Origin of the sequence: Pseudoalteromonas sp. S3178 (genome assembly GCF_005886985.1) — a bacterium.
Lineage (GTDB): Bacteria > Pseudomonadota > Gammaproteobacteria > Enterobacterales > Alteromonadaceae > Pseudoalteromonas > Pseudoalteromonas carrageenovora.
Window position 1 is genome coordinate 1 of record NZ_PNCW01000051.1, and the last position, 57671, is coordinate 57671.

General features: G+C 41.8%; 43 protein-coding genes (1 of these 43 running past the window's edge). 20 read left to right on the forward strand and 23 right to left on the reverse strand.

The annotated features are described in order from the left end of the window. Positions 1–565: 565 nt before the first annotated feature. Together CWC11_RS14175 and CWC11_RS14180 are read right to left on the reverse strand one after the other, a co-directional pair. The gene (locus CWC11_RS14175; protein WP_138683220.1) at positions 566–1882 is read right to left on the reverse strand and encodes a sensor histidine kinase; all 1317 of its coding nucleotides are present in this window, start codon (positions 1880–1882) and stop codon (positions 566–568) included. A 2-nt stretch (positions 1883–1884) separates the two neighbouring features. Continuing rightward, the gene (locus tag CWC11_RS14180) at positions 1885–3303 is read right to left on the reverse strand and encodes a sigma-54-dependent transcriptional regulator (RefSeq protein ID WP_138683221.1); all 1419 of its coding nucleotides are present in this window, start codon (positions 3301–3303) and stop codon (positions 1885–1887) included. Positions 3304–3527: 224 nt separating this feature from the next. On the opposite strand from CWC11_RS14180, the gene CWC11_RS14185 reads away from it, so the two are divergent. From CWC11_RS14185 to CWC11_RS14195, 3 genes are all read left to right on the forward strand, one after another. Continuing rightward, a complete protein-coding gene (locus tag CWC11_RS14185; protein ID WP_138683222.1) occupies positions 3528–4781 on the forward strand; it encodes an efflux RND transporter periplasmic adaptor subunit in 1254 nt (417 codons plus the stop codon). A gap of 11 nt (positions 4782–4792) precedes the next feature. Next, on the forward strand, positions 4793–5509 hold the full coding sequence (locus CWC11_RS14190; protein ID WP_138683223.1) for an ABC transporter ATP-binding protein: 717 nt from the start codon (positions 4793–4795) through the stop codon (positions 5507–5509). Between the two features lie 200 nt (positions 5510–5709). Further along, the gene (locus CWC11_RS14195; RefSeq protein ID WP_138683224.1) at positions 5710–8106 is read left to right on the forward strand and encodes an ABC transporter permease; all 2397 of its coding nucleotides are present in this window, start codon (positions 5710–5712) and stop codon (positions 8104–8106) included. Positions 8107–8263: 157 nt separating this feature from the next. Here the strand turns inward: CWC11_RS14195 and CWC11_RS14200 are convergent, their stop codons facing one another. After that, entirely contained in the window at positions 8264–8791 is a 528-nt protein-coding gene (locus CWC11_RS14200; protein WP_138683225.1) for a sugar O-acetyltransferase, read from the reverse strand. Between the two features lie 152 nt (positions 8792–8943). Here CWC11_RS14200 and CWC11_RS14205 point away from each other — a divergent pair, with 152 nt between their 5' ends. Both CWC11_RS14205 and glmS read left to right on the forward strand, forming a co-directional pair. Next, the gene (locus CWC11_RS14205) at positions 8944–9708 is read left to right on the forward strand and encodes a DeoR/GlpR family DNA-binding transcription regulator (protein WP_138683226.1); all 765 of its coding nucleotides are present in this window, start codon (positions 8944–8946) and stop codon (positions 9706–9708) included. 46 nt (positions 9709–9754) lie between these two features. After that, positions 9755–11575 (forward strand): glutamine--fructose-6-phosphate transaminase (isomerizing), encoded by a 1821-nt coding sequence (gene glmS, locus CWC11_RS14210; RefSeq protein ID WP_138683227.1) that lies wholly within the window; start codon positions 9755–9757, stop codon positions 11573–11575. Positions 11576–11636: 61 nt separating this feature from the next. Here the strand turns inward: glmS and CWC11_RS14215 are convergent, their stop codons facing one another. Next, positions 11637–11993: a hypothetical protein gene (locus CWC11_RS14215; RefSeq protein ID WP_138683228.1), complete on the reverse strand. Its 357-nt coding sequence runs from the start codon at positions 11991–11993 to the stop codon at positions 11637–11639. A gap of 3 nt (positions 11994–11996) precedes the next feature. Further along, positions 11997–13085, reverse strand: coding sequence for a hypothetical protein (locus CWC11_RS14220; protein ID WP_212748091.1), 1089 nt, complete (start codon positions 13083–13085; stop codon positions 11997–11999). 263 nt (positions 13086–13348) lie between these two features. Here CWC11_RS14220 and CWC11_RS14225 point away from each other — a divergent pair, with 263 nt between their 5' ends. Further along, on the forward strand, positions 13349–14650 hold the full coding sequence (locus tag CWC11_RS14225; RefSeq protein ID WP_138683230.1) for a DEAD/DEAH box helicase: 1302 nt from the start codon (positions 13349–13351) through the stop codon (positions 14648–14650). Between the two features lie 232 nt (positions 14651–14882). Here CWC11_RS14225 and CWC11_RS14230 read toward each other — a convergent pair whose 3' ends face one another. The 3 genes from CWC11_RS14230 to CWC11_RS14240 form a co-directional block, all read right to left on the reverse strand. Continuing rightward, on the reverse strand, positions 14883–18104 hold the full coding sequence (locus tag CWC11_RS14230) for a S41 family peptidase (protein WP_138683231.1): 3222 nt from the start codon (positions 18102–18104) through the stop codon (positions 14883–14885). Positions 18105–18259: 155 nt separating this feature from the next. Then, the gene (locus CWC11_RS14235; protein ID WP_138683232.1) at positions 18260–19663 is read right to left on the reverse strand and encodes a 5-methyltetrahydrofolate--homocysteine methyltransferase; all 1404 of its coding nucleotides are present in this window, start codon (positions 19661–19663) and stop codon (positions 18260–18262) included. A 32-nt stretch (positions 19664–19695) separates the two neighbouring features. Next, positions 19696–22155 carry a TonB-dependent receptor gene (locus CWC11_RS14240; RefSeq protein ID WP_138683233.1) on the reverse strand — a complete coding sequence of 820 codons (2460 nt, stop codon included), beginning with the start codon at positions 22153–22155 and terminating at the stop codon, positions 19696–19698. Positions 22156–22294: 139 nt separating this feature from the next. Here CWC11_RS14240 and CWC11_RS14245 point away from each other — a divergent pair, with 139 nt between their 5' ends. Together CWC11_RS14245 and CWC11_RS14250 are read left to right on the forward strand one after the other, a co-directional pair. Beyond that, complete coding sequence (locus CWC11_RS14245) at positions 22295–22711, forward strand: MerC domain-containing protein (protein ID WP_138683234.1); 417 nt, start codon at positions 22295–22297, stop codon at positions 22709–22711. A gap of 133 nt (positions 22712–22844) precedes the next feature. After that, a complete protein-coding gene (locus tag CWC11_RS14250) occupies positions 22845–23678 on the forward strand; it encodes an alpha/beta hydrolase (RefSeq protein ID WP_138683235.1) in 834 nt (277 codons plus the stop codon). A 176-nt stretch (positions 23679–23854) separates the two neighbouring features. On the opposite strand, the gene CWC11_RS14255 is transcribed toward CWC11_RS14250, so the two are convergent. The 6 genes from CWC11_RS14255 to CWC11_RS14280 form a co-directional block, all read right to left on the reverse strand. Next, a complete protein-coding gene (locus tag CWC11_RS14255; protein WP_138683236.1) occupies positions 23855–24757 on the reverse strand; it encodes a homocysteine S-methyltransferase family protein in 903 nt (300 codons plus the stop codon). A gap of 166 nt (positions 24758–24923) precedes the next feature. Beyond that, entirely contained in the window at positions 24924–25169 is a 246-nt protein-coding gene (locus CWC11_RS14260; RefSeq protein ID WP_004586033.1) for a DUF3297 family protein, read from the reverse strand. Positions 25170–25239: 70 nt separating this feature from the next. Continuing rightward, on the reverse strand, positions 25240–26244 hold the full coding sequence (locus tag CWC11_RS14265; RefSeq protein ID WP_138683237.1) for a YeiH family protein: 1005 nt from the start codon (positions 26242–26244) through the stop codon (positions 25240–25242). Beyond that, a complete protein-coding gene (locus tag CWC11_RS14270) occupies positions 26244–27239 on the reverse strand; it encodes a TauD/TfdA family dioxygenase (RefSeq protein ID WP_138683238.1) in 996 nt (331 codons plus the stop codon). The genes CWC11_RS14265 and CWC11_RS14270 overlap by 1 nt, the downstream gene beginning before the upstream one ends. 9 nt (positions 27240–27248) lie before the next feature. Then, positions 27249–28211, reverse strand: coding sequence for an aldo/keto reductase (locus tag CWC11_RS14275; RefSeq protein ID WP_138683239.1), 963 nt, complete (start codon positions 28209–28211; stop codon positions 27249–27251). 214 nt (positions 28212–28425) lie between these two features. Then, the gene (locus CWC11_RS14280) at positions 28426–29175 is read right to left on the reverse strand and encodes a GntR family transcriptional regulator (protein WP_058547765.1); all 750 of its coding nucleotides are present in this window, start codon (positions 29173–29175) and stop codon (positions 28426–28428) included. 170 nt (positions 29176–29345) lie between these two features. On the opposite strand from CWC11_RS14280, the gene CWC11_RS14285 reads away from it, so the two are divergent. From CWC11_RS14285 to CWC11_RS14320, 8 genes are all read left to right on the forward strand, one after another. Next, positions 29346–30116, forward strand: a complete 771-nt coding sequence (locus CWC11_RS14285) for a sulfite exporter TauE/SafE family protein (protein ID WP_249330744.1) — start codon at positions 29346–29348, stop codon at positions 30114–30116. A 94-nt stretch (positions 30117–30210) separates the two neighbouring features. Next, positions 30211–32271, forward strand: coding sequence for a glycoside hydrolase family 31 protein (locus tag CWC11_RS14290; RefSeq protein ID WP_138683240.1), 2061 nt, complete (start codon positions 30211–30213; stop codon positions 32269–32271). A 110-nt stretch (positions 32272–32381) separates the two neighbouring features. Continuing rightward, positions 32382–34121 (forward strand): solute:sodium symporter family transporter, encoded by a 1740-nt coding sequence (locus tag CWC11_RS14295; protein WP_171038433.1) that lies wholly within the window; start codon positions 32382–32384, stop codon positions 34119–34121. Positions 34122–34333: 212 nt separating this feature from the next. Continuing rightward, positions 34334–36769, forward strand: a complete 2436-nt coding sequence (locus tag CWC11_RS14300; protein WP_138683241.1) for a TonB-dependent receptor — start codon at positions 34334–34336, stop codon at positions 36767–36769. Positions 36770–36979: 210 nt separating this feature from the next. Beyond that, complete coding sequence (locus CWC11_RS14305; protein ID WP_138683242.1) at positions 36980–38563, forward strand: alkaline phosphatase; 1584 nt, start codon at positions 36980–36982, stop codon at positions 38561–38563. An 11-nt stretch (positions 38564–38574) separates the two neighbouring features. Next, positions 38575–40368, forward strand: a complete 1794-nt coding sequence (locus CWC11_RS14310) for an alkaline phosphatase (protein ID WP_138683243.1) — start codon at positions 38575–38577, stop codon at positions 40366–40368. Between the two features lie 125 nt (positions 40369–40493). Further along, a complete protein-coding gene (locus tag CWC11_RS14315) occupies positions 40494–41207 on the forward strand; it encodes a hypothetical protein (RefSeq protein WP_138683244.1) in 714 nt (237 codons plus the stop codon). 329 nt (positions 41208–41536) lie between these two features. Beyond that, a complete protein-coding gene (locus CWC11_RS14320) occupies positions 41537–42061 on the forward strand; it encodes a hypothetical protein (RefSeq protein ID WP_138683245.1) in 525 nt (174 codons plus the stop codon). A 213-nt stretch (positions 42062–42274) separates the two neighbouring features. On the opposite strand, the gene CWC11_RS14325 is transcribed toward CWC11_RS14320, so the two are convergent. The 9 genes from CWC11_RS14325 to CWC11_RS14365 all read right to left on the reverse strand — a co-directional run bounded on the left by CWC11_RS14325 (position 42275) and on the right by CWC11_RS14365 (position 52945). After that, entirely contained in the window at positions 42275–44164 is a 1890-nt protein-coding gene (locus tag CWC11_RS14325; protein WP_138683246.1) for a monovalent cation:proton antiporter-2 (CPA2) family protein, read from the reverse strand. 95 nt (positions 44165–44259) lie between these two features. Then, positions 44260–45153, reverse strand: a complete 894-nt coding sequence (locus CWC11_RS14330; protein ID WP_138683247.1) for a DUF4097 family beta strand repeat-containing protein — start codon at positions 45151–45153, stop codon at positions 44260–44262. Between the two features lie 218 nt (positions 45154–45371). Continuing rightward, positions 45372–47900 (reverse strand): TonB-dependent receptor plug domain-containing protein, encoded by a 2529-nt coding sequence (locus CWC11_RS14335; RefSeq protein ID WP_404488741.1) that lies wholly within the window; start codon positions 47898–47900, stop codon positions 45372–45374. A 444-nt stretch (positions 47901–48344) separates the two neighbouring features. Beyond that, entirely contained in the window at positions 48345–49190 is an 846-nt protein-coding gene (locus tag CWC11_RS14340; RefSeq protein ID WP_138683249.1) for a DUF4198 domain-containing protein, read from the reverse strand. Positions 49191–49246: 56 nt separating this feature from the next. Then, the gene (locus CWC11_RS14345; protein ID WP_138683250.1) at positions 49247–49756 is read right to left on the reverse strand and encodes a DUF2271 domain-containing protein; all 510 of its coding nucleotides are present in this window, start codon (positions 49754–49756) and stop codon (positions 49247–49249) included. Next, the gene (locus tag CWC11_RS14350; protein WP_138683251.1) at positions 49756–50388 is read right to left on the reverse strand and encodes a PepSY-associated TM helix domain-containing protein; all 633 of its coding nucleotides are present in this window, start codon (positions 50386–50388) and stop codon (positions 49756–49758) included. The genes CWC11_RS14345 and CWC11_RS14350 overlap by 1 nt, the downstream gene beginning before the upstream one ends. A 123-nt stretch (positions 50389–50511) precedes the next feature. Beyond that, a complete protein-coding gene (locus CWC11_RS14355) occupies positions 50512–50910 on the reverse strand; it encodes a YbaN family protein (protein ID WP_138683252.1) in 399 nt (132 codons plus the stop codon). A gap of 129 nt (positions 50911–51039) precedes the next feature. Beyond that, positions 51040–52362 carry a FlxA-like family protein gene (locus CWC11_RS14360; protein WP_138683253.1) on the reverse strand — a complete coding sequence of 441 codons (1323 nt, stop codon included), beginning with the start codon at positions 52360–52362 and terminating at the stop codon, positions 51040–51042. A 100-nt stretch (positions 52363–52462) separates the two neighbouring features. Then, positions 52463–52945, reverse strand: coding sequence for a MarR family winged helix-turn-helix transcriptional regulator (locus CWC11_RS14365; protein WP_058547750.1), 483 nt, complete (start codon positions 52943–52945; stop codon positions 52463–52465). A gap of 426 nt (positions 52946–53371) precedes the next feature. Here CWC11_RS14365 and CWC11_RS14370 point away from each other — a divergent pair, with 426 nt between their 5' ends. From CWC11_RS14370 to CWC11_RS14385, 4 genes are all read left to right on the forward strand, one after another. Continuing rightward, positions 53372–54226, forward strand: coding sequence for a D-hexose-6-phosphate mutarotase (locus CWC11_RS14370; RefSeq protein WP_138683254.1), 855 nt, complete (start codon positions 53372–53374; stop codon positions 54224–54226). Between the two features lie 23 nt (positions 54227–54249). Then, positions 54250–54783: a PH domain-containing protein gene (locus CWC11_RS14375; protein WP_138683255.1), complete on the forward strand. Its 534-nt coding sequence runs from the start codon at positions 54250–54252 to the stop codon at positions 54781–54783. Then, positions 54776–56323 carry a PH domain-containing protein gene (locus tag CWC11_RS14380; RefSeq protein ID WP_138683256.1) on the forward strand — a complete coding sequence of 516 codons (1548 nt, stop codon included), beginning with the start codon at positions 54776–54778 and terminating at the stop codon, positions 56321–56323. The genes CWC11_RS14375 and CWC11_RS14380 overlap by 8 nt, the downstream gene beginning before the upstream one ends. A 130-nt stretch (positions 56324–56453) precedes the next feature. Beyond that, positions 56454–57671, forward strand: partial view of a PD40 domain-containing protein gene (locus tag CWC11_RS14385; RefSeq protein ID WP_138683257.1) — the 5' end (the start) only. 1599 nt of this gene lie beyond the right edge of the window; only the first 1218 of its 2817 coding nucleotides appear in the window; the start codon lies at positions 56454–56456; its stop codon lies beyond the right edge, outside the window.

Consider the following 57671-nt stretch of genomic DNA (forward strand, 5'->3'; position numbering starts at 1 on the left):
AGCGCCGATGATAGTGTAGCATTTGCTATGTGAAAGTAGGACATTACCAGGCTTCAAATTGTAGAAAGCCCGACTAGAAATAGTCGGGCTTTTTTACGTCTGCAGAAAAGTAAGATACGCGTAATTAATAAATTTCGTTTAAGGATAATAACAGAGCGGATATTGCTAAGCGTTTTCACACCGCGAACTCAGTAGTCAAATAAAACAGCTCGAAGGCGAGCCCCACACAAGGTCGCCCCGACACAAAGATAGTGTAGCATTTGCACTATGGCTCTCCATCGCTGTGGGCACTACGACATTATTAGCTATGAATTTATTTAATTAAGTGAGCTATTCTGAGGTAAGCAAATCGTGTCGATAACATGACAAAATTTCGTTCTTTAGTTGTTATGACTAACTGCTCCGCATTGTTCTACCTCTTGTATCCTCACGGCCGTAAATCAGAAGTTTTTAACGCACTTAGCTAATCCTTTAAAGTGATTCAGTATCATTCCAGATGGTATAAACAGATAAAAAATGAAAGTATAAATGCGACCTCACACAATCAAAAATGGGCATGGTCAATTTAACCAAACACACACCTAAAGCATGCGCCTTGTGGCTTTTGTATATAAATTAAATCGCCGCCATGGTTTAGCATTATTTGCCTTGATAGGCTCAACCCAATGCCAGAGCCTTGTTGCTTGGTGGTAAAAAATGGCACGAAGATCATATCTATCACATGTTCGCTAATGCCCGGGCCGTTGTCGCTAATTTCTATATAGAGTTGTTGGCTAGTATTTTGCGCCAAGCTGATTTCAATAATTGGTTCAATGGCACTCTTAGCTGCGTATTTTTGACTCGCCTTTAGAACCTCAAGGGCATTTTTTATTAAGTTTACTAATACCTGTTCTATTTGGCTGCCATCGAGCATTACTAACTGCTGACTTTTAATCGACTGTTCAATATGGGTGTGTTGAACGCGTGCTTGTTGTTGATGCAAAGCGACAATGCGCGTTAGCATATCGGCTAAATTTTCGGGTGCTAAATTAGGTTTGGGTAAGCTGCTAACTTGGCGAAAACGGGCTATAAAGTCGCCTAAATGAGCTGTTCTTGATGCTAGTGTGTTTAGCGCAAGTTGTAAGTCTTGTTTATCTTCATTATCGATAAAACACAGTTCTTGTGGCATCAAATTGCTGCAGGTATCAGCCAGTGATGATAGCGGTGTTATTGAGTTAGCAATTTCGTGGGTGAGCACTTTAGTTAAGCGCTTATACGCTTGTTGTTCTTTTAGCTGTAGTTGATTATGAATTGATTGCAAACTGATAACTCGACGTACTTTACCTTGTATTTCGGCAATACTAAGTTGAATTGAGAGGGTATCGTGCTGCTCGCCATTTTGCCAATAAGTGGTGCTACGGATATTATTACTGGCGTTTAAAATTAATTCACCAATAGCGCCTAGTTCACGTAAATTTTGACAGCTTTTACCAAGTAGTCTACTGACGGCTGGATTTGATTCGATCACTTTGCCATTGTCATCACATACCAAAACAGCTAAATCAACGTGAATAAGTAACGCTTGTAAAAACTGCGCTTGTTGTTCAGCATTAAAACGGGCTGTTTGCATTTGTGTTTTTACTTGTTCAAATTGCTTAAGCATAGGGTGTTGTTGGCCAAGTCCTAAGGTGCTGTCGCCATTGGCTAAAGCACGGAGCACCATTTCAGCTTGTTTTTGTTGACGTTTAAAAAGCGCAAAAATATGCGTTATTAATGCCACCACGGCTAAAACTATTAATAATGATGTAGCTGAAAAGCCATGCGTTTGTAATACATAACTAAGTACTGCACTGGCACTTATGAGTGCGATAATATTAAATAAAAGTAATAAATTAGCACGCATGATCACAGCCCATACTTTTCAAGGCGGCGATACATCGCACCACGGGTTAAACCAAGCGCTTTAGCTGCATGGCTCACATTACCTTGGTGATGTTTAAGTGCTGCGCGAACTGTGCGTTGTTCGAGTATGTCTAAATCAAAAGTGTCGTACTGTAGCGGATTGTTTATATCCTCTGTACTTTGACTCGCAGAATGAGTGCTAAGTGCTGTTGTATTACCTACAACTGAGCTTATATCGAGGGTATCGTCTTCAGTTAAAATAACGGCGCGTTCGATTGCGTGGGCAAGCTCGCGTACATTGCCCGGCCATGAGTATTGGCAAAGTGAAATCATATCACTTTGAGCAATCGTTAAATTACGCTTATATTTTTTTGAAAAGTACTGAAGGTAGTAATCGGCTAATAATGGAATATCATCACTACGCTCACGTAATGCCGGTAGACGAATTTCAACAGTGTTTATTCGATATAACAAGTCTTGACGAAAACGACCTTCGCTCACAGCTTGATCAAGGTTGTCGTTCGTGGCGCAAATTAGGCGAATATCAATATCAACCGCTTTGCTGGCGCCAACAGGTGTTATTTGCCTATTTTGTAGCGCCGCCAGTAATTTTACTTGCTGCTCTAGAGGTAAATTACCCAGCTCGTCTAAAAATAAACTACCGCCTTGGGCAAGTTCAAACTTACCAATACGATCGGCTTTTGCATCGGTAAACGCGCCTTTTTTATGGCCAAATAATTCGCTTTCAAATAAATTATGCGCTATTGCGCCCATATCTAAACTCATAAAGGTTTGGCTGTGACGCATACTTGCTTGATGAATGGCATGTGCGGCGAGCTCTTTGCCTGTACCACTTTCACCAGTGATCAAAATGTTTGCCTCAGTTTGCGCCGCTTTTTCTATCGTATTGAATACTTGTTGCATTGCTGCGCTTTGCCCTAAAAAATCAAATGATGGCGTATTTAAGGCTTGATTTAACCCTTGCTTTTGACGCGTTAACTTACCCACTTGTTGTTTGTCTTTGGCATGAGAAAAAGCAGCGGCCACTGCGCCCCGTAATTGCTCGTTTTGCCAAGGTTTGGCAATAAAGTCAGACGCTCCCGCTTTAATTGCGTCTACTGCGAGTTGAATATCACCATAGGCCGTCATCAGTAAAACCACAATGTTGGGGTCTTGAACGATAATTTTTTTGAGCCAATAAAAACCTTCTTTGCCGCTTATTGAGTCTTGAGTAAAGTTCATATCAAGCAATATAACGTCAATGGGTTGCTCCATTTTGCGTTGCTCGTTAATGATGCCTTCAATATCAAATGGATTATCTGTGGTTTTAACGCTTTGGTAATGTTGTTTGAGTAATAACCGTGCAGCAATAAGAATATCTGGGTTGTCATCAACAATTAAAAGAGAGCCTGTATGTTTCATGATTTTTATTTTTATAGAGTTTTATTTAGCCTAAAACAAAAAAGGGACAGTGTCCATAAATGGACGTTTATAAAATAAAAAAGTGTTCTATTATCGGACATCTTCGACACTGGGTTACTTTTTTATAATGTTAAGCTATTGAATTTTAATGTTAAAAAATGTTGGCATGCTGATTGTAATAACTATCGGTAATTAGTTAATAAACCTGTATTAAGGTAGCTGGCATGGATAAAAAAATAGAACGCTCATTGACTCAAAAGTATTTAAAAAAATTTACTTTTGCAGCACTTACTTTAGGTGTTGCTGCGGCTGCATACGGTTTTACGCAAAGCAGTGATACAGGTCGTAGCCAAAATATAGAGCGCAGCAGCTTAACCGTTAGCACAGTAAAACAAGGTGCATTTAAAGATGCCTTAAGCCTACGCGGTCAAGTAGTGCCAAAAACCAGTATTTACCTTGATACTATTGCAGGCGGTCAAGTAGAAGAGCGCTTAGTAGAACAAGGTGAATATGTTGAAAAAGGCCAGCCGCTAGTGCGCTTAAGCAACACTAATTTACAACTTGATGTAATGAGCCGTGAAGCGCAAGTAACAGAGCAACTTAATTTTTTACGTAATACGCAAATGGCTATGGAAACCAGCCGATTAAACTTACGCCGCGACTTATTAGAAATCGAGTTAAAAATTACTCACCTAACACGCCGTTTAAAACAAACCAAACCTTTAGTAGAAAGTGGTGTATTGGCGCAAGACCAACTAGCAGAGCTTGAAGAAGACTTACACTATTATCATGCACGTAAAGAGCTTACTCTTGAGCGCCAAAAGCAAGAAAATTCAATTCGTGAGGTACAAGTTACACAACTTTCTGATAGCGCTAATATGCTTGAAAATAATCTTAAATTTGCGCGCCGAAATCTCGATAACTTATTAATTAAAGCGCCGGTATCGGGTTATTTAAGTGAGCTGGATGTTGAAATTGGTGAATCTAAACAAAGTGGTGCACGCTTGGGGCAAATAGATATTCCGAATGAATATAAATTAGTGGCACGCCTTGATGAATTTTACTTAAACCAAGTTCAGCGCGACATGACCGTAATGATTGAGCTTGAAAGCGGCATAGTAAATGCCAAAGTAAACAAAATTGATAGTCGCGTTCAACAGTCGCAATTTCAGGTTGAAGTGGACTTACCAAGTAATACCAAAAGTATTAAACGCGGGCAAAGTATTGATGTTGAGTTAATGCTTGGGGATGAAAAAAACAATGCCTTACTACTTAAACGCGGCGCCTTTTTTACAAGCTCCGGCGGTAACTGGGTGTATGTTATTGAACAAGGTAACGATAAAGCACTGCGCCGTGATATTCGCTTAGGCAAAAAGAATCAAAACTATTTTGAAGTGCTCGAAGGGTTAAAAGCAGGAGATCAAGTAATTACCTCCAGCTACAGCAATTTTGATAAAGCACAACAACTACAATTTTAAGGATAATAATAATGATCAAATTAACTAATTTGAGCCGTGTATTTCGTACTCAAGATGTTGAAACAACGGCGCTAAGTAATATTAATTTAACCGTAAACGAAGGCGACTTTTTAGCAATTATGGGCCCTTCTGGCTGTGGTAAGTCAACGCTGTTATCTATTTTAGGTATGCTTGACTCACCAACTTCAGGGAGCTTTGATTTTGCAGGGACAGACATTGCAGGCTACAGCGAAAAACAACTATCGATGCTGCGCAAAGCCTCAATCGGCTTTGTATTTCAAAGCTTTAATTTAATTGATGAGTTAACAGTATTTGAAAACGTAGAATTGCCATTGCAGTACCAAAAAATATCTAAAAGTGAGCGAAAAGAGCGCGTTGAAGCTATTTTAAAACGCGTAGGTATTGATCACCGAGGCGATCATTTACCGCAGCAGTTATCGGGTGGTCAGCAGCAACGCGTTGCAGTAGCGCGTGCATTAGTGATTAACCCTAAACTCATTTTAGCCGATGAGCCAACCGGTAACCTCGACTCAAAAAATGGTGACGAAGTGATGGTTATGTTACGTGAGTTAAATAAAGAGGGCACCACGGTAATTATGGTTACGCACTCTGATAAAGAGGGTAATTACGCCGATCGCTTAGTGCGCTTACTTGATGGTCAAGTGATGGTTGATAAAGCGAATTTACAGCAACAAACATCACAAGTTTCAGACGCTATTGTTGCGTAATGCACGTTTACTATCGTTATTTTTTACAGCATGTTCCAGTGCACTTAATAAGAGCTAGTACAGTAATCTTATTTATTACATTGAGTGCTTTTGCGCTCAAGCATGATCTGTCTTATGTATACCTCAGTGATATGGTAAGTGATTTTGTGGCTTGCCAGCTGTTTTTGTTCTAACCCCTAGGGGTAAGAAGGAATTTGATAATGTTTAAAAATTATATTATGACCGCAATGCGCTCATTTAAGCAGCAAAAACAACACTTTTTGCTCAATGTACTTGGTTTGAGTATTGGTTTGGCAGCGGCTATTTTAGTGGCACTGTTTGCCTTTAATGAGGCTTCTTATGACAAGCAGCAACCCAATTCTGAACGCGTGTATCGTGTTAATCAGTATTTTACATCCTTGGGAGTTGGCGGGCCGATGACCAACAAAGACCTCATGAATACATTTAAAGATATGGCTGAAATAGAAGACATACTATCATTAGAGCCTAGTCCGCCAGGTGCTGAATTTGTTCGTGATGATGTGGGTTATAAATTAGAACGTATTATGTCGGCAAGCAGCAATATAACTGATTTTGTGAACCTTAAACTGGTTACTGGCGACTTAGCTCGCGTGCTTAGCACACCTAATATTATTGCCCTAAGTGAGCAGTACGCTATACGAATTTTTGGCCGTGCAGACATTGTTGGTGAAACCTTAATACAAGGTAATAAACGTTGGCAGATTGGGGCGGTATTTGCTGATTTACCTGAAAATACGCACTTCTTTTTTCAAGGGTTAATTAAAGAGTTACCAGCCAATACTGAATATCAAAACATGAATAGTGCCTCTTATATTCGAGTAAAGCCAGGTACAGATGTTGAAAAGTTGGCAGAAACTATTGAGCAACGCTACATGAAAATTGCTTACGAAAACCCGAATTTAGCAAAAATGACATTACATCCGCTAACGTCTATTCATTTAACTTCCAACTCTAACTATGAAATGAAAAAGAATGGCTCGCTTTCAACGCTGCGTATTTGTATTGGTTTGAGTGTTTTATTGGTGCTGCTAGCGGCCTTTAATTTTATTAATATGAGTATTGCGCAATCGGCAAAGCGTGCCAAAGAAGTCGGCGTTCGCAAAGCGCTGGGTGCGAGTAAGTTACAAATTGTTTGCCAGTTTTTAGTAGAATCATTACTTATCACCATTATTGCGGCACTAATAGCATGTATGTTGGTTGAATTACTAACGCCGGCTTTTAATCAATTGGTCGATAGACAGTTATCCCTTAATTATGACTCTACGTTAGGTGCTGCAATCGCTGTTGTTGTATTGTTAATCGGTTTGCTTGCCGGTATTTACCCTGCCATGTTTATGTCGGCTTTTAGTGCAAAACGAGTACTTAGTGGTGATATGCAGCGCGGCCGCACAGCCATCGCAGTTAGAAAAGGTTTGTTAGTTGTACAATCAGCGTTATCGGTTGGCCTAATTATTGGCGCTTTATTACTGCAACAGCAGTTGGCTTATTTACAATCACTACCAGTTGGCTACACCAAAGAAAGTAAATTGATTATCAGTGATATATCAGTCGCAGATATATTACACAACAATAATACAGCATTACTAAATCGTATTAACGCGATTGATGGCGTAAACAAAGCAAGCGTTATGGATGTTGATGTAACAGGCTCATATAACTCGTCTCGCACATTTACCGCCGACAACGGTCAATTTACCAAACAAAGCTTACCTATTATTGGCGCCGGTAACGACATCGCCAAAACATTGGGCCTAACATTGGTCGCTGGCCGAGATTTTAGTGCAAAAATGGCTGCTGATTGGTTTAATGAAGTCAGCGAAACTAAAGCAACGGCTTCAGCCATATTGACTGAGTCGCTAGTAAAACAAGCAGGTTATGCAACACCGAATGACGCAATTGGCAGTACGTGGCGTGCCAGTGCAGGCAAAGGCCAAGATTTAATATTAACTGTTGTTGGTGTGGTTAAAAATATTAAAGTGGGTAGTGTTAAAGACGCACAACCTTCTACCATCTTAATTTGTGGTTACACCAGTAGCTGGGCAGGTCGAATTGTTGTTGATATGGACGTTTCTAAAATGCTCCCTATTAAAGCCCAGCTCTCAAGTATTTTAGAAGAAACTCTCGCAATTCGAGATCCACAAATAGGCATGCTAAGCGAAAACTATCGTGCACTTTATCGTAATGACGAACGCGCTACTGAATTTGTTACTTTGTTCTCGGGTTTAGCTGTATTTCTAGCGTGTGTGGGAACGTTTGGCCTAGCATCATTTTCAGTATTACGTCGTCAAAAAGAAATCGCTGTTCGCAAAGTGCTTGGCGCATCACGAATCAGCATTATGAACTTAATCGCAAAAGAATTTTTGATTTTAGTTGCCGTAAGTGTCGCAATCGCTTTTCCACTAACTTATTGGTTGGTGGGCAATTGGCTAGCTAATTTCAATGAGCGTGTTGCTCAAGCGCTGTGGGTTTATTTAATTGCAGCCCTTAGTGTTGCTGCTATTACTTGGCTTACAGTTGCCAGCCTCGCCTTTAAAGCCGCCAGTACAAGGCCTTCGCTTACTTTACGTTATGAATAATTATTAAACTGGCTCCCTACTTGAGGCCTATCGGAATAATTGATAGGCCTTTTTATATTTTGTTGTCATAAATGATGATCAAAAATTTGAGGAAGTTGGTAGCAGCGGGTTTATCCCGCGACAGGAGCTTAAGCCGAGTTTTTATATGCTGCAATGTTTAAATATCTTTAATTTTCACTGCGGGATTACCTGCAACAACAGTATTTGTTGCAACATCTTTGGTCACTATCGACCCTGCGCCCACTACAGCGTTATTGCCAATGGTAACACCCGCTAAAATAATAACGCCCGCGCCAATCCACACGTTATTACCTACTGTGATGGGTGCCGCAAAGTTTTGTTTATTGACTCGCTCTGTGGGGTTAACCGCATGAGATACCGCCAAAAGTTGAACGTTTGGGCCGATTAAACAGTCGCTGCCAATATTGATAGCTGCTTCATTTATAGGCGCGTCTAACACAGTGCAATTAATATTTATAAAAGTACGATCACCAATAGTAATTTGATTACCATAATCACAATGAAACCCTGACTCTATAATTACCCCTTCACCGCATTGTAAAAACAATCCTTTAATACGTTTTAAGTTACCTTTACTCGGGCTTTTATTGAATAGGCGGCAGGTGTCACCAGTTTGTTTGCGCAGCGCTAAATATTCTTTGTTTAAACTAGTAAATACTTGCATGTGGTTTCTTTGTTTAGTTAAAAGATGCTAAAGCTATTTTACCTTTATTATTACTCGTTGAAAGCTGCTTTATTTTTGCTCGTTCACTTGCCATTTAACTTGTTTCGTTTAAACTTGCACATCTTTCGAAACGAAACTTAATATCTTACTTTATGACTAAACGAAACACACAGCAGCGTCGCCATAATATATTGGCTCAGGTTAATGAGCTAGGTGAAGTGGCTGTTGAAAAGCTTGCTGAGCAGTTTCAAACATCTGAAGTAACCATTCGAAAAGATTTAACCGCGCTTGAAAAAAGTGGCCTATTGCTGCGCCGTTACGGCGGTGCTATTGCACTGCCTAAAGAAATTGTAAGTGACGAAATAGACTCTAAGCGCAAAGTCGCAATAGCCAAGGCTGCAGCTGCACTTATAAAAGATCATAATCGCATTATTATTGATAGCGGGCGTACTACGGCCGCCATGATCCCAGAACTTGCAAATAAACGCGGGTTAGTTGTAATGACCAATGCGATTAAAGTAGCGAGCCGTTTATTAGCGCTTGAAAACGAGCCAACACTTTTGATGACCGGTGGAACCTGGGATCCGCATTCTGAGTCTTTTCAAGGCCAAGTTGCCGAAAACGTATTATGCTCTTACGATTTTGATCAGCTGTTTATTGGTGCTGACGGCATAGACGTAAAGCGCGGTACTACTACCTTTAATGAGTTAGTTGGTTTGAGCCAAGTAATGGCAAAAGCAGCCCGTGAAGTAATAGTAATGGTTGAATCAGATAAGATTGGCCGAAAAATACCAAATTTAGAATTACCGTGGAAAATAGTAACTACTTTAATAACCGACACTGGCTTAGCAGATGATAAACGCAAAGCGATTGAGGCGTGTGGTGTAAAACTAATTTGTGCAGAGATTATTGATTAGTAACTACAAAGTGAGTTACTAGAATTAAAAAATTAATGGAGACACTATGTGTGGAATAGTTGGGGCAGTTGCAGAACGTCCAGTAAATAAAATTTTAGTTGAAGGCCTTAAACGTCTTGAATACCGTGGCTACGACTCTGCCGGTGTAGCACTATTAGAAGGCTCTACGCTAAATACTGTAAAAGCAGTAGGTAAAGTAGTAAACGTAGAAGCCGCACTTGAGAAAGCAGGCGTTAGCGGTCATACAGGTATTGCACACACACGCTGGGCAACACACGGTAGCGTTACTGAAGAAAACGCTCACCCACATGTATCAAACAATCAGCTAGCACTTGTGCATAACGGTATCATTGAAAACCACGCAAGCCTACGCGCATCGCTTAAAGAAGAGGGCTACGAGTTCTTATCTGAAACCGATACCGAAGTAATGGTGCACTTAATTCATAAGCTTCGTAAGCAACACACTACGTTACTTGCATCTGTTCAAGCAGCGGTTAAGCAATTTGAAGGCGCGTTTGGCACGGTTGTATTTGATAAAGCAAACGACAATGAAATTATCGTAGCGCGCTCAGGTAGCCCACTGGTTATAGGTTTAGGCCTTGGCGAAAACTTTATTGCTTCTGATCAGTTAGCACTATTACCTGTTACTCGCAGCTTTATATTTTTAGAAGAAGGCGACGTAGCACGTATTACTCGCGATACAGTTGAAATTTTTGATGAAAATGGCGACGCAGTAGAGCGTGAAGTGATTGAATCTAACATCACGCAAGATGCTTCAGGCAAAGGCGACTACCGCCACTACATGCTAAAAGAAATTTACGAGCAACCACTTGCAGTCCGCAATACGCTTGAAGGGCGTTTAAACGACGACCGCGTGGCAATTGACGCCTTTGGCGACAGCGCTCAGCAAATATTTAAAGACGTAAAACACGTACAAATTATTGCCTGTGGTACGTCTTACCATTCAGGTATGGTTGCACGTTACTGGCTTGAGCAATTTGCAGGCGTTAGCTGTAATGTTGAGATTGCCTCTGAGTTTCGTTACCGCCAATCGTATGTACACGACAACAGCCTGCTTGTGACTATTTCACAATCGGGTGAAACAGCCGATACGTTAGCTGCATTACGCTTAGCTAAAGAGCAAGGTTACATGGCCTCAATGACCATTTGTAACGTACCGGGTTCATCGCTTGTGCGTGAATCTGACCTTGCGTTTATGACTAAAGCGGGCGCTGAAATTGGTGTAGCTTCTACTAAAGCATTTACAACACAATTAGTTGGTTTGTTAATGCTTACTGCGTCTATAGCGCAAGAAAAGCAGCTTGATCAAAGTGCCATTGTAAATGCTATAAAAGTACTACCCGCTAAGCTTGAAGAAACATTGCTACTAGCTGATGGCATTGCAGACCTTGCAGAAGAGTTTGCCGATAAACACCACTCACTGTTTTTAGGTCGTGGTTCGCAATACCCAATTGCAATGGAAGGTGCGCTTAAACTTAAAGAGATTTCGTACATTCACGCAGAAGCCTACGCAGCGGGCGAGCTAAAACATGGCCCACTTGCACTTATTGATGCCGACATGCCAATTATTGTTGTAGCACCAAACAATGAGCTATTAGAAAAGCTTAAATCAAACGTAGAAGAAGTACGCGCACGTGGCGGCATTATTTACGTATTCGCAGATAAAGATTCACACTTTGAGTCAGACGACACAATGCGTGTAATAAACGTAAACCACACTGACGACATTATTGCGCCAATTGTTTACACACTGCCATTACAGTTACTGTCGTACTACGTAGCAGTAATTAAAGGTACCGACGTTGACCAACCACGTAACTTAGCTAAATCGGTTACTGTTGAGTAAAATCAAAAGGTTTGTAATTACCTGTTAAAGATAAAAAGGCGCTTAATGCGCCTTTTTAATATTAGCGTTCACCTAAGTCATAAGCAAAGTAGCCATAAATGGCTAGGGTCATCATTATTATGAAAGAATAATGCATTGCGCGAGCTAAAATTAAATCGATAGGTCTGGTGTATCGTAAAATGGCTTCGTCATTAACAACAGTCGCCTTCGCTGGCTTTTGCCGCCTTATTACTTTGCCATACATGCTAACTCTGATACCAAGCCCTTTATCCCAAAGGGGCTCATGTATTCCTTCCTCACGCATTTTTTTCTCTATGTGTTTCATCGAAATACGAGTGAAGCATAAGGCTGAAATAAGAAAAGCAATTATAAATGGCCCAGTTAATATCCAGTAAAAAGTTTCTGGTATAAGATACATAGTTTAAAACCAACTTACATTAGAGCTAAGATCATAAACTAGACCAGAGAAACCCTTTCCAGCAGCATCACCAACTTTACCTGCGGCATAACCAACCCCCAAGCCTACACCTATAAGAATGACCCAGCCCACAGGACCCATAGCAATTGCTATTCCAACACCTGCAGTTATAGTGGCACCACCAGCATAGGCTCCTGCTGCAGTACCAAGGCCAAAACCTGTCGTTTCAACAACTGCTTTGCGCTGCCAGTCTTCACCTGCCTTATACTCATTATAAACGCTATCAGCACGTAGACCTGCATCAATACCAATAACCAACTTGCCTAAAAAATTGGACCCTTGCTCTAATTTACGTAGGTGCTGTATGTTGGCTATAGATGTTAATTGCAGGGGGGCTGAATCTCTTGCACTTCTCGCTATATCAATGCCACGTTGAGTATTAGACCAGATATTACCTCTTGCAGACGCCTTCACTTTGCCTTTGAATTTAACCATTTCTCTTTTAAATTCAGTATTAAGCTCGAAGTGAGCTTGTTTAGCTTTTTTACCTAGTTTAATTAACTCTAACTTTGGCTGCTTATTTTGCGACGCTTCTCTAATTTTAATTAATGAAGTCTGATATTTTAAAATAGCCTTCCCAAATGAACTCAATCTCGTCTGGCTTGACTCTAGGGAAGTAAATGCCGCACCAGTAGCGGCAATAGCGTCAAAATTTCTACCTAAAACTTTTATTTCTGTCAGTTTTCTTACTTTGTCCACATAAGGGGAGATTTCTGCGTCATATAGTGCGGCAATAGCCAAGGCATCTTCATCACCGAAGCTATTTACTATAGTGCTGACATTTCTTTTTGTATGCTGAGGCCAAGACACTGTACTGTCAAGTGCACAAGCTATGTCAGGACGAGAACGCCTAAAGTCACTCATATCCCCAGACTGTGGAGATCTTAAAATAAAAGGAGTTCCTTGAGGTATAAAATTACCTATAATATGAGGGTTATCTTCTCTAAATCGCTTTAGTTGCTCTAAATCACTAGCGTTAAATGGTAGGCTTGCTCTGCTTTTTGTATTAAAGCATAAATCAAATTGAGACATGATATTTCCTTGTATCTAAAATTAATCCATCAGATTTCAAAAAATAACACACTTGAAATGTTGAAATCAAGAATACAGCGTGTTCAAGTGATTTTAGTAATGATTGAACTATATGAAAAATAGTATTAATACAAGGCAATACCCAGAGGATTATCGTTGAATAAAACAAGGTTCATTTTATTTAAATCACTAATCCCTACTTAATAAGCGCTAAATACGCTAAAATTACAGGCTACTTTTTTAGCAATAAGCCCGTAATAAATATGACCTCAGCCACAAGCCCTAGCACCTTTAACGAACTTGGCCTTATTCCAGAGCTACAAGCTCGTTTAACCGATTTGGAATATAACCAACCTACGCCAATTCAAGCTAAGGCGATTCCAAGTGTACTTGCTGGTAGCGATTTAATTGCGGGGGCAAATACTGGCTCAGGTAAAACAGCAACGTTTGCTTTACCTATGCTACAAACGTTATTTTTAGAGCAAGGCGCTAAAAAAACAGCGAGCAAAGGTAACTTTGTAACTGGGCTTATTTTGGTACCTACCCGTGAGCTTGCAACGCAGGTGGCCGATAGCGTTAAATCGTATTCTGCTAACTTTAATGGCGCAATTAAAACGGTGGCGGTGTTTGGTGGTGTGTCGGTTAATACACAAATGCAGGCTCTACGCGGCGGCGCCGATATTATTGTTGCAACGCCAGGGCGTTTGCTCGATTTAATCTCAAGCAATGCTATTAAGCTCGATAAAGTAACAACCTTAGTGCTTGATGAAGCCGACCGCATGCTAAGCCTTGGCTTTACTGAAGAGCTGGCTGAATTATTAGCGTTAATGCCTGCTAAAAAACAAACTATGTTGTTTTCAGCAACCTTCCCAGAGCAAGTCACACAATTAACGCAAGAGCTGTTAACCAACCCAGTTGAAATACAAGTTCAAAGTAAAGACGAAAGCACCTTAGTACAGCGCGTATTTACGGTTAATAAAGGCGAAAAAACCACGGTTTTAGCGCATTTAATTAAAGCGCATAAATGGCGCCAAGCACTTATTTTTGTAAACGCTAAAAAGGACTGTGAGCACTTAGCAGGTAAGCTTGAAAAGCGTGGTATTAACGCACAAGTGTTCCATGGTGATAAAGGCCAAAGTGAGCGTACTCGCGTAATAGAAAAATTTAAAGCCGGTGAAATAGAAGTACTTATTGCCACCGATATAGCAGCCCGTGGTTTAGATATTGCCAAACTGCCAGTTGTTATTAACTTTAACTTACCGCGTAGCCCCGCTGATTATATGCACCGTATTGGCCGAAGCGGCCGTGCCGGTGAAGTAGGTTTAGCGTTATCGTTAATTGATTATGAAGACTTTCATCACTTTAAAATAATCGAGAAAAAAAACAAACTTCGTTTAGAGCGTGAAGAAGTAACGGGTTTTGCTGTAAACCAAGTAAACCTTGATGCAGCACAAGCACTTAAAAATGAAAAGCCAATGGCAAAGCCTGAAGGCACAGGTAAGAAAAAGAAGAAAAAAGCCGATGTTGAAGATGTGTGGAGTGGCTGGAAAAAGCCTCAGCGTTAATAATACCAATCGACTTAAATATTTAATCATTCTAGCTTGCTAAATAGAGCGCTAACAGCGTTATAAATTTCTCATGTAGAACAACTATATGTCGATATTTATGTCTTGTTATCACTCTATTTATATGACGCTATAAATGACTAATAACCTAACACGACTGGTATAACCGTTTTAAATAAAAACCCTGCAAATTTGCAGGGTTTTTTATTAGCTAATATTGCTATACAGCAAATTAAAACTTAGACGGAGCTGGTGGCACCACTAAAGGTTGCTTAGGGTTTTCTTTAAGCTCCTTTAATAACTCTTGTACAGCACGTTCTATTGATGGATCTTGGCCCTTATAAATAAGCTCTGGGCGATCAACCACTTTAATATCAGGTGCAACGCCTTCGTTTTCTATAATCCAGTTACCTTGCGTATCTAAAATACGGAATGTAGCAGCAATTACTTGCCCGCCATCTACAAGGCCAGGGTTACCAGAAATACCAATTAAGCCACCCCATGTACGCGTACCAATTAGCTTACCTAAACCCGCTTGGCGGAAGTAGTAAGGAATTGCGTCACCGCCTGAGCTTGAATAGCCATTTATTAGCATTGCTTTAGGACCGTCGTGCGCAAACTGTGGCGTTTTAGTCGGCTCTGTACCTCGACGTTTCCAATAGTTAAGTGGTTTACGTGCAAGCCAGGTGATCATATGCTCAGGAATATAGCCACCACCGTTGTATCGGTCATCAATAATCATGGCGTCTTTGGTTGTTTGCGGCATGTAATTTTTAAACATGGCGCGGTTACCTTCATACGCGGTATTTGGCAGGTGTACATAGCCAATACGCCCATTTGATAGCTTATTAACGTAGGCTGCACGCGAGTTAACCCAATCTAAATAACGTAGCCCTTGCTCACTGGCTACAGGTTTTACTGTTACTTGCCACGCGCCTTTGCTACGCGGTTTGCTGTTTAGCACCAGCTCTACTTGATCGCCTTGGGTGTTTTCAAGGAGTTCGTAAAAGTTAGCAACGTCTTTAACCGAACGGCCGTTTACCGCAATAATGTAATCGCCGTTATGTGCTTTTACGCCTGTAGTACCCAGTGGTGAGCGGAAATCGTCATGCCAGTTTTCACCTTTGAAGATTTGCTCTATTTTTACATAACCCGATGGGTCACTTGCAAGCTTAGCACCTAATAAACCGTGGTTTTTACGCTCGGCTTTTGGCATATCACCCGATTGCACATAAATATGGCCTGAGTTAATTTCGCCGGCAATTTCACTAAGTATGTAATCAAGGTCGCTACGGTGGGTAATGGCATCAGCCATAGGTTGGTATTTAGCTAAAATAGCATCCCAATCTTGGCCGTGGTGGTTTTCGTCGTAGAACCAATCGCGCAGTGTGCGCCAACCTTCTACGTACATTTGTTGCCACTCCGCTTGCGGGTTAATTTTAAGTGTCATTTTACTTAAATCGAGCTTGTTGGCCTCCAGGTCTTGCTTTGGTTTCGGCTCGATTACACTATAACCGCCACTTGTATGTACAAGCAGATGCTCGCTGTTGCTCGATAAAGTGTAATTACTAACACCTTTAGCGACTGTTTCTAGCTCGCTATCGTGCTCGGTGCCTATAAGTTGTAAACCACCATTGGCAAGTATAAGCACGCCGTCTTTTACTGCGGTTAAACCTCGGTAATCGCCCGCTGGCGCGTTAAGTGCGGTAACACGTTGCATAAAGTTGCTGCTTTGCAGTGCGTTTTTAACTTTTTTGTCGTCTTCTTTCTCGTCGTCATCGTCTTTTACAATCGTGGTTTCGTCACTTTGTAAGGCTATAAGCGGTTTAACACTGTCGTTTACTGCGGCCGCATAAATACGGGTGGCGCGGTTAAACATGTAGTCAAATTCGTAGCTGCTAAACGCAAGGTTAAAGTCGCGCTCAGAGCTAAAGTAAAGGTATTGGCCATCTGGCGAAAAGGTTGGGTTTTGCTCGTTACTCATTTCATCTGTTAGGCGCGTTACCTTTTCTTTTTTAAGGTTGTAGTGCCACAGTGAGGCATAACGGTTTTCGTTATTTTTAACATACACAATGTCTTGGCTATTAGGCGACCACGTATACTGAGTAATGCCGTCTTCGTCGTAAATGCCGGTATCAATTTTGTGTTGCTTGCCCGATTTTGCATCTAGCCACCACAGTGTGTTGTTTTTATCTGCAAATAACAGCTTAGAGCTATCGGGTGACCAAATAGGCGTAAAGCGCCAAATAGTGCCGTTGCTAGTGAGTTGTTTAATAGCATTATTTTTACTGCGATCTTTTAAGTAAATTTCGTACTCGCCGCTTTCATCGCTCATGTAAGCAATGTAACGTCCGTTTGGCGACCAGCTTGCGTCTATTTCACGGCTCTTATCTGTGTACGATAAGTTACGCGTAGGCCCTTGTTTTACAGGTACACTAAATAGCTCGCCACGGGCTGTAAATACAGCACGTTTGCCATCGTGAGAAATCGACATAGAATCAATAAAGTCGCTTACATTTTTGCTGTAAGGCATAGCGTATTGGCGCACACCAGCAATGTTAATGCTCAGCTTAGTGCTTTTTTGTGTTTTTGCGTCAAAGCGATATAAGTAACCGCCGTTTTCGTACACAACCGCATTAGGGCCTGCTGAGGGCCAAAGTACGTCAAAGTTTTTATAATTAGTGAGCTTTTTAGGCTCACTGCCTTTACGGTATTGGTAAAGGTTTAGTGTGTAATCACGATCAGATACAAAATAAATGTTGTCGCCAACCCAGGTAGGTTGCTGGTCGCTTGCACGGTTAGTAGTAAGTTGCTCTGAGGTGTTATTTTCTAAATCGTAAATCCATACGTCTTGCGCACGGCCGCCACGGGTGCGTTTCCAAGTACGAAACTCACGGTCAATGGGCGTATAAACATACTTGTTACCATCAGGGGAGAGCATACCGCCGCCAGTTTCTGGAATAGCTAAAGGTTGCTCAAGACCACCGTCGGCTGGGACCATATAAGGGCGGCCCATTCTTTTGCCCCACGGTGTACGGTTTGCTCTAAACACTACATTTTTGCCATCGGCGGTCCAATCTAAAACGCGGTAATCAAAGCCACCACGCGGTGGCATTGGGCCAACATCGTTATAGTAGGTAAGTTGCTTAAGGCCTGAGCCATCGCTGTTAATTACATAAATTTGGCGGCTGCCGTTATATTCGGCTGAAAATGCAATGCGTTTACCGTCAGGAGAAAATTTAGGAAAGGTTTCAAAACCAATATGATCGGTTAAACGTTTACTTGCGCCTGTTTGCGTATCAGCAATATAAATATCGCCGCTGTAAACAAAGGTCACGTTTTGGTTATGAATATCCGGAAAGCGTAGTAAGCGAGTGTCTTTAGTTTCATAGGCCGATACACTCGGTGCAATAACCGCAGCCAAGGCAAGAGCCAATGTTGTTAATTTTTTCATGGGATTACATCCTATATTAATAGCTGTTACATCATAACAATAAGGTTATAAATAGCGATGCACTTGCGATAAAAGGTCTGTTACAAAATGTGAATAAAAAAAGGTTGGCATTAAAACGCCAACCTTCAAGGGAGCACTCTTTTTAAAGAGTGAAATTAGTGGTCGTGATCGTCTTCTTCTTCCTCTTGCGCAATACCAAGCCAAGTAATTGCACTAGGAGCAAAAGTAAGCTCAACCTCACTTTCAATTTCTAAGTCTTCAAGGTGTACTTGCACAACGTGCTGAGCAATAGGGTCGGCTACATAAGCAAACTGACCATTTTGCGCCACTGTCATGCTAAAGCTCATACCTTCAGGCATGGTTGATACATCTTGTTCGGTAATATCAACTTGGCCTGCAAGTTCCCAGTGCATTTCGCCATCATGGTCGTGTGCACTAAATACATTTAAAAAGCCTAAGCTGTCTAATATTAAAAAGTGCTCGCCATGGGCAGAAAAAGAGTACGACACAGCACTTGCGCCATCGGCTAGTTGCCATTCTACTTCTTCCATTTCGGCATTTTCAGGATGAATACTCAGTAATACTGAGCCACTGCCATCGTGTCCTGCGGCAACACCAAAAATAGTGTCGCTATTTTCGTGGCCATATAAAGTACCAATGCGTTCAGTACCTACCGCTTCTATGTTTGCTACTTTTTGTGCTTCGTATACATCATCTTGTTGGTGGGCTATTAGCACACCATCACCACAACCAAATACAACATAATCGTGATTTTGTGCTGCACCGTGTAAATCAGGGCACGTAACTTCTAAGGTCTGTTCAAGCTCGTATTCACCATCATGAAAGTGATAAACACCTACTTGATCTGGCAGTACTTTAGCTACCGATGTGTTATCTGCATCGTCGCGACGAATAGTTGATAGCAAATGCTCACCTCGTGGCTCTGCTACACCGTGCATATTTATATCGTAGCTAATACCAGGGAGTGTTGGCGTTGCGTTAGTGATATCGCTATCAGTTAACACTTCAACCGAAGCTGGCGCACCTGAATCTGCATCGCCATCGTAAAATATGGCTAATTGCCCGTCGTGTGTCATTAAGTGTGTAGGGCGGCTGCCACTTGTTAGCTCGTAGCTACTAAATGCAGGGCCTTGCTCGTAATCATGCAAGTGCTCACCGTGATCTTCGCGCCACATACCGCCGTCTATAAACCCTAGGTAATCTTGAGTTCGGTTTGTAATTACAGCGTAACGAAAGTCAGGCGAAGCCGACAACGTATTTGACTCATCGTTTAATATAAACGTATCAAGCAGTGCGTTATCGTCTAAATCAAAAAAGCTCGCTTCGTTGCTATCCCCAGCCAGTACGGCAAGTCTGCCAAGTGAGCTTATGGTATAGCCGTCGTCATGGTCGTGATCATCATCATCGTCGTGATCGTGTTCATCTTCTACAACAATAGGATCTTGTTCCACAATGTTGGTTTCTGCATCGCCACAAGCTGTGATAAATGTAGTACTAATTGCCAGTGCAATAAGCTTTAATTGATATAGTTTTTTCATGTTTATTTCCTTTAATTATAATTTTTTAACGCTTAAAAATAACCGCGAATACCTAGCGCAAAACTACGTCCTGGACGTGGCGCTATATCTTTTACAAACGAGCTGTGCACGCGTGCCTCTGTATCTGTTAAGTTGGTACCTCGTAGGTACACAGACATATCTTGGTTTAATACTGAAAGGTCGTAAGAGATGCTTGCATCAACCAATGTGTAACCGTCTGTGGCTGTTTCTTGTGGGGCTGTGCGGTCTTGCTTTTGATAGCGAGTAACGTGAATATGCGCACTGAGTTTATCTGTTTGATAGCTTAGCTCGCTACCAAAACGAAGCGGTGGAGTACGGGGTAAATCGCCGCCGTTTTTAAGGCGTGCACGAACGTAATCTGAGAATAAATCTACTTTAAACTCATCAGTTAATTGCCACGCAATTTGCGCTTCAAATCCGTGTAAAATTACGTCGTCTGTTTTAAATAAATAAACCGGCAGTTCTGATGAATGGTCGTGTTCGTCAGCGCCTTCTTCTTCATCGCCATGGTCGTGACCACTTTCAGCGAATAAACCGGTGTCTATTTGGTAATAGTAATTATCTACTTGGTTATAAAAGGCATTTAAAATAAAGCCAACATCACCTTGGGTTTTACGTAGTGTTAAATCGATATTATTGGCTGTTTCTAGGTCAATTGTTTGATCAGATAAACCTAAATGGCCGTCTTCATCTAAATCAAACAGTGCGCCTACTTCGTAAGTGCCAGTACCAATATGTGGCCCAAACGATAACAACTCAGAGGCAGAAGGCGCGCGTTCAGAACGCGATACAGAAAGTCCTAAATTATAGTTAGGTGTAAAATCCCACACTACGCCTGCCGATAAACTGATTGGCGTAAATTCGTGCTCTACGTCAAATACACGAGTGGTTTCTGCGCTTTCTTCGTGGTCGTGATCATGCTCGTCGGCTTCTTCTACTTCATCATGTGCATGAGCGTCAATATTTGGCAGTAATACGTCGCCTGCTTCAATTGTTACACGTTCAATACGCCCACCTACTTGCACTAAAAAATCACCAAAGTGCCTTTCTTCCATTAGCGCTACAGCAAAGCTTTCGGTTTCTGATGGAGGAGTAAAGGCCTCTTCACCTTGCGCTTCAACATCGCTTTGTTTGTAATGAAAGCTAATGCCGCCATTCCACTCGTTAAATTGGTTATGTAGTAGGTCTATACGAAATTCGTTTGTTTCGTTTTTAAATGTGGTGCCTACAGCGCCACCTTCAATTTCAGCGTGTTCGTAGTCGGTGTGGCCAACGCGCAGGTTTACTTTGTTTAGCCATTTATTATCTAGGTTGTACTCACCTAATAATTGCACTTTAGTTTGCTCTAAATCAGCAAATACGCTTTCTTCTTCGTCGCTGTGCTCTTCCTCTTCATCACCGTGCGTATGGCCCGGAATACCGTATTGACGATTAAATTGCTCTACAGCTAAGCCAATAAAGCCGTTATCCATTAAGTAGCTAGCGCCAACAGTAAAACCATCAGACTCTTCATTGCTGTTTTCAACTTTGTAATCGCCAACAGTAAAACCATCAGACTCTTCATTGCTGTTTTCAACTTTGTAATCGCCACTATGGCCTTCACCGTCGCTATCTATATCAGCAGCTACAGGTACCTCGTAGTCATCGGCTTCACGCCAAAACGCATCGGCATAAAAAGCCACCGAGTCTGTGCCTGTGGTGGCATTAAACGAGGCCACTTTTTGGTTATCAGCCGAGTTATGTTCTACGTTCCACTCGCCGCGTGTTGTACTGTCGGTTGGTACGCGGTTATCTACCACATTTACTACGCCACCAATGGCGCCACTGCCATAAAACAGTGTTGCAGGGCCGCGTAATACTTCAATTTGTTGAGCGGTAGACGCTTCTGATGCAACAGAATGATCGGGACCAACGCGCGACACATCACTTACATCAAGGCCATTTTGAGTAATAAGTACACGCGGGCCGCTCAAACCACGAATAATAGGTGTGCTGGCTACTTTACCGTGAAAATTTGTATTAACGCCTGGGAGTTTTTCAAGGCTATCGCCAAGTGTTGCAGCTTGTTGTCGTCTTAGTTGTTCGCCAGAGAGCACACTAACAGGTGAGGCAGATTCCATTGCCGACATATGAATAGGGGTTGCTTCAATATCAATAACTTCAATAGGCGAGCGCTTTAAATTAAAAGTAACCGACTGGTTTTCATCGTTTGTTATTGTTATATCGCGATGAAGGTGGGCATATCCTGGCGCCACAACATGAAGCTCTTTTAAGCCATTGTTTAGCTCTGCTATTACAAATTTACCGTTTTCGTTGGTGGTTACTTTAAGGTCTGAGCCTTCAACTTCTATGGTTGCATTGGTAACTACTTTACCTTTGTTGTTTAGAACAACGCCTTCAATTGTGGATGCAAGCACACTTGCAGGTAATAAAGCTGCAATGAGAACAGCTAATTGTGATCTACTTTTCATTTGACTACCTTGTTAGATGTTATATTATATCAATTGTGCGGGAAACGTTATAATGTATCAAGTTCAATTAACTATTGTTACTCAAATGCCTTTTAAAACGTAAAGCCGTTGTTTATAAAATTGATTAGTAGAGGAAGTAATGAAGTCGAGTCAGAGTGTTATGGACCGTATGGCGATTGGGTTATCGTTAATGTGCACAGTACATTGTTTTGCAACCCCGGTTATTTTAGCGTTATTGCCAAGCTTTGCTGTACTGCAAATAGATAGCGAACAATTTCATTTATGGATTCTTGCGGCGGTACTGCCAACCAGTTTATTGGCATTAAGCTTAGGCTGTAAAAAGCATAAACGTTTACGTTATATGGCTTGCGGCGTAATTGGGCTAGCCTTTATGATATGTGCTGTATTACTAGGGCATGAAGTGGCCGAAAAAGCGTTCACTTTAATAGGCTCGGCTTTTATTGCTGTAGCCCATTGGTTTAATTACCAACAGTGCCTTAAAAAGAGTGACGATAAATGCCCGTGTTCAGGCACCGAGTCTGATCAGGCAGCTTAGCGTTATCAGTGCTACAAATACCTAACATGTAGCACTGTCTTTCAAGCCCGAGTGTTTATTTTTTAATAGCCTAAAGCTAAAAGTGGGTTAAAGTAGTCATCCCGTATTGGTTTATTATGCTTGGCTTAGGTTAATGAATACTGCTTTAAAATACTTGCTGTTACTTTGCGCTTTAATGTGTTTTAAATTAAGCGCAAATACCCCCTACCAAATCCCTAGAAGCAGCGTTATAGAACTCACTGAGCCCGTAACCAATCGGGTATATCCTGTTTTTATTCAACTCCCTAAGTCATATAAAAAGCACCCTGAAAAAATATATCCGGTTATTTATTTAACCGATGCACCGTATACGTTTCCTATTGTGGCGGGAGCTACGCGGTTTCCTATGAATAGCGGTAAAATGCAGCAGGCTATTATTGTGGCCATTAGTTACGAAAAAGGCTCTAAAGGGTCTAATAGCCGAATTAGAGACTACACCCCAAGTAAGGCTCAAAGCTGGAAAAAACAAACAGGTAACGCTCAAAACCACGCGCTGTTTTTAAAAAATACTGTACTGCCGTTTATACAAAGTAACTACCGAGCAAGTAGCACACAAAAAACCTATATAGGTAACTCTTTAGGCGGGTTATTTGGTGCCACTATTTTATTTACGATGCCCGATTTATTTAACAATTATATTATTGGCAGCCCATCAGTTTGGTTTAATAACAATGCAATTTTAGCGCTGCAAGCAAATAAACCGAAATTGCCTACAAAGGTTTATATATCGGTAGGGGCAAAGGAGACCCCAAGCTTTGGTGAAGGTCAAAATATGGTGGAAGGGGCAAAGCAATTAACGCAAAAAATTAATGCACTTAGCAGTGACAATATTGAACTAAAAAGCGTTGTTATTGAAGGAGCGAGCCATGCAACCGCATTTCCTACTACGGCGATACAAGGGCTTGATTGGGTACACCAATCGACTTAAATATTTAATCATTCTAGCGTGCTAAATAGAGCGCTAACAGCGTTATAAATTTCTCATGTAGAACAACTACATGTCGATATTTATGCCTTGTTATCACGCTATTTATCTGTCGCTATAAATGCCTAATAACTTAACACGATTGGTGTAGCCAATAAGCTCTAAAAATTACTAAAAGCTTAAGCGCTTTCAAGTTCCTGCTTCCAGTTTACTAATACTTCAATAAACTCTGGGCCTATACCACAGCATCCGCCAATAACACTTGCGCCTAGGTTGTGCCATTTTTTTGCAAAGTCTAAGTATTCTAAAGGCGAAATATCGCGATACGCTTGCGAGCCTTCGTTGGCTTTGTAGTCGTGCGCAATGGGTGTAAAGCCATTAGCAAACGCGCCTAAAACAACGCTTTTATTTTGCTTGGCTAATACTGCGTTAGTATCACTAAAGGCTTGCTCTATAACCTCAGGTATTGAGCAGTTAAAGAAAATACCCGCAACATTTTGTTCAAGCAAAGCCGCTACTGCGTCACTTACCAGTTCACCAGATCGAAGTTTAGCTTGCTCGCTTACCACATCATTTAAAGTAAATGCGTAATAACATGGCTTGTTTGAGCCTTTAAGTACGCTTGCCATAACGTGCGCTTCTTCAATGCTCGATATGGTTTCACCAATCCATAAATCTACGTGCTCGTCTTGTGCCTTGTATAACGTATCTAAAATAGTAAATGCGCGTTCGCTTTCAAATAGTTCAGGGCGGTAAGAGCCAAATGCGGGTGGTAATGAACCTGCTACTAATACATTTTGTTTTGCGTTTTGAGCGACTTCTTTTGCTATAACGGCAGCTTGCTGTGCTAGGGCTGCGCCTTGAGCTTGGTATAGTGCTTCACCTAAATGAAAGGGCACGCAAGCGTAGCTATTAACTGTAATTATTTCAGCGCCAGCGTCTATAAAACCTTGGTGAGCCTGCGTTACAAAATGTGGGGCTTCTATTAGAGCTTGTGCACTCCATAGTGGCTGTGTAAACGGTGCGCCAATGCGTTTAAGTTCACGGCCCATGCCGCCATCTAAAATAGTGAGTTTATTCATTGCAGACTTCTATACTTCTAAACGATAAGGCGCTATTCAAACATAATTTTTTAAAATTCATAATGAAACTTTGTCACCTTAAACATGAAAAAAGCTCAATGCTTTTTATCGGGTATAAAAAAAGCGACATCTCGTAGGAGAGTCGCTTATTTAAGTAAGGTTTAGCTTACTTATAAAATACTTCTACTGTACCTTTTACTTTCATAAGTAAAGGTTGGCCGCGACGGTCTAGCGCTTTAGGTGCGGCAATTTTAATCCAACCTTCGCTAATGCAGTACTCTTCTACGTCAAAGCGTTCTTTGCCATTTAAGCTTACGCCAATTTCGTGTTCAAACACTTCTTCTACGTAATGCTTGCTACGTGGGTTAATAGAAAGCTGATCAGGTAATGCTGGTTTTGTTGAATCGGTCATGGTTTTAATCTTTATTAAAAAGTGATGCGCTATTGTAGGCAATCCACTCAATACGCTCAAGGTTTAATGCTTAGCTACACAATACAAAGCCAAGTATTAACAGTGCTATCCAAATTGTTTCAGCAACAATCATTATTATTGGCTTTAAGCCTACCTCGGTGAGTTTGCCTAAGTTTGTTTTCATACCAATGGCGGCTATGGCGGCAATTAAAAAGAATCGAGAAAGCTCGTTAGCGGTTTCGAGCACGATAGCTGGTAGGTTAAAGGTGCTGTTAATAAGCATTAAAATAACAAAGCCAATTAAAAACCCGGGTACTTTTGGCAACTCGCCATGGTTCCCTTTATTTGAGCGATTAATAACAACCATCATAATAAGTACTACTGGCAACAGCATGGCCACTCGTACTAGTTTGGTAAGTGTTGCTATATCGCCAGTTTCGGGCGATACCGAATAACCCGCACCGACTACTTGGGCTACATCGTGGATGGTACCCCCTAAAAATACCCCTGCGTTATGCGCATCAAATTCAAGGTAGTTAACCACAATAGGGTATAAAATCATTGCAATGGTCGACATGGCCGTTACGCCAATTACGGTAAGTAACGTATCACGCTCTTTATGCTCGCTGTTGGGCATAATAGATGAAATAGCCAGTGCTGCCGATGCACCACAAATAGCCACTGATCCACCGGTGAGTGCGCCAAAGCGTTTTTGCAAACCAAACACTCGGGCAAGTATTACGCCCAAAATAATGGTGGTAAATATAGCGCCAGCTAGCATTAGGGCTGTTTGCCAGCCCAATGTAACCAAATCGCCCAGTGCTATACGTGTGCCAAGTAAAACAATGCCTACGCGTAAAACCGTGGTGCCAGTAAAGTCTATGCCTTTAGCGCATGGGCTATCACTTTGATATAAAAACGACACCGCCATACCTAATAATAAAGCAAACAGCATAGCGGGTGCGCCATAGTGCTCACTTAAAAATAAAGCGGCAAGGCCAGTCATTGCAGCAATGCTGGCACCTTGCCATAACGGGGAAATTTTTACTTTTAGTGCACCACTTAAGTTTTGCATTAGGCGTTGGCTGCAGTAAGGGCTACAAGTACTTGGCGTTTGCGCTCGCCAGTAAATGGGCGGCGGCCATGCATGGCCATTTCGTTATCAACTAAGGCTACATCGCCATCTTGCCAGGCTAAATCAAAGGTATAGTCTTTTGATAGCTCAACAATTTTTTCAAGCCCTTGTTTAGGAATGGCGCTGCCATCGCCAAAGGTAATGGCAACCGATGGATTTTCGCGTACGCCTTTCCAGCCCATGTAAGCGGCAATAAGTTGGTTATAAAAAACCTGTACGCCGTTTTCAAGCGTAACTACCGCAGGTAAAACCGGAGTAATTGCTTTTAAAGAGCCATCTTCTAGCCATTCCCACTCGTAACCTAGCTCGGTAAGTTTGCTGTGCGCTTCGTCTTTGGTTTCAACGCTTAGGGTGCTTTTCCAGCTGCGGCCTTGGCCCGATGTTGCATCGTCGGCTGCGGGCATATAAGTGGTGTACTTTAAGCCTTTTTGCTCAAAGTCATCGGCTAATTGGTTATCAAATTGCTTTAATGCGCTAAATAATTTATCTGAGCGACAAAGCGGTGTCGCGCCGCCTTCCTCAGCTGCCGATTTACAAAAAAAGAACAGCTTACTTGGCGAAATAGGTGTTTGTGCCATTTCGTGATGAAGGTAAATTTCTACATCTTTGGGTGCTTCGTTAGCAGTAAATACACGCTCGGTAAAATTAATACGTACCGCGTTAGATAGCGACTCTTGGTACGTAAAGTTGTCGTAATCAAACCCCGCTGAAAATGTATCAAATGTTTCGGCGCTATTAACAGGAAAGCCTCTAAACAATACAGCGCCTGAGCTGCGTAGTTTTTTAGCCAACTCGTTTTTATGAGCGCGAATAAAAGCTACCGCTTCTTCAACGGTGCTGGCGTTATTGTTATTAACTACAATGCACGGAAAAACCGAGTCATCAAACGTTAATTGAGTAGGCACTTGGGCATAGTTAAGTTCGGTAGCTGACATTTTATTATCCTAATCGTAAATAGGGTGAAAACGGTTAAAGGCAGCTTCACAAAAGTGCCCTGGGTCGTTAAAACGGCGGTTGCTATTAAGCGCAGAAATTTGCGCCATTTCATGTTCTGTTAGTTCAAAGTCGAACAGCGCGAGGTTTTCTTTCATGCGTTCAAATTTAGAGGTTTTAGGAATAATGGCAGTGCCGCGTTGCACGCCCCAGCGCAGCACAACTTGTGCTGGCGTTTTGCCATGGTTTTGCGCCGCAGCTTTTACTACGCTTTGCTCAAGTACCGACTCTGTTTGATCGGCCATTTCAAGCTCAAGGTACGAAAGCGCACCGAGCGGTGAAAACGCAGTAACCGGAATATCGTACTGTTTGGCAAGCCTTACTAGTCGCTCTTGCGTTAAATAAGGGTGCGACTCAATTTGCAGCATGGCTGGTTTAATTGTGGCGTAGGTCATTAAATCGTGAAGTAATGCGCTTGAGTAGTTACACACACCAATGCGTTTTGCTTTGTTGTTATGTACTTGCTCTTCCATTGCTTGCCACGTTAAATGCAGAGGCACTTTTGCCAGTTCCATTTGTGGGTTTTGTGCATCTGGGTCTACAAACCATTCTGGCGGGTAGCGTGTTTCGATTGGTACAAACGTTTGTGCAATCGGAAAGTGAATTAAGTATAAGTCGAGGTACTCGAGCTTTAAATCGCTCAAGGTTTTGTCAATAGCTAGCTCTACATGCTCTGGCGCATGAAAGGTATTCCATAGTTTTGACGTAACCCATAATTCTTCGCGAGTACACAGGCCGTCTTTAATTGCTTGGGCTATGCCATCGCCAACTTGTTCTTCGTTGCCGTAGTCTGATGCGCAATCAAGGTGGCGGTAGCCTGCTTTAATGGCTTGGTATACCGTTTGTGCACAATCTTCTTGTGCTACTTTCCATAAACCGAACCCTACTGGAGGGATGTTATTTAATGAACTCATTGGGAATTCCTGTTAAAATTGCATAATGACTTAGGTCTTGTATAAGACATAAGTTATTATACGAATCTAACAGTGTCAACACCGTGTTAACGTTAAAGTCGTAAATGGTTAAGTTAAAAAACCTGCAGGCAGCAAAAAGGCAGCGTTTGCTGCCTTTAAAAAATATTTAATAAGTGTGCGCTAATATAAATAATTAGCGGTTAAACGCAGTGAATCAATCAAGTTCAATTTGGTAGTGGTAATGATCGCTACGGCATCGGCTTAAACGGTATTCTATGCGTTTACCTTCGATTGATTCGGTAATGCGCGATACTAATAAAAGTGGCTCGCCTGCTTTAATCGCAAGTAGTTTAGCGTCGGTTTCATCTGCTAATACGGCTTTAATGCTGTCTTGGGTTTTATGTACAGTTTGGTTAAATTTGGTTTGGTAGTAATGGTACAATGTATGCGGAATATCGCTACTTTGATGTATATCAGGAAAGAAACTTTGCGGTAGGTATATAGTTTCGCTCATACAAAATTCATTATCGAGAATACGTCTGCGCACAAGCTTAGTGACTTTGTCTTTTTTATTAAGTTGCAGGGCATCAATAACATCTTGTGGTGCAGGGCAAAGCTCAACCGATAACAGCTCGGCTTTAGGTAGGTCGGCGCCTTTACCATCGGCCTGTAGCGGAAAAAACCTAAACAGGGCATCTTGCGCGGTATGCTCAGATACAAACGTACCAACACCTTGGCGGCGAGTAACTATTTTATCGTCAGTTAATAAATTAAGTGCTTTACGAACAGTGCCTTGGCTTACATTAAATTCTTCAGCAAGGCGAAATTCGCTTGGTAATGCCTCGCCAGGAACCCAGCGTCTTTCTACAATGAGCTGTTTAATATAATCAGCCACTTGTAAGTAAAGTGGTTGAAAAGCCAAGCTTGGGCCACTTAATTTGTGATCAAACATAGAGTTACTCATTGTTATTTACCATTAAATATAATCCACCTGTATTTATATCATAGGTGAAACTTTTTGCGCAGTTTTGCGCAAGCTCAATTAATTGTGAACTATTGCAATACAGTTTGTTTTTACATTATGCCTAAAAACAAATCGTTACACTACAATAGCGCACATCTAGGAAATTTAAAGTGCTCAGTATTTCGTTAGAACTCATATTGCTTATGGCGCTGTGCCTAAGCCTTGCCACCATAATGCAAACGCTTAGCGGGTTTGGCTTTGGATTGCTGGTGGTTGCCAGTTTTACGCTGCTAGATGTTTTACCGCTCACCGCGACTACATTTTTAGTGAGCTTATTGGGTTTGGTTAACTCCACAACTGTGGTGGTTAAAAACCGCAGCTCGGTAAAAGTACCCGAGCTTAAACTAATGTTGTATACCGGCATTCCGCTAATGCTGATAGGTTTTATACTGCTTGAATATATGTCGTCGCATTTAACGCAATTTTTAAACTTTATTTTAGGTATTAGTATTTTGCTATGTTGTGGCTTAATGCTAATTGGTCGTGAAAGAGCCAACAAACAAAGCAGTAGTAGCTCATTTTTAATTGCAGGCGGTGTAAGTGGGTTATTGGGCGGGCTGTTTTCAACCTCGGGGCCGCCGCTGGTTTTTCAGTGCTATAAACAAAGCTGGTCTATTGAGGCCATACGCAGCACGTTACTAGCGGTATTTACCATTGGTGGCTTAGTACGTGTAGGTATTGCATTATTTGGCACCTTACCCGAGCTCGACATTATGTTTTTAATTGCAGCGGCCATACCTCTTGTGCTTTTAGTTACACACTTTGCCCGTAAATTAACGCCTTACGTTGATGCAAAATGGATTCGTATAATAGCAATTACATTGCTTGGCTTAAGTGGTGTATCGCTGGTGGCTACATCGGCACCGGGTTTAGTAACGTAAATTAACTTAACTTGAGTTTATTTACGTTGACATGGGGATTACTATTATTTAACTTGTGTCTTATACAAGACTAATAATTGGTTAAGGAACTCCCATGAATGCATTTGAATTACGTGAGCCAGATTGGAACGCAATAGAGCCAGCACGCTTAACTGCAGAGCCTAAGTTACAAGGCCATGTGCTAGCTTTACCGACTCAATTTGGCGAGGTTAGCGTTACCATAAGCCAGTTTGGTTTACGTTTAAATGCAGGCTCCACGCATGACGAGACGTTTAAAATATTAACCACTACCCCTTCTAACTTACCGCTATCACTTAATAAATTAGACCAAGGCTTTGAAGCCACAGCCGGTGAGTACCGCTTAGAATTTTACAGCGACCCTTTTTACTTTAAGCTTTATAAAAACGATAAATTAGTACAGCAATCAGCAACCGATGGCCACTTTGTGCGCCAGCACCGCTTACCGCCACTGGCTAAAACCGATAACGGCTGGATTTTAAGCCTAGAGCTTAATTACGACGAAGCCGTTTACGGCCTTGGCGAAAAGTGGGGCAAGCTTGATAAACGCGGCCAACTTATTCGCTCATACAACCACGATGCACTGGGCGTCAACGCCGAAAAATCATATAAAAATACGCCATACGCTTGGAGCCCAGAAGGTTGGAACTTATTTGTACACACGCCAGCGCCTGTTACACATGGTGTAGGTTACGCGCTTTGGTCGCAACGCGCTTACGTGTGCTTAGTAGAAGACGACGCGCTAGATGTATTTTTATATCAAGAGCAAACGCCTGCACAAAGTATTAATAGCTACTGCGAGCTAACTGGTTTTGCACCGGTACCACCGCAGTGGAGCTTTGGTGTTATTTTATCAAAAGCATATTACAAAGATGCCGACGAGCTATTAAGTGTAGCCCGCGAAGTACGCGCTAAAAACATGCCGTGCGATGTAATAACTCTTGATGGCCGTGCATGGCAAGACACCGACACTCGCTTTGCCTTTGAATGGGATCCAACACGTTACGCCGACCCTAAACCTGTGCTTGATGAACTAAAAGCCATGGATTTTAAAATTTGTGTGTGGGAATACCCGATGATCTCGGTAAACAACCCATTATTTGCTAAAGCGGCCGAAAACGGTTGGCTAATAAAAGACAAACGCACAGGTAAAGCGTATCAATACGAGTGGGATTTAAGCCCATTTGGCGAAGTACTTACGCCATTACCTGAGTCGGGTATTTTAGATTTTACTCACCCCGACGCTTACGAATACTGGCTCGAATCGCACAAGCCATTGTTTGAGCTTGGCGTAGATATGATAAAAGCAGACTTTGGCGAACAGCTAGAAGACGAAAATATGGTATCGCACAGTGGCGACAGCGGCATAAGACTACACAACGTTTATAGCATGTTATACAACCGCTGCGTTTATGAAGCCGCCGAAAAATACTGTAAAACAGGGCCATTTTTGTTTAGCCGATCTGCATGGACAGGCAGCCAACGATTCCCTGCACAATGGGGCGGTGACCCACAGGCCGATTGGCAAGGTTTAGCGGCGAGCATTCGCGGCAGCTTAGCGTGGGGCATGTCGGGCGGGCCATTTTTTGCAACCGACATTGGCGGTTTTTACAAAGATACCCGCGATGCAGAGCTTTATGTACGCTGGGCGCAAGCATCGGTATTTAGTGCGCATATGCGCTTACATGGTATTGGCCCACGCGAACCGTGGTCATACACCGAGCAAGCAAGTGACGCAGTATTTGCAGCGCTTAAATTACGCTATCAGTTAATTCCGTACTTACAAGCGTGTGCAGAGCAAGCGCAGCAAACAGGGCTGCCTATTCAGCGTGCTATGGCACTGGCATTTCCTGATGACGTACTGGCACATAGTTTTGATCAGCAATTTATGTGCGGCGAAAAACTCCTTGTGGTGCCATGTGTAGTACCAAACGGTAAAGTTAAATTTTATTTACCACAAGGCGAGTGGGTGCGCTTCCCTGATGCACAAACGTACCAAGGCGGAAAGTATTACGAAGAAACACTAGAGCTTACACAAATGGCCGTGTTTGTTCGTAAAGGCGATACGCTAATGCTAGGCCCAGATGTTCAACACACAGAACAAGACATGAGCCAGCTAACAGCATGGCCAAAATAAAACTCGGTAAATAGCAAACACACACAACACACACAACACACGTAACACACACAATAATAAAGATATTAGCTTACTTTTTACCGAGTAAAGTAAGCTAAAAGGGGCGCAAGATGGAAGGTATGAACATTACCATGACACTGCTATCGTGCTTGGCGTTTATGGCGCTAGTAGGATATATCTCGTACCAAAAAACCAAAGGGGAAGTTAACACCCAAGACGGCTACTTTTTAGCGGGGCGTGGTTTAACAGGTACATTTATAGCGGGGTCAATGATCCTCACTAACTTATCGGCCGAGCAGCTTATTGGCCTTAATGGCTCAGCGTATGGTTACAACCTAAGCTCTATGGCGTGGGAAGTAACAGCTGGGGTATCAACCATTATAATGGCGCTGATCTTTTTACCGCGCTATTTAGCCGGTGCGTTTTCTACCTTACCTGAATTTTTACGGGATCGTTTTGACGATACCGTACGCCGCATGACGGTGATCTTATTTATGGTAGGGTATTGTTTTATAACGATCCCTTCTGTTTTGTATTCAGGATCAATCGCCGTTCTTAGGCTGTTTGATGTACCTACCTTATTAAATATGAGCTACCAAGCAAGCTTAATTGTAACCATTATTACAGTAGGCTCTGTGGGCGCTATTTACGCGGTATTTGGCGGTTTAAAGGCGGTTGCAGTATCAGATACTATTAACGGTGTTGGGTTATTAATTATTGGTATTTTAGTTCCTACACTAGGGCTTATTGCCCTTGGCGATGGCAACTTTGCTGATGGCCTAAGTACACTTGTAAACACCGATACCGAAAAGCTCAACGCCATTGGTAGCAGTGAAGATCCCGTGCCATTTGGCACCATTTTTACCGGTATGATCCTCGCTAATTTATTTTACTGGGGCACAAATCAGTACGTGATCCAGCGTACATTGGGCGCTAAAAACTTAGTAGAAGGCCAAAAGGGCGTGTTGTTTTCAGGGTACTTTAAAGTGCTAGTGCCCTTTATGATGATGATCCCAGGCGTTATTGCTTATCATCTTTACAAGCACGAAAGCTTACAAACCATTGATTTAGCTTACCCACATTTAGTTAAAGATGTACTGCCTCAATACTTATCTGGGTTCTTTTTAGCGGTGCTACTAGGTGCGGTATTTAGCTCGTTTAATTCACTGCTAAATAGTGCTGCCACATTGTTTTGTTTAGATGTTTACAAACCAATGAAAAAAGACAAAGTAAGCGATGAAAAGCTAATTAAAGTGGCCAAAATTACCAGTATTGTAATTGCTATATTGTCGTTTATTACTGCGCCATTACTGATGTTTGCACCAGAAGGTTTATGGCACATTATTCGTGTATTTACAGGCTTTTATAACATTCCGGTCATCACAATTGTATTAGTGGGTTTGTTTACCCGCAAAGTGCCTGCACTGGGCGCTAAAGTAGCCATTATCTTCCATATTATTGCCTACACCTTGCTTAAATTTGTGTGGGACGTAGACATTAACTTTATCCATATTTACGCCATTTTGTTCTTTATAGAACTCGCGATTATGTTGAGTATTGGTTACTACAAACCCCTTGCAACACCTTGGGTATTTACCCGTAAAGCAGAGGTAAACTTAAGCCCTTGGAAATACGCGCTACCTTGCGCCATTGTATTAGTAAGCTTAATTGTAAGCCTGTACATACTGTTTTCTCCGCTTGGGCTTGTGGGTGGTACTAGCGTGTACTTTATACCAAGCTTAGTTGCTGTTTGGACTAGCGCCTTTGTACTTAGCTGGTGGAGTGTACGCCGTTGGCACTCACGCTACGAAAATAGCCTAGCGCATATTGGCGTTACTAAAGCCGTATAACGCGGCTTTATATTCTGTATATAAATTTAAAATTACAAATTATTCACATAATGATTGCATTTAGAAGATTGTTTGTTTAAGTTTAAAGCTCTTGTATAAGACATAAGAGCGTATAAGAAAAGTATTTCAACACACTGACACCGCTTTATTAGCAACCCACACAATTGCTAGCGCGGTACCACACAGCACACACGCACAATATGGAGAATGACATGAGAGCTAAAAAGTCCGTCTTAAGCTTGGCAGTCACGTTAGCAATGACAACCGGTTTAGCACTAAGCACGCAAGTACACGCGCAGCAAGAGCAAGCCGAGCAAGAACAACAAAAAACAGCAGAAGCTACAAACGATTCATTTGAAAAAATAGTAGTTACCTCGCAAAAGCGAACGCAAAGCTTAAGTGAAGTGCCGCTTGCGGTATCAGTGCTTAATGGTGATCAGATTGACTCTGCATTTGCTAATAACATGGAAGGCTTACAGTCACTTGTGCCTTCGGTGAGCTTTAGAAAAGGCACCACAACCCGTAACTCAGCGCTAACGGTACGCGGTATTGGTACTATTTCATTTAGTATTGCCGCTGAGCCAAGTGTGGCCACTGTAGTTGATGGCGTGGTACTTGGCCGCTCTGGTCAAGCCTTTGCCGATTTATATGATGTAGACCGCATTGAAGTACTGCGCGGCCCACAAGGTACCTTGTTTGGTAAAAATGCCTCTGCGGGTGTGGTAAACATAACGACAAAAGATCCTTCGTACGATACAACCGGCAGCGTAGAAACCTCGTTTTATCAAGATAACGAATACCGATTTAAAGGTGTTGTAAGTGGCGGTTTAACCGACGATTTAGCAGCAAGCTTAACCGTATTTAAAGGTAAGTTTGATGGCTACATTGATAACGTTTACAACAACGAAAAAGTAAACGGCTATGACCGCGAAGGTGCACGCGCCGTATTTAAATACGAGCCAGAAGATGATTTAAGCGTAAAATTTATAGCTGAATTTTATAACGCAGATGACGACTGTTGTGCCGATTTAGAAGCCCTACCAAGTGGCCGTAATCCAGATTCGCAAGCAGCGCCAAACAGTAACGGCATTGTTGATGGCGTAGCCGATATTGACCTAGAACAGCGCAAAGTGGATCACGATTACGAGTCGCGCACTATTGATGAACATAGCGCGTTTTCGGTACAGGTTGATAAAACCATTGGCGATTACACGTATACTTCAATTACTGCACAGCGCTCGTGGGATAACACAGAATACCGCGAAGGCGACTTTACCTCGATTGCTGGCGACAGTAACGAACCGGTATTTGGCGCACCGTTTCAACTACACGATTTAGGTGCACAGCAATGGGATCAGTTTTCGCAAGAATTTAGAGTCACCTCTAACCTTGCAGGCCCGTTTAACTATGTTGCTGGTTTATTTTACTGGAACATGGACTCACAACGTAACTTTACTCGTGATGCGAGTTGTCAAAATAACGGTGGCCAATTAGATGCTGCAATGGCGAATTACGCGCAAAACAACCTATCGGGCGCAGAGCTTGATGCCGCACTTGCCGATTTAGATGGTTACGCACAAGGTTTAGGTGTTAGCTGTAACGCTAACGATATTGTATCGGCAACCGCATACATGAGCACTGAGTTTAACAACTGGGCAGCCTTTGCCGATGGTACTTACGATTTATCTGAAGATTTACGCGTACTATTTGGTATTCGCTACACCGACGACGAAGTGTCGTACACGCATCGCCGTGTAAGTAACGATGTATATGGCCGTACCGGTGTTGGCGTACGCCCAGCAACACTAAATACTGACGATGCAGGCAAAGCAGAAGAAACCAACGTATCGGGCCGTTTAGGTATGCAATACGATTTAGGCGATGGCCAAATGGTATACGGTACTTACTCGCAAGGTTACAAAGGGCCTGGTTTTAATATTTATTACAACTTTAACCCTGACACCGACAGCCGCGAAATATCGCCAGAAGAGTCTGACGCTTACGAAATTGGTTACAAATACGCAAGCCGCGAGTTTGTGTTTAACATGGCACTTTTCAGAACAGAAATTGAAGGCTTTCAAGCTAACAACTTTGACTGTTCAGACGGCACCTGTATTACCCGCTTAACAAACGCGGGCGATGTAAGCACGCAAGGTGTTGAAGTTGACTTTATGTGGGCTGCAACCGACTCACTTACATTTACCGGTGGCGTAGCTTATATTAAAGCCGAAATTGACGAGTTTAATTGTCCGGCAGAAGTAGCGGCTGGCTCATGTACTGATCGTTCAGGTTTAGATGTCCCATTTTCGCCAGATTTAAAATACTCACTAACAGCTGACTACTTTATTGAAACTGAGCATGGCTTTAACGTTCATATAAATAGCTCATACATTTACACCGACGAGCAATACTCAGACTTGCCAGATAATGTAGGCGAGTTTAATCCTGCGTCGTTACTGCCAGATTACGGCATTTTAAACGCAAGTGTAGGTTTATCGTTTAAAGATGATGCATTTAGAGTATCGCTTATTGCTAAAAACTTAACCGACGAAAGCTACGCAACAACCTACAGTGGCGACAACTTCCGTTACCAAATTCCGCGTGATGCAGAGCGCTACTTTGGCGTATCGTTTAAGGCGCGTTTTTAATTTAATAAATACATCCCTTGTATTGGTCACAACAAGCGCAGCGTTTAACCGCTGCGCTTTTTTGTGTCTTTTTTTTGTAATGGTTTAGTCATTTTTTTTTAATTAAAAGTACGCTTGGAAGTCACATCCATTTTCTATAGTGCTGCGGTTACTAATTTGAAGCATGCGCTTCAAGCAAAAATAACCACTACACTATGGGAATAATAAAGGATGAAAATTAAAAAAATTGCTGCGGCAGTTGGCTTAACGCTTATGTTAAGCACAGCAAGCCATGCCAATGTATTACCGCAAAGCCAAACAGATAGTAGCTGGTATACCAATGCCCAAACCACGTTAGCTGCTAAAACGGCTCAAGCACAAAATGAAAACACAACAAAAGCTAAAAACGTCATTTTATTTGTAGGCGACGGCATGGGTGTATCTACCCTTACCGCGGCACGTATTTTACAAGGCCAGCGCGCGGGTGAGTTAGGTGAAGAAGGTTATTTAAGCTTTGAAGAGTTCCCATACTCGGCGCAAGTAAAAACGTATAACGTAGATGCACAAACACCTGATTCTGCAGGCACAATGACCGCGATGATCTCAGGCGTTAAAACCGATGTAGGCGTAATTGGTGTAGATGAAGATATAGAGCGCGGCGTGTGTTCAAGCGCTGCGGGTAACGAGCTTTTAACAGCCACAGAGCTTGCTGAAATTAAAGGCTTAGCAACAGGTATTATTTCAACGGCGCGAATTACTCACGCAACACCTGCGGCAACGTATGCTAAATCGGCAGACCGTAACTGGGAAGACATCTCAGACATGCCAGAGGGCTCAGAAGCCTGTGAAGATATTGCCTCGCAACTCATAAATTTTGAAAAAAACCTAGAAGAGCGCTATGTAGGTACTGATGTAGATGGCCTTGATTTTGTAATGGGCGGCGGTCGTCGTCACTTTTTACCAAAAGATGAAGCGGCTAACTCAGCAGATGCAGTAAGCGCAGTTGAGGGCGATCGTACTGATGAACGTAACCTAGTTACCGAGTGGCAAACACAATACCCAGATGCAACGTACGTAATGGATCAAGCAGGTTTTGATGCTATTGCTGATGATGCCACTAAAGTATTTGGCTTATTTAACGAATCGCACATGCAATACGAAGCCGACCGCGCAAACGATGTAGCGGGCGAGCCTTCATTAAGTGAAATGACCAGCAAAGCGATTGATGTATTAGGTAAAAACGAAAATGGTTTTTTCTTAACGGTTGAGTCGGGCCGTATTGACCACGCACACCACGCGGGCAATGCTTATAACGCACTTAACGACACCATAGAATTTGCCAAAGCAGTACAAGCTGCGGTAGATAACACCAACCCAGAAGAAACCCTTATTTTAGTAACTGCCGATCACAGCCACGTGTTTACCATTGCTGGTTACCCTAAACGCGGTAACCCCATTTTAGGCCAAGTAGTTGCCGTTGGCGAAACCACACCAAGCCTTGCTGCCGACGATATGCCTTACACCACAGTAGGTTATGCAAATGGCTTAGGGTTTAGAAACTTAGCATCTGAAACAGATGCCGATGCTGCTTATTTAACAGGCCCAGTTGCTGGACGTGTAGAGCTTACAGGCGTTGATACTACTACTCCTGGTTTTCACCAAGAAACCACAGTACCCCTTGGCTCAGAAACCCATGCCGGTGAAGATATTTCACTGCATGCAAAAGGCCCAGGCGCACAGCTAGCTCAAGGCGTAATTGAGCAAAACGTAGTATTTCATTTAATTAATCAAGCTCTTGAACTAACTCAGCAATAATGGCGGCTAACATGAACAAATTAACAGTACTTTCTTTGGCAGTAATGGTCGTGCTTGCAGGTTGTAGTGACAATGACAATGACAAAGATGAAAATAATATAATCGCAGTAGATAACACCATTGCTGTAGGCTCAGAGCAATGTATAAACGGCGGCATAGAAACCCAAAGCGGCGTAGATACAAACGCCAATGACGTACTAGATAGCAGTGAAGTAACCTCTACTAATTTAGTATGTAACGCACCCGCTACGTCACTCACTAGCGAGCAACTTGCATCACTAACAAGCAACGCATGGTTTAGCGGCGCACAAGAGCAACTTGTAAAAGCGCAGCAAGCCAGTGCCAATATAGTTACCGAGTCAGGCAAAGCTAAAAACGTTATATTATTTGTAGGCGACGGCATGGGTATTTCTACTGTAACGGCTGCACGTATTTTAGCGGGTCAGCTTGAAGGCGGGTTAGGTGAAGACTACCAACTTAGCTTTGAAACCATGCCTTTTTCGGGCTTTGTTAAAACCTACAACGTAGATGCACAAACGCCAGATTCAGCAGGCACTATGACGGCAATGGTATCGGGTGTTAAAACCGATGTGGGCGTAATTGGTGTAGATGAAGACATTGAACGTGGCGTGTGTTCAACAGCGCAAGGTAATGAGCTCGTTACCTCGCTAGAACTTGCTGAAATTGCCGGTAAAGCAACGGGCCTTATTTCAACGGCGCGTATTACTCACGCAACACCTGCGGCAACGTATGCTAAATCGGCTGACCGCAATTGGGAAGATATTTCGGATATGCCAGCAGGTTCAGAAGCCTGTGAAGATATTGCATCGCAACTAGTTAACTTTGAAGCCAACCTAGAAGCACGCTTTGCCGGTATTGATGTAGATGGCATAGACGTAGTAATGGGCGGCGGTCGACGTCACTTTTTACCTAAAGATGCCGCAGCAAACTCAGCCGATGCAGTAAGCGCCGTAGAAGGCGACCGTACTGATGGCCGTAACCTAGTGACCGAATGGCAAACAACTTACCCAAGTGGCACATACGTTATGGATCAAACTGGTTTTGATGCAATCAGCGACAATGCGACTAAAGTATTTGGCTTGTTTAATGAGTCTCACATGCAATACGAAGCCGACCGCGCAAACGATGTAGCAGGCGAGCCTTCGCTTTCGCAAATGACCGAAAAAGCAATTAACGTGCTTGATAACAACGACAATGGCTTTTTCTTATCGGTAGAAGCAGGGCGTATTGACCACGCGCACCATGCGGGTAATGCATTTAATGCCCTAAACGATACTGTTGAGCTGGCTAAAGCGGTAAAAGTGGCAATGGAAAATACCAATCCAGAAGAAACGCTAATAGTTGTAACAGCCGATCACAGCCACGTATTTACCATTGCAGGTTACCCTAAACGTGGTAACCCAATACTAGGTAAAGTAGTTGCCGTGGGCGAAACCGAGCCAAGCCTTGCTGCCGACGATATGCCATACACCACAGTTGGCTACACCAATGGTTTAGGCTACAGAGATTTAGGCGATGAAACCGATGCTGATGCAGCTTACTTATCTGGACCGGTAACAGGGCGTGTAGATTTATCAGACGTTGATACAACTACACCGGGCTTTCACCAAGAGTCGTTAGTACCACTGGGCTCAGAAACTCACGCAGGTGAAGATGTTGGCGTATACGCAATGGGCCCAGGCGCTCACTTAGTAACGGGCACAAATGAGCAAAGCTTTTTATTCCATGTAATGGACTTTGCGGCTGATTTAGTTAAAACAGCCGACGAAAAAGTAACGCAGTAAGCCGCTAACTTGTATGTTTAAAAACAACTCGTACTATGTGCGAGTTGTTTTTTTATGTCATAAAAATGCCATTGTAAGTCGTTATTGTATGACTATTACAGTGATGTTTAAAAAGAGAAAATTTAATGAAAATCGCATTATTTTTAATGGCAACGCTTGCCAGTACCAGCACCTTAGCGCAGCAATGTAAAATTGATAGCGCACATTTAAAAGCCGACTATAAAATTACTAATACTCATAACCATGAGCAAAGCACACAATCACTAACGCTTTGGCGTAATAACTCGCAAGTAGCGCATCAGCGTGAGGTTATTACCGAGCTTTGGCAGCACTTAGCTAACAAGCAAATTCGCCCAATTCGTTATTTTAATGCCCAGCAACGTGGTATTGAGTATCAGCCGTCTGAGGTGCGTGGCATACAAAATTGGAGTGCTAAAAACCAGCTGGTGGATGCGCATTTAATCGAAAAAATGACGCTTTTAAACACCCAAGGCACAGGCTGCGATGAAGTAAAAAACTACGAACTTACCGAGGGCGACAACCAATTTAAACTCGCTTTATTTAGCAAATCAAACTTGGTTAAAAGCTTTAGCGTAATGAATAAAAAAAGCCACACTCACACTGAGCTTAACCTAAATGATGTAAGCAGTAATAAAGCAGAAATAACCGCACAGTTTGCCAAGTGGGATCGCTTTCAAACTACCGACTACGCCGACATTGGCGATAACGAAAACGACCCGTTTTTAGCAAAAATGATTAACCTTGGTTTTATAGAGCACAGCGCAACGGGGTTTTATAACCAGCAAGGTAAAGCGATTCAAGGTGGGCACCACCACTAGGTTTTAGCTGGATTTTAGTGGTATAGGCTTTACCATGTGGCACAAAATGAGCTTGCTGTATTGAGATTAAATTTAATGTACTTTTAAATCAGCAAGCTAAGTGGGCGACTAATCGCCTTGTAAAATAGAGTGAATTTAAAATACTTCCGCCTAAATAATACCTCGAATAACCGTCTCTTTTTATAAATAAGAACAGTCTATTGCTAATTATTTATAGTTGGTAATAACTTATACTATTTGATATTAATAGAAGTTCACACTATAGGGACATTTAGGAAATGTTGGAAAATGTCTTCTGATAAAGTTATTACATGTCAATGGAGAGTTTAATGAAAGAGCTTGTTGCTGAATATGGTTTTTATGTCGCGCTTTATGCAGCTTTATTATCATCATATATTTTTATTGATCAAAAATTCTCTGCTCGTGCAAAAATTACCTTCATACATCGTATTTTGGATGGAAAAATATTAAGAACGACTGTGACTAACCTTAGCTCTAAGCCTATCACTATTTTAGAAGTGAGATACTTTTACGGAAAATATAGTTCTCAACGAAATATACCATTAAAGACTAGTATGTTAATTGATTCTGGTGTGGCTATAGACATAGATATAGAATTAGAAAAAGAAGCAAATTATTTAGATGGAGTATCAGAATTTGAATTTATTTCGTCTATTAATCAAAAGCATATATATAAACTTCCTAGATTAATTATTGACGAGCTAAGGATTGAGTTTTTGAAAGTTGCAGCAGAAAGCTTTGCAAAAACAGATATGGCTTATAATGCAGCGATGAAAAAATTGAAAAATAATCTGGAATCTACAGAGGAGTGCGTTATTAAAAAAAATGAATAGGCCGTTTAAATGCGAAGCAATTTTTACTTAGTGTCATAGCTTGCAATAAACTTTCTAATATTAAGTTGCCATTTTCTATGAAGTTATTTAGCCATAAGGTTCGGTAAAATGGTATTGTTTGCCCAATAGCCCTATTAGTATGACACTGACATATTTATTTCCTATTTAAGCCTTAATTGCATTTACTGTAAGTATAAACTCTACCGCCTGACACTACTCCAAATGAGAATCATCAGGCTTTTTAGGTCTATCAGCTAGCTCTGTTAGGCCGTCTTCACAGTCGCCGTGTTCGCAGGTATTTAAATCACTTTGTGCCTGTTTATCTTGCTGCAGTACTTGTTTTAAATCTTCCATACGTTGGCGCACGGCTACGCCGTAGCTGGCATCGTCGCCCCACAGTTCGGCTAGTTGCAATACGGCAGCGCGGTCGTGGTCTCTAAATAGTTTTCCAGCGCGCTGGGCATCTTCTTTGTTGTTACCTAACAGCTCAAGTGCATCTACCGCTAAGTTAATGGCTGAGTCGACAGTTTCGCGGTTAAAGGCATCTACTTTTAAATTAAGCATTTGATACGCATGGCGACGGTCGATTGCGCGGGCAACAATTTTAAGCTGCGGGTAGTTTTTATGCGCGAGCTTAATTATTTCTATGGTTTTATCTGGGTCGTCTATTGCTACTACCAACATTTGTGCCGTGTGCGCACCTGCGGCTTCAAGCAGTTCTTGGCGTGCGGCATCACCATAAAATACAGTATTGCCAAAGCGGCGTAGTAATTCTATTTGGCTTGGGCTGTGATCTAGCACGGTAATGTCGTAGCCTTGCGCGTGCAGTAAACGCCCCATAATTTGTCCAAAGCGTCCGTAGCCCGCAATAATTACGTGTTTTGCTGTGCTAATTTGCTCTGGCTTATCAAATTCAGGTGCGGTGCTATTACTGCGTTTTTGTATTTGCTCGTAAACCATTAATAACAGTGGGGCAACCAGCATTGAGACAGCAACCACTAACGTAACTAGGCTTGTTTGCTCTGGCGTTAAAATGCTTAATGTAGTGGTTACACTTAATAGTACAAAGGCAAACTCACCACCTTGGGCAAGCGCTAAAGCAAACAGTAAACGCTGCTTTTTACTAATATTAAAGGTAACGGCAAGGGCAAATAAAATGCAGGCTTTTACTGCAATAAGCAGCGCAACGAGTGCAATAACGGTTGTAAATTCATCCGCTAATAATTCAAAGTTAATGGATGCGCCTACGGTTATAAAAAACAATCCTAAAAGTAGCCCTTTAAAGGGTTCTATATCGGCTTCTAGTTCGTGTCTAAATTCGCTTTCGGCAAGCACTACACCAGCTAAAAATGTACCGAGTGCGGGAGATAAGCCAATGCTTTGCATAACTAGCGCTATGGCAATAACCAAAAAAAGCGCAAAAATAGTAAATATTTCGCGCATGTGAGTTTGTGCTATGTATCTAAATAGTGGGGCAGATACGTATTTACCACCGGCAATAATGGCGGCGATAACCGCAGCCGACACACCAACTTGTTGCCATACCGGCCAGCTTGCAATAATGGAGTCGCTAATGTCTTTTGAGCTACTTTGCGGTGCAAATGCAAGTAGCGGCAGTAGCGCCAAAATAGGAATAATGGCGATATCTTGAAACAGTAAAACCGAAAATGCATTTTGCCCGGCTTCTTGTTTTAGCCAGCCTTTTTCTTCAAGGCTTTGCAGCACAATAGCGGTTGATGAAAGCGCCAGCATTAAACCTATGGCGAGGGCCGTTTGCCAGTGCATGGCAAAAAACCAATAACAAAATGCAAAAATAGCGGCGGCTGTTAACACTACTTGTAAGCCACCGAGCCCTAAAATAGAGTGTCGAAGTTTCCATAAACGCGAGGGTTGTAACTCAAGGCCAACCAAAAACAGCATCATTACTACGCCAAACTCTGCAAAGTGCATTACATCAGTTTGATCGCCCACCACACCTAAGGCGTAAGGGCCTATAAGTATGCCTGCAATTAAATAACCAAGTACCGAGCCAAGGCCGACTCGCTTGGCAATGGGTACAGCCACAATGGCTGCCGCTAAGTAAATTAAAGCTATTTCTAACACGCGTATATCCTAATAATATCAAGGCTTTTAGCATGGCTTAGTGGCTTTAAAAATACAATGGGTCATGTGGCTGAAAATGGATCATTTAGTCATAATTAATCGGCTACTTTTACGGGGCCGTTAATGTTATCAATACTTACATCGCCTGAGCCAGATTCGGTAATAGTGAGTCCTTTAGCGTGGTTAACGCGAATGTCGCCTGAGCCATCTTCAATGGTTACGCTTGCTTGCACGTGCTCGATAACTAAATCGCCAGAGTTGTCGTCTACACCTACTGCGCCATTAATATTATTAATAGCAATGCTGCCTGAGCCATCTTCGACAGTTAATGTGCCGCGTACATTGCTAATGCGCATATCGCCCGAACCATCATCAACAACCGCATTGCCGTTTACATTATTAATATTTACGCTGCCAGAGCCGTCGGTAAGCTCTAAGTTACCAGTGATGTTTTCAAGGGTTATATCGCCTGAACCATCTTCAATGGTGAGATTTTTAGCACTGTTTATAGATAAACTACCTGAGCCGTCTTCTACGTTAATGTTATTTTGCATAGCACTTATAACAATATCGCCAGAGCCATCATCAATATCTAAATTGAGATTGCTTGGCACGGTTACAATTACATCTATATGTGGAGATTGGCCATTATAAAAGTTAATACCATTTTGGGTTTTATTTTGGGCAACAAGATTTGCCTGTTTACCGTTTTGCTCAAGGGTTAGCTCGTACTCGTCGTCAATATCGGCTGTATAAATTGTGGCATCTACACTTATGCTGGTGGCATTAGGCGAGCCTTTAATTTCAAGTGAGCCTGCACCGCTTAACACATTTAAGTATTCTAAATTATTGCTTGGCAGTGAAAGCTGTTTAGTTTGTTTTACTGAGGCAACGCTTGGCGATATATGAAATACACAGCCGCTTAATAATAAAATGCCGCCAATAAGTGAAAGTGGTTTTGTAATGCCTGATACAGTTGATGAGCTCATTTTTAGTCCTTTGGTATTTATTGTTTGTATTTGTATAACCAATATAGAGCAAAAACGAGACCAATTATAAGCTGTTGTTTTTATTGAGATATGGTGTGTTTATGAAAAGTGGATTTACTAATAAGTGGTTAAATACACTAAGAAGTAATTAAAATAAGAAGTAATTAAAAAAGGATGCGCATGGCATCCTTTTTAAGTGTTTGCTTTTAGGTTAATTATTAAAAGCTGTAAGTAATGTTACCGTATAAAAAGCGCCCATCTAAACCATACGGCGCATATGGCGTGTACGGGAATATTTGGCCAAAGTCAGAGTAACCAATGTTATCTACGGTGGCTTGTGGGTACTGATCGAACAAGTTGTTTGCACCTACTGCAAATTTCCAGTATTCGTCTGGGCGGTAGGCTACTTCTAGGTCGGTGATCCATTTAGGGTCTATGTACTCATCGCGATCGGCTGTGGTTGAAATATCCGCCACTTCACCGTAGCGCGTTGCGCGTAGAGTGGTTTGCCATTCGTTAAAGTTCCACACTGCCGATAGATTCCATTTGCTATCTGGCGTGCCTTCTTCAAAACGGCCTACTTCACGACGTGCAAATACAACGTAGTCGTCGCCTAGTGAGTTTAGCTCGCTTGGGTTGTCGTTTACGTGCGTTACTTCGGTATCGTTAAAGTTAGCCGCTACGTTTAAGCGTAAGTCACCTAAATCGCTTAAATCTAAGTTGTAAGTAGCAACAATATCAACACCTTGAGTACGTGAGTCGATTGCGTTAGTAAAGTAACGTACGCTTTCTGTATTTAACTCACCAGCATTTTGCAGTATTTCTACTACGGCATCGCCCTCTAGGTTTTCAGACAAAACAATACGGTCATCAATATCAATACGGTATGCATCCACTGTTAGGCTAAAGCTGCCTTGCGTGTACATAAAGCCCGCTGTTACGTTTACAGACTCTTCTGCATCAAGCGGCTGTGCACCTAGTGCTTGCGCTGCTGCTGAATCGGTTGGGAATAAACCTACTTCAAACGGTTCGTTGTTCTCAAGCACGGTAGAGATTTGGCGGTACGAGCTTTGAGCAAGTGATGGCGCACGGAAACCTGTGCTAATAGCACCGCGCAGAGATAAGTTTTCGTTAATGCTGTAACGCGACGCAAGTTTAGAGGTAAACGTATCGCCAAAGTCGCTGTAATCTTCGTAGCGACCTGCTAAAACAAGGTTCCAGTTTTCTGTTAGGTAAGTATCAAACTCAACAAACACGGCTACGTTGTGACGACTTTCGTCGGTTACGCTTTCTGGGCCAAAACCAGCTAATACTTGTGCGCCACCGGCTGCAATTGGATTACCGTCGCTATCAAGAGCTGTAATGTAAGATGCTTCTTCGCCTTGCTCTATTTTATAGCTTTCGTGGCGGTACTCTGTACCTACAGTAAAAAATACGTCATCTGGTAAACCAAAATCGAGAACTGTATTTGCCGTAGCGTTAACTAAAAACTGATCGTAAACCAGTGCGCCGTTGTCAAATTCGGTTGGGCTGTCGGCACCTAGCGATGTATTAATACTATTTACAACGCCAAAGCCAAAGTCGTTACGGCCGTAGTTGGTACTTACATCCCATGTCCACTCGCCTGTTTCGCCTTTTAAACCTAGTGCAAATGAGTAATCTTGTACGTCGGTTTCAATTTGCGGTAAAAAGCCGTCAGGGTAAACTTCTAATACGTTGCGGCTGTCTTTTGCACGGCGGTAAAAACCACCTGAATTACCTTCGCGTTTTGAGTAACTACCAAACGAGTAAAGGTTATAGCCGTTATCAAAGTCGTAACCCATGTTGTAAAACAAAGCGTAGTCTTCAAGGTCGGCTTTACCAAAGCGGTGGTTGTAACGGTCGATGGTAAATTCGCGTGGGTCTAGGCTGCCATCTTCTAGGCGGTCGTATTGCTCGCGTGGGTCAAAGCCTGAGCGCTGCGTAGAGTCGTTATCGCGGTATTCAATAGATACGTTTACAAAGCCGTTATCTAACAGCTCAAATCCAGAGTTTGCGCTAATTGTGCGTGTTGCACCGTCGTTTACTTCGCGGTCGGCGCCGGTATTAAATGCCAGATTGCCGTTTGCATCTGCGTAGGTGCTTTCTAGCTGTGATACACCTGCCATTTGCGTGTCGTACTCGCCGTACGTTACGCTTACGCTGCCGCCTTCTGAGGCATCTTTAAGTACAATGTTAATTACGCCAGCTATGGCGTCTGAGCCATACTGAGCTGCAGCACCGTCGCGTAGTACTTCTACACGTTTAATCGCTGAGGTTGGGATCATGTTTAAATCAACAGCGGTAGAGCCTCGGCCAACAACACCTGCTAAGTTTAATAGCGCGCCTGCATGGCGGCGTTTGCCATTAATAAGCACTAGGGTGTGATCGGGTGCTAAACCACGTAAAACAGCAGGTTTAGCGTGGTCGGTACCATCACCCATTGTAGCGCTTGGGTAGTTAAAGCTAGGTACTTGGTTTGCCAGTATTTGGCTAATTTCTAGCTGACCCGTACTTTGCATATCACCACTGGTAATAATATCTACAGGTACAGTACTTTCGGCAATACTACGTAAACTTCTACGTGTACCGGTAACCGAAATGACTTCAATACTTTCTTGAGCTTGTGTGTCTTGCTCAGCAGCAAATGCTGGTGAATAAGACGCGCTAAGCGCAGAGGTAACGGCCAGACTAAGTGCTACTTTTTTGGCTGATAATTGCTTTAACATGATGTTGATTCCCTTAAGGGCTGCTGACTATTGATTTTTCAAAGGAGCGCATAATATAGAAGCGACTACCCTAGTGCAAAGATGAAAACTATCTAACTTATTCAAACTTGTTAATAAGTAAGAGCAGTGATTACGTTAAGTATAGAAGTTTAGATCGCTGCCGTTGCAATCTTGTGTCGAATGGTTGCGAATTCAAGGGGAGTGTGAGTAATACCAATCCGCAATAATACTTAATCATTTTTAGGGGCTAAACGTGTCGCTATCTGCGTTAAAAAATTCTCATTTAGAACAACTAAATAGCGAATTTTTTGCCTTGCTATCAACACGTTTATCCGTCCTCAAAATAGATCACTTAATTATGCGGATTGGTATAAAAGTTATTAAAAAGTAAAAAGGCCAAGCAAGTGCTTGGCCTTTATAAATTGCTAAATTACGTGAATAAAATTATTCAGGCGCAACTTCAAGTGTTGTAAATAAAGCATAACGGCCAGCGTCTACGCCTTCTTCGTTTACTTCAACATCGTTAGACGTTTCTATTAGGTATAAGCCAGGCTCTTTCCACGTAGTTGTGAACATACCATTTTTATCGGTAGTTACTTTTACTTCGCCACGCTCGTTACGGTAACGAGTGTCACCTTTTAAAATGCTTACTTCAATACCTTCGCCCGCAGGTTTACCATCCTGTAGAAGTTGGAAACGTGCTTGCTCGCCTACAAATAAGTCATTTGGATGAGTTGCACCGCTAAGCTCAAGGCCTAAACCAAGTTGTGCAGGCTTAGATGTACCGTTACGGCTTACAAACGTATCTACTGTTGAGATAACTTTAGTTGTACGTACGCCTTTAGCATTGCTTGGTAATTTAGCATCTGTTTTTTTACCAAATACACGCTTGCGCTTGCCTTCTTCATCTTTATAGAAGGTCATATACATTGGCTTTTGCGTCATAGCAATGTGGTAAGTACCATCTTCTTTTAGGCTTACTGCTGCTGAGCTTTTACGCTTTAGGTAATAAGCACGAATGGTTTCAGATACTTTTTCACCGTTTGGTGCAAGTGCCATTAATAATGTGTCGTCGTACTCTGCGCCTTTTTCTTTTGGCTTAAAGGCTTTATCTGGGGCAAACATTTCGTTTGAGATGCTTGCATCAATCATTACGTAATGCGCTTTATCGCCAGAAAGCGATGTGTGCGAAGGGTGTAACCAGCGGCCATGTGCGCTTGCCGATGTAGATACCAGCGCCGATAAGCTAAGTGCGCCAATTAATGCGGTTTTTAATAAACTAGTTTTCATTATATTTCCTTTGTTTAATACATTTAATAAGTGATTTTACTTATACAAACTTAGGGTTACTTAGTGCTTACGGTGACGAAACTTGTCGAGAATTCTTTTTTACCTTCAATTGTTACTTTGCCTGCTTGTGTTAAATCAAGCTCAACGCGGCTGTAGTCACGGCCACCTTCTTCACGAACAACTTCAATATTTAAAAGGTATTTACCTGGCGCTACGGCATTGCCGTCTAAATCTTTACCTTGCCATTTTATGGTGTAAGTGCCAGCGCGTTTTGTAGCGCCGCTGATACCGTCAAAATTAATGTCGGTTTTACCCGCTTTACGCCACCACTGGCGCAAGTCTTTAAACCATTCGGCTTTTTGTACCCATAACGCAAGCGTTGTTACGTGTTTACGCTCTGGGGTTTCTAGCCATATAGCTACGTACGGGCGATGATACGGCTGTACGTCAAGATCAGCTTGGGTAAATTCAATTTCTAGCTGGGGCGTTTGTGCCTGCGCCGTTGTTTGAAATAAAGCGGCAACCATTAATAACGCTGCGCTTATTACAGTACTTACTTTTAACATTAAGACACTCCTTTAATTTGTGGCACCCAACATAAATAGATAACCAACGGCGTGGCTACGCCGAGCAGTGTTATCCATAAGCCAAGGTTACGTTTTTTTCTGTTTTGAAATAAAATTATCATTCCGGTGATGGCAAAAATAATCATCAACACCGCTGAAATATCAATTACCCAGCTCCACACAGCACCGCTGTGACGGCCTTTGTGTAAATCGCCAATAAGGCTTAAAAAGCCGCCGGTTTGGTAATCTAGGTTTAGCTCGCCAGTTGTAAAATCAAGCTCTGCGTAGGCAAAACCCGCTGGCAGTGGGTAGTCAATCATCACAAGTGCGTCTTCTTTTTCCCATTCAATGCTTTTTACTTTGGTTAAAGAGTATTGCTTGGCAAGAAAGGCTTCTATTTCTGGGTAAAGCGTTGGCAAGGTATCTAGTTGCGCATTCGCTTTAGTGACTAATTCTGCTGGAATAGTTGCAGTTACTTGGCCGTTGTTTTTATCGTTTTTAAGCCAGTCAACATGGTTAAGTACAATGCCGCTAACGCAAAATAGAATGAGTAAAAAGAATAAAGCGGTAGATATGTAAATATGTAGTGCGCGGCTTGTGCTATACAGAGCACGCTTATTTATAAACGCCATAACAACTGTAATTAAGTTAAAGTTACAACATGATAATCATTTGCATTAACTATTACAAATTTACTTACTTAACTTTACATTAAAAAGTTATAGGCATTGAGGTATTTTACTAAAGAGGAAGTTTTAGTTACTTTTTGGCGGGTACGAAGGCCTTAAAATAAGATAGATCATTACCGATATTTCAATAGCTGCAACAAGGTAAATTACCCATACAGGGGCGCTTGAGTAAAGTAAAAATACAAAGCCAATTAACATACCAATAGCGGCGTAACATTTTGCTTTTACAGGCACTACTTTATGAGCTTGCCATTGCTTTAAGGTAACGCCATAGCGGGGGTGGTTAAGTAGCCAGTGTTCAAGTGCAGGGGAAGATCGTGTAAAACACGTAAGCGCGAGAATAAAAAAGATGGTAGTGGGCATAACAGGCAGCACTATACCAATAATACCAAGGGCAACTAACATTAACCCAAGTGCTTTTAGCCATAAGTTTTTATAACAAATAAATACTGATTTTATATTCACTTAGGCTCTTTTTAGTAATGGCTGGTACTTTGGATTGTAGGCCAAATAGTTATAAAATCGAAGGGTAAAAACATAAAAAAGGGCAAACTAAGTTTGCCCTTTTAAATTTATAAAATAGGTTTTACTTATTTAGAAGTAATAACCTACGTTAATGTTAAAGCGACGCTCTGTATCGCCTTCACCAATAATTGAACCACCAATAAATGGCTGGTTACGTGCTTGAATAAAGTCAAAGTACGTAAATAATGGGCCTGCTGATACGCTCATTCCGGTTACGTTCATCCATGTATCTGCACTGTCGTCAGATTTGTCGTAAATAATGCCGTAATCGTTGTAAAACTGCACGCCAGTTATTGGGCCTAAATCAACCGATAGGTCGTAAGCTACGTTAAAGTTAGTCATGGTCGCTTCGCTTGATACGGTATCGTAGTAATCAAACGCACCTACAACAAAACGGTTGCTGTTGTCGTCTAGGTCGTAGTCGTATTCACCGTGCTGAAATTGAATATTCCAGTTATTAATTTGGCTGTTTACGTGGAACGCCCATGCGCCGTAGTTACCTGCGCTGTCGTTACCATCATGTAGGCCACCACTTAATAGTGATACACCCACATCTGTTTTAGCGTTTTCGCCATGCTCAATTTGATACACTGTGCGGGCTGCAAATGTATTGTATTCACCAAGGCGAGAACCTGGAGCATCATATGTGCCTTCAGTTGTTGCACGGCTACCAACAATATCGAAAGAGTAACGCTCGTTTACTTCAGAGCTGCCATCAACGCCGCCTACTTCATCATTTTTGAAAAAGCCTAGGTCTAGCTTCCAGTTGTCTTTAAGTTTACGGTTTACTGTTACACCTAAATCAAAGTCGTCTTCTAGGCCTACGTAGTAGTTAGTGCTAAAAAAGTAGCTGTGTGAGTTGTAAGGGCCGTTACCAAAAGGTACAGGTGCAATACCTGCTTGAGCTTCCCAGCCATCAGTGAATTCGTAACCTAAGTATGCATACTTAACAATGGTCATGTAATCGTAAAAACGAAAATCACCATTAACAGAAATATCGTTTATTTCGCCAGACAAGTTAATACGAAATACTTCAAAGTCTAAATCGCCGCTACGATCTTGAGTGTCTTCATCGTATGAATTAGTGCTGTAGTTAAAACGTACTGCGCCACCAATTTTAATGCCTTCGTCTTTTGTTTCAGACTCAGCGGCTGCTACTACAACCTCTTTTTGATCTGCTTTTTTACTAATTTTTGCAACTTCTTGCTTGTGTTGCTCATTAATTTTTTGCTGCTTGGTTTTTTCGTCAGCTAATTTGTTTTCTAGCTGCTGCATTTGTTGCTTAAGCAGTTTAAGTTGGCTTTGTAGTGAGTCTAGATCTTCTGCTGCATAAGAGGTGCTTGTAACACCACCTAAGATTAGTGCTAGTGTTAATTTTGAGAGTTTAGTCATGATAGCCGCTCAGATTTTGATTAAAAAATAAAAAATTCAAGGCGTCGAAAAACGCCTTACGTTTAGAGTAAGAACTAAATTATAGTATTTTTTTTATTGTTTATTCTTTTGGAGCTTGAGTAAGTGCACCAACTTCAAGAAGGGGCGATGCATCTAATTTATCTGCATCCATCATAGCGGCAACTCGCTGCATTGATGAGAGTAAAAGGCTCTGTTCCCACTCAGCTAACGCAGAAAACTTTTCAATAAAGTGTTCTTGCAGTGGCTGAGGTGCTTTTTCAAGTAACTCTTTTCCTTGCTCGGTGAGGTATAAGCTCACACGGCGTTTATCCATTTGACTGCGTACGCGTGTTACTAAGTTTCTGCTTTCTATTCTGTCGAGAATATTGGTGACCGTTGCTGGACTTAAATTTACATTTTGAGCAATACGGCTCGCCGTAATTCCATCGGTTTGGGAAACTTCTTGCATTATAAGCAATTGTGGCCCAGTTAAACCTGAAGTTTTATTTAGTTGCTTAGAATGTAAATCAATCGCGCGGATTACTTTACGTAAAGAAACCAATAACTCGTCATATCTTTGCATTTGCTTATCTCGTCGATGGGGCGGTGGTATGCCGTAATCGCGAAATGTTACACATCAAATAAATTGAATTCAAATAATAAATTGCACTTTAGGCTGCTTTTATTGGTTTTTAATAGTTAGAGCAGTAACTAATGTACAACTATGTTGTTTAAATCTTATTAAATATTCTTAGCATCTTGTGTGCATTAAGTTGCGCACACTACGTATGTTGTGAATAATTGGCAAGTCTTATTACATAGACTTTAGTATTATTCATTCACAGCTGTTAGTACAAAGTAATTGTTTGTAAGTTAACTGTGTATGTATTAATCGGCAATGAACAAATTCAGCAACCCGTATTTAATACGTATAGCGTATACTTTAAGTATGCATTATTGTTTATATGTACATGTAAAAATCTTTAGTATCAGCATTATAGGGAACAATATGAAATTATCGCCATCGGTTAGCATTGAACAAAGCAATACAGGCCTTGAATTTATTAAAGTAGCTGGCTCAAAGTGTGATGCAAAGATATTTTTGCAAGGTGGGCAAATTACCGAGTTTATCCCTAAAAATAAAAAACCACTTATTTGGGTGTCCAAAAACGAAACATACCAAGAAGGCGCAAGCATTCGAGGCGGTATTCCTATTTGTTGGCCTTGGTTTGGTACACATAAAAATGATGGTTGGCCTGCTCATGGCATCGCTCGTACGAGTTTATGGCAAGCCGACGAAGTACATGAAGATGATGAGCAAATTACTATAAGCTTAAAGTTACCAATGAAATTGGTAAACACGGCGTATTGGCCGCATCAATCGGCGTTAACCGTTGAGTTTGTTTTAACGGATAAACTGCAAGTGCGTTTAACTACAACTAATTTAAGTAATGCTGCGTTTAGTTATACTCAAGCGCTGCATACCTACTTCCCTACCTCAGATATTAAAAGTACGTTTGTTGATGGTTTACAAGGCTCGCAATATATTGAGTTTGGCGAAGGACCTTTTGCTCAAGGTGAGCAAGTTAACTTTGCGCGCGAAACCGACATGGTTTACACCGAGGCGGGTAGCTCTCAAAATATACACACTCCAGAAGGTGTTATTAATGTGAGCCGAGAAAATTCAAGTTCGTGTGTGCTGTGGAACCCGTGGATAGAAAAATCAAAACGGTTATCTAATTTTGCCGATGATGAGTATTTAACAATGCTCTGCCTAGAAGCTGCGAATGTACTCGCAGATGAAGTAACACTTGAGCCAAAACAAAGTCATACATTAGTAACGACCATTAGCTGGGCTGATTAATCTGAATTCGATAGGAAGCGACTGTGTTTAACAATCAACAAATAATGGATTTACCAGCGCATAGCGCCATTAACTTTAAGCCCTTAGCTGATAGGGCTTTGCTACATAAGCAACTTAATTGGCTTGCGTTTTACATTCCGCTAATTGGGGTGCTGATAGCTCTTTGTTATTTTAACGAAACGTTTGCTAACAATGCGCAAACGTATTTATTAATTGGAATGCCAATTTTGGTCGCAGTATCTATGTTGTACAACATAGTTAATGTAAGGCTGCAAGGTTTTGCTGTTCGGGAGCATGACATAGCTTTTAAAAAAGGGGTTATATGGCAGCAAGTGACTATTTTGCCGTTAGCGCGTGTGCAGCACATGGAAATTCATCAAGGGCCTATAGAGCGAAAGCTTGACCTTGCGAGTTTAAAATTGTTTAGCGCTGGAGGCGTAAGTGCCGATTTACAAATAGGTGGCTTAACGCATAGTGATTGTAAAAATATGCGCCAATTTGTGCAAAACTACCGCCAAGATGAAACAAACCCTCAAACCGAGAGTGTTGATGAGTAACACAATTAGCGAGGAGCAAAAGAGCTCTCTGCACTGGCAAAAGGTATCGCCTTGGGCACTATTATACTTTGTGGTGTATTTTAGTGTTCGTTTTGTAAAAGACGGCCTTTTAAACTTGCTGCCTATGCTTGTGGTGTTTGTAACTCAGGTAGAAAATAAATTGTTTTGGGCGCAAGTAGCCGGTGGTGCGGCACTTATTACACTGCTTGTTTACTCATTTTTATATTATTTAAACTTTAAGTTTTGTATTAGTGACGATCACGAAATACTGCTAAATAAAGGGGTATTTAAAAAAGAGCGACTTACCCTTAAGTTTTCACGAGTACAAAACGTAAATATTGCCGAGCCTTTTTATTTTACCCCGGTGAATTTAGTTAACTGTATTTTTGATGCCGCAGGTAGCGTTGCTCAAGAAGCAGTGTTACCTGGGGTCACTAAAAGCTATGCAGAGCAAATGCGTAAGCAGATTTTTGCATTTAAGGCGCAGCAGCAAACCGACGACGAACACGAAGAGCAAAGCGAAGCGGACTTAGCTGAAAATAGCCTGCGTATTAGCAATAAGGAAATAGCCAAGTTTGGTTTAATGTCGAACATGGCTATTTTAGCAATTGCTGCACTTGCACCATTTATTAATGTACTGGTTGATTTTTTAGAGAAAAAAATAATATCTAAGGTTGAGGGGTTTTATCAGCAAGAGCTTGGTATGTTGGCAAACGCAGCAACCTTCGCGATGGTTACCCTTATTGTAATGCTTGTTTTAATGGCCGTTTTGCTCTCTGTGACTATGTCGCTTATTCGTTTTTATAACTTTGAGCTTTATTTTAAGGGCCAAAAATTTAAACGTATTGCTGGCTTGTTAGAGCGCCATCAGCTTTCTATGAGCATGGATAAGGTGCAATCTATTGTTATAAAGCAAAACCTAATGGGGCGGGTACTAAAGCGATTTACTGTTGAGTGCTTGCAAGCAAGTAGCGGGGGCATTGTGGCAGGAGTAGCGGCTAAAAAGAATAAACAAACCTTAGTGTTGCCAGTATTAAATAGCGAGCAAGTAGATAGCGTATGCCAATGGATTTACCCGTGGTTTAACAGTAAAAAACTCGTCTTTAAGCGCGCAGAGCGAGCGCTTTTGTATAAAAATTTAGGCTTTTATTCACTGTTACCCAGTGCTTTAGTGTTTGGGTTTTGTTTTATTGCCGATATTAACACTTTGATTAGCCTTGGTGTTTTGGTGGTGTTCTCTGGCTTGGTAACCTTATCGTATCAGCGTTATGGTTATTACATGCATGAGGATAATGGTCGATTTTACATGGTTGTACGCAAAGGTATGGTTGGCGTGCATTATCGTATTTTTGAGCTTTATAAAGCGCAAAGCGCTCGCAGTATAAGTACGTACTTAATGCGCAAATCAGGCTTAAAAAGCCTGTATATACAACTTGCTTCAGGCTTTGTATTTATGCCTTACATAAAGCAGCAAGATGCTGACTTTATTATCGATTTTACAATTAAGCAGATTGAGTCAGATACACGCAGCTGGATGTAATCTCTCCTATATAAGTAATAAGACATGTGTAAACACACATTTGCACATGCTTTATTACACTTTCTTACTGCCCCTGAAAGACATTTAATAATACCCTAGATAGTATTAAGGAATTATTTTAGGGATGCTCATGAAAAAAACACTTATCGCATCGGCTTTATTACTAGCAGCACCAAGCTTTGCAGCCGATTGGCAAACTATTCATACTGAACATTTTAATATTCACTACAGTGTTGATCATGCTGAATTTGCTAAATCAACTGCAGCAGAGCTTGAAATAGTACGCACCAAAGTGCTTGAGCAGCAAAACCGAGCACTTGATAAAACAGTTGATGTAGTAGTGTTTGATCCCCTAAATGCAGCTAATGGCTTTGCGTTACCTACCTCAAATAACCCTGTAATGGCACTTTTTACAACCCCACCGCAATCGGATACGGTTATATCAAATAGTACAGGTTGGCAGCAGCTACTTGTACTGCATGAATATATTCACTTAGTACACTTAGCGCAGCCTACACGTAATGACTGGCAGCAAAAAATGCGCGGTATATGGGATTTATACGATTTAACCTATAGTAATACACCACGATGGGTTGCTGAAGGCTATGCCACTCTAATTGAATCTAAAATGACGGGACGTGGGCGCCTGTTTGATAACTACTCTGAGTCAATACTGCGAGAATTTGCTCAGCAAGGTGCTTTGCCTACATATGGGCAATTAAATGGCGAGCAGGGCTTTATGGGCGGCTCAATGGCTTACTTAATGGGTAGCCGCTTTTTGAATTGGCTAGAGCAAAACTATTCAGAGCAAACACTCGATAGTGTTTGGACGAGAATGCAAGGCGTAAAAACGCGTGATTTTGATGAGGCATTTAGCGGTGTGTTTGGGCAAAGTGCAGCCAAGCTATATCGACGATTTATAGCTGAATATACCTATAAAGCAATGCAAATAGAGCAAGGGGAGCCGTTACTTAATAGTGAACTTTGGCTTGAGCTTAACTTATATGCGAGTAACCCAGCACTTTCAAAAGATGGTAGTAAAATTGCGATTGTTGAGCGAGATAAAAAGAGTAATACCAAGCTTATAATTTATAGCACTGATGACAACATTAAAGCGCAAGAAGAGTTTACTAAAGCGCAAAAAGAGCTATTAGAAAATGACTCTCAAGATATTCCCGATACAGCGCCAAGTGTGTTTAAGCGCGAGAAAAAACAAGTGCTTAATCAAATAAACCGAGCCGGTATTGCAAACCCGCAATGGGTAAATAGCACAACGTTATATTTTAATGCGTACAGCAATGAAGAGTCGGGTATTTATAACAAAGTGTCAGACATATTTAGCTATAAC

Bases quoted from the DNA above. Each gene is read 5' to 3' on its own strand.
- CWC11_RS14175 (WP_138683220.1), bottom strand. From the start codon at position 1,882: ATGCGTGCTAATTTATTACTTTTATTTAATATTATCGCACTCATAAGT.
- CWC11_RS14180 (WP_138683221.1), bottom strand. From the start codon at position 3,303: ATGAAACATACAGGCTCTCTTTTAATTGTTGATGACAACCCAGATATT.
- CWC11_RS14185 (WP_138683222.1), top strand. From the start codon at position 3,528: ATGGATAAAAAAATAGAACGCTCATTGACTCAAAAGTATTTAAAAAAA.
- CWC11_RS14190 (WP_138683223.1), top strand. From the start codon at position 4,793: ATGATCAAATTAACTAATTTGAGCCGTGTATTTCGTACTCAAGATGTT.
- CWC11_RS14195 (WP_138683224.1), top strand. From the start codon at position 5,710: ATGTTTAAAAATTATATTATGACCGCAATGCGCTCATTTAAGCAGCAA.
- CWC11_RS14200 (WP_138683225.1), bottom strand. From the start codon at position 8,791: ATGCAAGTATTTACTAGTTTAAACAAAGAATATTTAGCGCTGCGCAAA.
- CWC11_RS14205 (WP_138683226.1), top strand. From the start codon at position 8,944: ATGACTAAACGAAACACACAGCAGCGTCGCCATAATATATTGGCTCAG.
- glmS (WP_138683227.1), top strand. From the start codon at position 9,755: ATGTGTGGAATAGTTGGGGCAGTTGCAGAACGTCCAGTAAATAAAATT.
- CWC11_RS14215 (WP_138683228.1), bottom strand. From the start codon at position 11,993: ATGTATCTTATACCAGAAACTTTTTACTGGATATTAACTGGGCCATTT.
- CWC11_RS14220 (WP_212748091.1), bottom strand. From the start codon at position 13,085: ATGTCTCAATTTGATTTATGCTTTAATACAAAAAGCAGAGCAAGCCTA.
- CWC11_RS14225 (WP_138683230.1), top strand. From the start codon at position 13,349: ATGACCTCAGCCACAAGCCCTAGCACCTTTAACGAACTTGGCCTTATT.
- CWC11_RS14230 (WP_138683231.1), bottom strand. From the start codon at position 18,104: ATGAAAAAATTAACAACATTGGCTCTTGCCTTGGCTGCGGTTATTGCA.
- CWC11_RS14235 (WP_138683232.1), bottom strand. From the start codon at position 19,663: ATGAAAAAACTATATCAATTAAAGCTTATTGCACTGGCAATTAGTACT.
- CWC11_RS14240 (WP_138683233.1), bottom strand. From the start codon at position 22,155: ATGAAAAGTAGATCACAATTAGCTGTTCTCATTGCAGCTTTATTACCT.
- CWC11_RS14245 (WP_138683234.1), top strand. From the start codon at position 22,295: ATGAAGTCGAGTCAGAGTGTTATGGACCGTATGGCGATTGGGTTATCG.
- CWC11_RS14250 (WP_138683235.1), top strand. From the start codon at position 22,845: ATGAATACTGCTTTAAAATACTTGCTGTTACTTTGCGCTTTAATGTGT.
- CWC11_RS14255 (WP_138683236.1), bottom strand. From the start codon at position 24,757: ATGAATAAACTCACTATTTTAGATGGCGGCATGGGCCGTGAACTTAAA.
- CWC11_RS14260 (WP_004586033.1), bottom strand. From the start codon at position 25,169: ATGACCGATTCAACAAAACCAGCATTACCTGATCAGCTTTCTATTAAC.
- CWC11_RS14265 (WP_138683237.1), bottom strand. From the start codon at position 26,244: ATGCAAAACTTAAGTGGTGCACTAAAAGTAAAAATTTCCCCGTTATGG.
- CWC11_RS14270 (WP_138683238.1), bottom strand. From the start codon at position 27,239: ATGTCAGCTACCGAACTTAACTATGCCCAAGTGCCTACTCAATTAACG.
- CWC11_RS14275 (WP_138683239.1), bottom strand. From the start codon at position 28,211: ATGAGTTCATTAAATAACATCCCTCCAGTAGGGTTCGGTTTATGGAAA.
- CWC11_RS14280 (WP_058547765.1), bottom strand. From the start codon at position 29,175: ATGAGTAACTCTATGTTTGATCACAAATTAAGTGGCCCAAGCTTGGCT.
- CWC11_RS14290 (WP_138683240.1), top strand. From the start codon at position 30,211: ATGAATGCATTTGAATTACGTGAGCCAGATTGGAACGCAATAGAGCCA.
- CWC11_RS14295 (WP_171038433.1), top strand. From the start codon at position 32,382: ATGGAAGGTATGAACATTACCATGACACTGCTATCGTGCTTGGCGTTT.
- CWC11_RS14300 (WP_138683241.1), top strand. From the start codon at position 34,334: ATGAGAGCTAAAAAGTCCGTCTTAAGCTTGGCAGTCACGTTAGCAATG.
- CWC11_RS14305 (WP_138683242.1), top strand. From the start codon at position 36,980: ATGAAAATTAAAAAAATTGCTGCGGCAGTTGGCTTAACGCTTATGTTA.
- CWC11_RS14310 (WP_138683243.1), top strand. From the start codon at position 38,575: ATGAACAAATTAACAGTACTTTCTTTGGCAGTAATGGTCGTGCTTGCA.
- CWC11_RS14315 (WP_138683244.1), top strand. From the start codon at position 40,494: ATGAAAATCGCATTATTTTTAATGGCAACGCTTGCCAGTACCAGCACC.
- CWC11_RS14320 (WP_138683245.1), top strand. From the start codon at position 41,537: ATGAAAGAGCTTGTTGCTGAATATGGTTTTTATGTCGCGCTTTATGCA.
- CWC11_RS14330 (WP_138683247.1), bottom strand. From the start codon at position 45,153: ATGAGCTCATCAACTGTATCAGGCATTACAAAACCACTTTCACTTATT.
- CWC11_RS14335 (WP_404488741.1), bottom strand. From the start codon at position 47,900: ATGTTAAAGCAATTATCAGCCAAAAAAGTAGCACTTAGTCTGGCCGTT.
- CWC11_RS14340 (WP_138683249.1), bottom strand. From the start codon at position 49,190: ATGAAAACTAGTTTATTAAAAACCGCATTAATTGGCGCACTTAGCTTA.
- CWC11_RS14345 (WP_138683250.1), bottom strand. From the start codon at position 49,756: ATGTTAAAAGTAAGTACTGTAATAAGCGCAGCGTTATTAATGGTTGCC.
- CWC11_RS14350 (WP_138683251.1), bottom strand. From the start codon at position 50,388: ATGGCGTTTATAAATAAGCGTGCTCTGTATAGCACAAGCCGCGCACTA.
- CWC11_RS14360 (WP_138683253.1), bottom strand. From the start codon at position 52,362: ATGACTAAACTCTCAAAATTAACACTAGCACTAATCTTAGGTGGTGTT.
- CWC11_RS14365 (WP_058547750.1), bottom strand. From the start codon at position 52,945: ATGCAAAGATATGACGAGTTATTGGTTTCTTTACGTAAAGTAATCCGC.
- CWC11_RS14370 (WP_138683254.1), top strand. From the start codon at position 53,372: ATGAAATTATCGCCATCGGTTAGCATTGAACAAAGCAATACAGGCCTT.
- CWC11_RS14380 (WP_138683256.1), top strand. From the start codon at position 54,776: ATGAGTAACACAATTAGCGAGGAGCAAAAGAGCTCTCTGCACTGGCAA.